Genomic DNA, 57,671 nt, shown 5'->3' with positions numbered 1-57,671 from the left:
TACATTTTTATCGACTACAATACTCGCCATTGCTCTATCATCCAAAGTAAACATTGGACCTTCGGCTTGACCGTAACTTGTAGATACTTTGATCAATCCTCCAGTTTCAAGTGTTTCAGGAATAGTGAACTTAATAGTTGTACTATTTTCTACAACAAAACGATCTGAATTATAGAAAGTGCCACCAATAGCTACACTTGTTACCCCTAAAAATCCTTCGCCTTTGATTGTAATTTCATCACCTCTCTTAGCATAATCGCTAGAGATTGAAGTAATCAAAGTTTCTCTTTGTATGATTTCAATATCATCAATTTTAACAATGTTAGCACCTGTCAGGTTTTCTACTCTAAAACGGATAGCTACATTGTCTGACATAGGGATATCTTCATTAGTAGATACTCTAAACCAAGTAGGTTGGAAAGGTATAGCATCGAAAGACATTTGTGTCCAAGTACGTAAACCATCAGTAGAGTATTCAACGATCAACTCGCTACCATCTGTATTCCAATTTTCGAAACGATACATACCAAATCTTAAAGTGGTACCAGGTCTGTATACATTTATTTTATCAAAAATTACATACATTCCATTTTCGTTCAAGAAGAAGTAGTGACCACCAGAAGCTCCTTCGTACTTGTCAGCTCCCATATTCCAATCTGGGTGTTCCTCTTTAGACATTCCACCTAAAAGGCTTTCACAAGAAATATTTGCATTACCTGTAATTAAGAAGTCTTTGGCGTTCCAGAAGTGTTGTTTTGTCACATGGTCATACATGTTAGACCATGGTCTATTGCTTCTATTTAAGTAGGTTGGCGGTAAACGATCTCCCCAAGATTTTGGTTCTATGTTGTTCGGATTGTTTAATGTTTCTTTAAAGAAATATTCTCCAGGACCCGGTTTATCTTCATCATAAATTTCTACTTCTAATGAAAACGGAACTACTCTATCTGAAATTCCAGCACTTGTCGAAGAAGCTGAAAGGTATAATTTTTTACCATATTCCTCGACTGTATTATCAACAATTTTTACTTTAGTTGATGCCACCGTAGTACCTGCTGGGAAGTATAAACTTTTTGATGAGATGATGACACTTTCTCCATCTACAATATAGTTTCCTGAAGCATCATTTAAGAATACAAACTCATCGGTTGCAAGCGCTTCTTCTAAAGTAGCTGTCAAAGTAAGTTCGTCTTCATCTGATTCTATCACCCAATTTTTATCAATTGATAATGTAACCATTGGTCTAGGGTTATCATGATAAATACCTACATTATCCATCCACCAACCTATCTCGTCGTTGTCTTCAAGGTTTGTAAAACGTATCGTTAAATTATCAGATTCTGGTAAAAAGCCTTGAATTTGTAGTGTTTCAAATGATTTTTGACCTGAATGATTCCAATCTAAAGTTAAACTATTATAGGTTATACCTTCATCTGTAGAGTATTCTACTCTAAAGTCATTCATGGCATCTGCTTGTCCTTTCTTATGTTCAGGTATTAATTGGAAACCTAACTTCAAGTCTGTATGACCAGTAGTCACTATACCAGACATAATAATATTATTGGTAGCATTACCTAAGAAGTTTACATAACTATCAAAAGTTTGATTAGATCCTGGAGCTGCTTCTCTTTTTCCAATTCTCGCTGTACCTGTATAGACGACTTCTTTAATGTCGAAATATCCGTTATTATAGTAGGTATCAATACTTCCATTCTCTCTCCAACCAAATGTTTCAATCCCAAGAACATAATCTTCATTGTACTCATCTAGTATTGTTAAACTAACTGTTTCAGGATATTCTGTATGAATACCTGCCGATGAAGAAACAATATCAAGATGCATTATTTCATTTCCTTCCTGTACCCCATCTCTTAAAATAATTAGTTTAGCAGTTGCTTCAGAGGTACCCGGATTAAAAATAAATTGAGCTATATCTTTATCTCCAGTCGAACTATATACTTCGTAATCATCTTGATCAATTCCATTCCCTGAAATAGCAAAGTTTACTGTTTGTGTTGAAAATACTGGAACTTCAGAAGTTAAAGTAAGTGTTACTTCTGTTTGGTCGATCTCTGAAACTACATCCTCACTTAGAGTAAGAGTCACTTTAGGTAATTCATCATCATGTACCATAAATGTAACTGTAGGTGAAGGGTCTCCAATAAGTGCACCTCCATCAATAGATTCAACAGATATAACCACCTCTTCAGATACTTCTAAAATAGCATCATTTACTACTTCAAATTGAGCTGTAGCAGAGGTAGTACCATCAGTAACAACCAATGTATTGTCATTGCCCAAAGTATATACTCTTTGGTGTGTTCTATCTTCAGGTAATGATAAAGTGATGGTTTGATCACCTTCCACTTTTTTAGTAAAATGTGCCGTTACAGTGATTTTTTCACCAGATCCTTCTGTAATTTCAGTCTTGTCGACCTCCAAGTTGAATAAACTTGCTGGAGAATCATCATCAAAAACTGTGATTTGAATCTGAGACATTTCTCCAACTTCAACTGAAGCTGATGTAGTAGCTATTTGAATAGTAATATCCCTTGTTGCTTCTTCAATATCATTATCAATCACATCTAAAATTGCTTTTCCTATTGTCTCACCAGCAGGAATAGTCACAACATTAGCTGCATTCGTTCCACCAACATCTGTTAAAGTGAATTCATCAGTAGGTAAACTTCCTGAAGTGGTTAATGTTATTTCAACATCTTGAGCTTCCACTTTAGATAATTCAAACTCAATTTCGATAGGATCATCATTTTCATTAATAGAAAGATCTGCAGTTTTGACATTCGCATAAGTAGGTAATAATTTACCTATTACACTAATATCATCTACTCTAAAACGGAATGTGGGATCTGTTAAACTAAATTTGAATTCTAGATCAGAAGTGGCTGGAATCATTCCATCTGTAAGGATGTAATAGTTCCAAAGATTTACACGACCAACTACCAAAGGTAATTCTAAATTAGTCCAAGTACCGTTGTTTGCTTTATCTCTGTACTCAATCGTCATTCCTTTATCAAGGTCGATATTTTTCCATTTTGAAATACCAAGAGCTAAAGCTATTTCACCATAACCTTCTGTATTAATACCATCCATTATAACAACAGCACCTGGGTCTGCAGAATCAATGATACCATAGTTACGTCCTGAAGCTCCTTGATAAACGCCTAAGTTATCACCTGATCCACCCCCGTAACCATTATTACCAAACTTTAATCCTGAACCACTCACTTGGTAAAAATTATAAGGTGATGAAGGATCAAGGGTAGCACCGTCGTCGGTTCCCGAAGCATTTGTAAAATCAATTGTTCCTAAAACAGTCGTTGAAAAATTATCAATAATTACTTCTTCAGAAGAAGTCACATCAGGACCAGTTAAAGTAAATGTACCTGTTGTTGCCCCTGCCGGTACAGCAAAGACTATTTCATTGTCTGATACTTTCTTATGATAATCTGAAGCTATTCCATTAAATACTACACCGCTAGTATTCCCAATATCTACACCTTTTACAGTAATAAAACCTGATGTAGTGGTTTCTTTTGGATAAAATTCGGTGATTTCTTGTGCATTCGTTATTTGAAAAGCAAACAACGATACCAGAAATATCCAACTGTATATATTTTTTATATTACTCATTTGATGATCATTTTTTGGATATTAACAAGAGAATTATTTTCATAAATCCTCACTAAATAAATTCCTTTAGGAAGATTAATTTCTACAGCTTGATGTGCATTAAATTGTGAGGTCTGTAAATGTTGACCTTGCATATTAAAGATCTCTACAGATCCACTTTGCACTCCTCTTACTTTAAATTGAGAGGTGGTAGGATTAGGATAAATCTCAACAGACTTCTTTAGTAAGTCCTCAGAAGAAGTGATATCTGAAGCTTTTACCATTAAAACATCATCGGTTGTAATTGTAAATACTTCTCCTCCTCTTGTGATTACTTTAACAGTTACTGTCTTCTTTCCTTCTGATGAATATTTTACAACATGAGGACCTTCTCCTTCAGAACTTTCTGCAATTGCACCTTCTCCAAAATCCCATTCGTATTTAAATATTTCACCATTATGATCCAGAACTAAAACAACATCCTCATTGGTAAATACCTCATCGCTACTTGGAAATACTTGTCCAGTTATAGAGTTAAAAATATTTGATACTCGAATTGAAGTAAGTTGAACAGCATCTCCCATATGGTTAATAGCTCTCACTTTCACTTCATAATTTCCCTGTTCTTGGAAACTGATTTGATGTGGTCCTTTTCCAAATGCAACATCCATATCATTACCAAAATCCCATTCAATTTTAGATACTGTACCAAATACCTCTGCAGAAAGTGTGATCATTTCATTTTTATCTACTGATGTATTTGAGGCGATTACATTAATTTTTGGTTTATCCATTATTACCCCTGTAGGTACAGAAAAAACAACATCATCGATACGCCATAAAGTATTTAAATCATTGGCATCCCCTTTTCTTGTCCATCTAAGTCTCAAGTTTTCTACTGATGGGAATTGCTCGTCTAATTCAACCCAGTACCACAAAGGGTTTTCTTCATTATTATAATTGAATTTATTCGCTAATGAGATTTCAGTCCAAGTAGTGCCATCTGTAGAATATTCAAACAGTAAACTTTCTCCGTTATCGTCATTTTGAACTGCTGTTCCATCAACTACAGAGAATTTCATTAAACCTAATGAGATTTTTACATGATCATGTCCTGAAATATCCAATTCTTCTAAAGAGAATACCTCATCATTTTGAACAAAAGCAGAGTATAAACCTGTAGATTGTTCATAACCTGAACTTGCATGAATGCCCCAAGTAGGTCCGAAATGGATCTTAGCATTATTATCTTCCGCCAGTTTAGCGTGTCTTGGTTCTCCACCCCAAAGTTGCCCATTGTTATTGGGATCAATGATGGTAAAACCTTCGAAGTCTTCTCTTATTAATCTTTTATAACCTGTTGATTCACCTGTAAACTTACTTACCTCAATATCAATCGCACTTGAGGCCTTTTCTCCATTGGCATCTTCAATTTCTAAAACGTAGGTAAATGAACCAGCCTCTTTATGATATGGATTAAATTTAACTTCTTCTGAAACTACGTTATCATTTAAAATCCATCTATAAGCTACTATATCTACATCGCCACTTTTTGATTCAGAACCATCTAAACCAATATATAAAGGAGCAAAACCAACAGTTTGTGTAGTCGTAATTTTACTTGATAACGTTAAATCTAACGCTCTAATACTTTTAGTAGTTCTACCTTGATCTCCTAGATCATCAGTCACTAATAAAGTAACGACATATACTCCTTCGTTTTCATAGGTATGTGATGCTGTTACTCCTTCTGCAGTTGTTCCATCACCAAAATCCCATTCATATTTTACAATAGTTCTATCTTCAAAAGGTTGTGAAGCTGATGCATCGAATTGGATTGTTGCCGGAATTTGAGCTTCATCTTGATCAACATCAATAATGCCCACTGGAGCTTCAGGTTTTTGTAAAGCTAACTTCCACATACCTGTACCCATTGTCGCTACATATAAATGTTGTCTTTCGTTCTCATCTTTCCAAATTTTACCTCTACGCGCCACAGGAAATTCTATATAGTGTCCGTTAGGATCACCCGTCAAATCTTCTAAAGTTATATCCGATAAATTGTCTCCAATTCTAGCTTTAAAAAAGGCGATACCTCTTGTGATTTTCTCTCCATGTTCTCTAGCGTGGAATGTAAAGTAAAACTCTTTGTTTTGACCCACTAAGCCTCCAAATGCTGTCTTATTATTAAAGATATCTAACCATGTTGGATGGTTAAAAGTTAAGGCCGTTTCTCTATCTACCACCGATGTGAAGTTATTACCATTATCATCAGAAAGGAATAATTCATAATCCATGTCTGAACTATTTCCTTTAGTAACTAAAAGGTATGAAGTAGCACCATCAGCCCAAACAGTGAAATCACCATTCGATCCCCACTGTCCTTCTAAACCTTCAGAAGAACCATTAATTAATAATTTTGTCCATAGATATTCTCCATTTACCTGACGTTCTCCTCTAAATGAACCATTAGAACAACGGTAATACACTATATCAGAATTTACAGGGTCTGACATTATTTTTCTACCCTGAGATTCTGTTTCTCCTGAAGTGATTTTTCTGAAATAATAATCTGAGTTATTTTTGATTAACTCAAAGATATTATCAGTTACATAAGCACCGCCAATAGTAGAAATATATACACGTTCTGGCTGAAGTGGATCACTATGTATAGAAGAAATTCTATTGTTATTTCCTAAACCTTTTGTACTTCCGGTATTTCCATCAATTAATACAGAAAAAGTATCTGAGGGACCCTCTAAATTTTTGATGCGTTTCATTAATAAACGACCATCCCATTTATCTATAGCTCCACCAAAACCGTTAGCAGTTGCTGCTAAAATTAATGGCTCTTCTCCATCCGCAAGAATAGTTTCTAAAGCGTCTGAGTTCCAGTTTCCTTGATTAACAATAGTAGGTTGGTTCCAAGATTCACCACCGTCATAACTTTCTACTAAACCATTATCGGCCATACCTTGTACCACATAATTTTTATAACCAGTCATATCCCAGTTAAAAGTAGAAGCTGTACCATTTGTTCTAAAGAACCTTCTTCCATTTAATGTTTTTACATAGGTTGAAGTAACACAATCCCATGTACTTGGTTCTGTTACATCTCCCACATAAGCAGATTGTTGAGACATAATAAATGCCCCTCTTGTAAAACTGTTATTTGTCCATGAATCAGGGAAATAATTGTATGTTCTTGTTACTCCTCTGTATTCGTTCCATCCAATTTCTTTGATGTCCATTCCTGGCCACATAAATGCATTTGAAATGGTACCGGCAACTACATCGCCAGAGACATTAAAAGAACCTTCTAATAAAGCATTTTCTACTTCATTTCCACCTCTGTAGAAAGTACCCATCATCACATAATGCTGTGTTGCAGTACTCTTATCAGAAATAATTGGTCTCCAATGCGTTTGATCTTTTTCTTGCATGATACCATTAGCATCTAGTTCTACCCATGTGCCATTATCGTATTTTCTTACGTATAACCCAGAGTTACCATCATTTCTAATGTACAATGCATACACCCAAGTACCGTCAGGAGAAATTGCGGCACCCATACAATCACCTGTATTAGAAGGAGCTTCGATTAACGACCAAGTAGTACCGTTATCTGATGATGAGAATAATCCTTCTTGAGCTGCCAAAACAACATCTCCAAGACTAGGGTGAACTGATAAAGTAAATACATTTCTTTTACCACTACCTACTATATAATTTGCTTTATGCCAAGTAGTACCACCATCTTTTGTTGAGTATACTTCTCTTACACCTGTTGGCGAGAATTCTTTAACCTCATCTTCTAACCAAGATGGAGCAAAATACATGATATCCTCATTATTAGGGTCAATAGCAAGAGCTTGTACTGGATAATCAATAAGATCTTCAAGAACAGTCCAAGTTGTACCTGCATCTTTAGATAAAGCAACACCATTAGTGGCGCCCATTAATAAAGTATTTGAATTAGATGGAGCAACGGTAATATTAAAAATATTATTGAAAGGAGAAGATGGATGGTAAATCCATTTCTGTCCATAATCATCGGACACATAATAACCTTCCATATCACTACATAAATACATACGCCCGTCAATATTTGGATCACAAATCACATGTTGGAGCTGTCCACCATGTCCGGGGTTTGTATTGTACCATTGCGCTGAAGCTACATGAGCATGTAGCAGCACACAGATCAGAAGAAATACTGATCTAAAAAATGATATCAATTTCATAATTAAGTTGTCTTAAGTAAGTCTTTAGTATTATAGATTTGAATGCAGCATAAATAAAAAGTGCATTCAAGTAGAATAGGTTATCTCATCAATAAATCAAACCATCTTTTTATTATTATAAGATAGAGGCATTTGTAAAAGCGTTATATCTAACTGTTTTTAAATAGATAAAACGTTTTTACGAATGCTTACACATCTTTAAAAAGAAGGGCTCTATTTATAGAAATTGTGAGATTCCCTCAATTATATATTAGCTTTTTGGTACTGGTTGCTCATACCAAATTTGTAATCTTCCTTGTTTAGGATTGTGCTCAAGTACTTGTTCCCAAGGAACTACACCTACTCTATCTGCCCATGTTTGCCAAGCGGCTTTCATTTCCTGAAGTTTTTGAGGATGTTCAGCGACAATATTTTTTGCCTCTACTGGATCCTTCGATAAATCATATAATTCATCCGTTCCTTCAGGATAGATGTTGACCCATTTCCAATTTCCCACTCGAGCAGCTTTGTTGCCTTCGTGTTCCCAGAATAAACCTTTATGTCCGTCTCTAACATCACCTGTTAAAATTGGTACTAAAGATCTACCTTCCATAGGTTGTATCGTTTGATTTTTATGGGTAGTTGGATAATCGGCTTGAGCTAGTTCCATAATAGTAGTCATTACATCTACAATATGGCCAGGTTGATTATCTATAGATTTTGGTTTCACCATTTTAGGATATTGCACTATAAAAGGAGTTCTGATACCGCCTTCATGTCCCCAATGCTTAAACATTCTATAAGGAGTGTTACTTACATTAGCCCAAGGTAATTTATAACATCCGAATGAACCTTGTTCACCAAGAGGGATGTTAGGATCTCCCCATGAGTAATCTTCTCTAGTACCTCCATTATCTGATAAGAAAATGATCATGGTATTATCTAGTTCACCTAGTTCTTCTAACTTTTTAACTAGATCACCAATACCTCTATCCATATTTTCTATTTGAGCAGCATAAATAGACATACGTAAATCGTAATCATCTTTTTCTGCTTCAGATAGTTTATCCCAATCATCTACTAAACGATCTGTTTTTGAGATAGGATAATCTTGAGGAATAATTCCCAACTCTTTTTGCTTCTTAAAGCGAGTTTGACGTACCTCTTCAAAGTTTCTTTTGTATTTACCTCTGTATTTAGCAATATCTTCTGCTCTTGCTTGCAAAGGAAAGTGGGGGGCTACATGTGCTAAGTATAGAAAAAATGGTTGATCTTCTTTACTCATTTCTTCTACGAATTTAGCTCCGTATTCGTTAATAGCTTCAGTTGAATAGTAATCTTCTCCAGGATGTTCTAAAAGGCTATCATTTATAGCTACAACTTGATCTCCTGGAAAAGGATAAAAATACGCTCCTCCATGATGAGGGAATCCATAAAATTTATCAAATCCTTTTTTTGTTGGCCAATAAGCTTCGTCATTACCCACATGCCATTTTCCTGAAAGGGCAGTATTGTATCCATTAACTTTTAGGGCCTCAGCAATAGTTACTGCATTATTAGGTATGTATCCACCATAATTTGGTAAATCACAATCCTCTTGCATAAAACCCATATTTGCTTGATGAGGGTACAAGCCTGTTAATAAGCTTGCTCTTGTTGGACAACATCTAGAAGCATTGTAAAACTGTGTTAGGCGCATACCGTTATCGGCCATTTTGTCGATAGATGGAGTATTAATTTCTCCACCATAACAACCCAGATCCGAATAACCCATGTCATCTGCCAAAATCAAGACAATATTAGGTCTCTTCTCTGTTTTCTCTGCCTGCCCTGCCTTTGGAGCACAAGAATAAATAAAAGCAGATAAACTAAAAAAAAGTAGTATAAGTGTCTTCTTCATATCATTCATTATAATTAAGTAAGTTCTTGCAAGGCAATAAGTCGGTCGCCTTATGATCGTTAGTAAGTCTCTCTAAAAAAGTTATATGGGATATCCCATATATAATATTCAAAAAGAATATTTTGAAAAAGAGGGATGTATTGCTACATCCCTCAAATTATATTTACTGATGGATAAATCTACCCGTTAGGATTTCATTTCCAGTATTTAATCTAATGATATAAACACCTCTTTGTAAATTTTGTGCATTTAAAGTGGCACGACCGTTTACAACATTGATGATAGATACTAAGTTAATTCTACCTTCTGCATTGTAAATTGATACTTGCGCATTGTTAATATTCAATTTGTTATCTACGAATAACGATAATTGATTATTTACAGCATGTACTTTTAATTTATCCAATGCTTTTTCTAAATCAATAGATGTTGGAGGTCCTGTAGGTGCTTTAATTAAGATCGAAACAGATCTTGTTTCACCTATAACTGCACCATCACCCATTGTGGAAGCCATTGTAAGAGTTAGTGTCTCATCTTCTTCAAAGTCATCACTGTCTTCTAAGATAGATAATGTTGCCATATCAGATTCCGAAGCATCTTTAGCAATAGTTAATTCAGATTTATCTAAATCATAATCATCATCACTAATTCCTTCTCCTGATACTTCTAACATCACTTTCGTTTCACTGATAGCACCAGCACTTGTTGTTAATTTAATTTCTACAACATCACCTTCCATTACTTCACTTTCAGAAGATGTAATTGTAATGATTGGGAAAGCTAAATCAATCACAAAGTCGTCCATTGAAGTGGTGTCTTTCTCATAGTTTTCTGTCATGATTGATACAGGTGCAGTAATTGCTCCTTCAGGAACATAAACCTCAGCAACCGAATCATTTAATGACATAAATTCACTAGCGTCTACATCTCCAAACTTGATGCTTGAGATATTGTAAAGATTATCACCGTGTAGGTAAATTAAACCACCAACAGGACCACTTGCAGGAGAGAAACTTTCTAAGTATGGCTCTGCTGCCATTGCATCTAAATTATCCACAGAGGTTACATTACCGCCTTCAGTTCTTTCGATTAGAACTTGTGCTCTACCCACTGCATCTGCTCCAAAAGGAACAACTAAACTTAAAGATTTACCATCTTGCGAAGTTTCAAATTCAGTTACTTCAATTTCACCTAACCATACCTTACTAACGTTAGTAAGAGACGATCCTAATACCTGAACTGATTTACCTACTTTTTGCTTTTGTGGTTCAAATCCTGAAATTTGAGCCGCACCTGCTGGGTAGCCAGTTACTTTTACATCATCAATAAAGATATGATTATCTACATCCTTTACAACTTCCCATTTAAGAGATAAATTTGGAGTTGAAGGAAGTTTATATCCTACTCTAACTTGCTCTAAAGTACCACCAACAGAATATGGCATAGAACCACCACCAAATTCTTTAAATTCTCCGCCATTTTCAGAGAAATATAATTTTAAAGCTCCATCTAATTGTAACCAACCCCAATAAGCTGTACCAAATGAAAGACGGATGTTCTCTAAACCTTCTGTATCAATTCCAGAAATAGTAATTGATTGGCCTTTTTTCATACCATAAACAGCTCTAGCTGAGCCACCTTCGTAGTTGGCCTTATCTTGACCACCAAACCAAACTCTTGATGCACCACCAGAATAGGTAATATGCTTTAATTCTTGAGCTGCTTGATTACCATCAACTCCCCACCATAAAGTACCACCACCGTAAGGTGCATCTTCAAATGGCTCATGCATAATTAAAATTTCAGCATCTGAGAATTGTTTAGGATATAAAAATTCTTGGTGTGAACCTCTAATTCTACCATCTTTAGTAATAAAGGTAACAGAATCCTTCACATCATCCTCTATGTATTCTGGTACTACAAAATACATTTCAGTATCTGTAGACTCAGAGATAATCTCCGCTTCAGCTGCTCCAATCTTAATTGTTTGTACTGTAGATAATAAATTAGTACCAGTTACTGTAATTGTATCTCCTGGAAAACCAGAGTTAGGAGTATAATCTGCTAATTCAGGAAAAGTACTAACACCAGTATCTTTATCTTTTGTAATATGTTCTTGTGCGTTTGCTGTAAAAGTCGTTGCTGCTCCAATAGTTAGGGTTGTCAGCATCAACTTACTCATTGACTTGAGTAGTTGTAATCCTTTCATAAAAGTAAAGTTTTAAATTGTAAATTTAAGATTGTTTCCCACCCGTAAACTTACGGGTGGTTGTTTTAGTTGATTAAGGATTTTGATCTCCAGGAGATAAATCCGGATTATTTTGAATTTCATTCAATGGAATTCTGAATAAGGTTTCAGGGCTATTCCATTGGATATTTTGGACTGATGACCTATCAAATGAATTGTAAACTGTTGATGGATAAACAGATTTAACGGTTTCATTATAAGCACCCATTCTTTTCCAGTTGAAGAAACGTTCTCCTTCTCCTACTAATTCTAATGCTCTATCATGTGCAACAATTTCAATCATTTGTTGTGCTGATGGAGAAGAAGACACAGGAGATGCATCACGGTTTGTTCTAAGGAAATTAATATCTGGTAAAGCACCGTTTACTTGACCATTTAAAGCTCTGATTTCTGCTCTCATTAATACTAGCTCATCTAAACGAATGATTGGCCAGTTGGTAGTAGAACCTAGATCTAAAGAGAATTTATTAAAAATGTAAACAGTATCAGAAATTTCACCTGTTTCAGGATCTTCTAATTCTACTTCTCTAGTAAACTTACTTAATCTAAAGTATTCGTCATTTTTAACTAAACCATTCTCATCTAAGTAGTTACTCATAAATGATTTTGTAAGAAAAATTGCTGATACCTCACCATCGGTAATTTGATCTACATTAAACATCATGTTATAAGGTTCAGAAACTGTATAATTTGCTGTTAACGGTCTTAACTTAGAGGCATCTTGAACTCCAGAAGTACTGAACAATGTTTCTGCATCCAATGTTGTTGTCATAGTCATGTTTGCTGATGGAGCAATAGCTTCATCAAACAATACTTGACCAGGTTGAAAACCAATTAACTTTGTTAGCAATTCTTCAGCTTCCGTCATTTTATTCATTTGGAAAAGAACTCTTGCTTTCAATGCTAAAACATCAAATTTATTTGCTCTTATTCTATAAGCTGGGAAGTTTTGGTGTAGAGAACTTTCAAACTTTACAGGAATAGCTTCTGCAGCAGCGTCCAAATCATTTAAAATAAATTGGTAACACTCTTGTACAGTACTTCTACCACCGCCATTAAAATCTGTAGCAGGTTTATCTTTAAGAATAATACCCGGATCATTTAAAGTTGCAGTAGAGTATTGAACTCCATAGTATCTTAAAAGAAGGAATGAATTAGATGCTCTTAAAAAGAATGCTTCTCCTCTAAGACGACCTCTTTGAGTTGTGAATAGAGGATCAATTCCTTGTTCAGATTCAGTGACTGCAAGAACAATATTTGCTTGATTTATAGACTTATAAGCATTAGACCATAAACCATCATTTTTAAATTCTGCTCTAATGTATTCATACTTGTTCTTATAAGAACCTAATTTAGTACCATCAATTTTTGCCGCAGTGTAATCAGCAATTACGTTAGCATCTGCTAAGTGGTTAGAATTATAGGCTTGTGCCCAAAATTTATACCCTTCATTAATCACTAACTCAATATTGTACGTAGACTCGTCTACTTCACTACCTGGAAATTCATCCGTTGGCCCTACATCCTCAAATTTCACACAAGAAAAGAAGAGTAATTGCCCGATCACTACTATTAGTGATAATTTTGTTGCAATATTTAATTTTATATTCATCATCTCCCTATTCTAAAAAGTTAAGTTTATGCCTGCTTTAAGTTGCATTGCCTGAGGAGGGTTACCTTTTACTACACCAGGTGCAATGTTCGCCTCAGTTGGTGAGAAGTTACCCAATGAATTAGATGCTTCTGGATCCCAACCTGGGTATTTTGTAAATGTGATAAGGTTGGTACCCGACACATAAAAACGAAGATTATTTAATTTCAACTTCTCAGTAACTGATTTTGGTAAGGTATATGCCAACGTCACGTTTTTCAATCTGATAAATGAACCATCATACAAGAATCTTGTTGATCTAGAACCTTGGAATGGATCTCGTTTACCAAATGGATGATCATAAATTACTCTAGGTACATCTGTTTGATCACCCGGCTGTTGCCATCTTTCATCATACATTTGTTGAGGTACGTTTGTAAGTGCGTTACCAGATCTCATATAGGCCATCAAGTTCATCTCATCATCATAAATCCAGTTTCCTTGACGGAATGTAAACATAAAGCTGAATGAGATTCCTTTATAATTGAAGCGGTTTGTAATACCACCAGTGAAGTTTGGAAGACCTGTTTTTCCTTCAATAGGCTGAATTAAGCTTTCCATTTCAGAAGTAGTTGGTCTTGCTGGATCTTCAAACTGATAAGGCTTACCTGTTTCAGGATCTTCATACATTTCGTAACCTGTCTGAGGATCAACCCCCATATACTTCACCATTTGGTATGAGGCTACAGAACCACCAATTACTGGTAAGGCTAAACCATTCGATTGTTCTAATACTGATGGATCTACCGCTAACTCTAACACTTCGTTTTCTAGGTAAGCAACATTGGCCGTTAAGCTCCAATTAAATGCTTTCTTCTTAAACATGTTGAATGTTAGTGATGTCTCCACCCCTTTATTTCTAATTGCTCCAGAGTTAGTGATAAACTGTCCACCACCTTGTGAAGGAGGAAGGAATAATTTAGCCAATAGATCTCTGTTTGTTTTATCATAGTAAGCTACTTCACCCGTAATTGCACCATCGAATAATTCGAAATTGGCTCCAATATCTAAAGAGTAAGCTCTTTCCCATCCGATATTATCTGTAGAACCAGTCAATCTCAATGGAGAAATACCTGGGTAGTTACCATATGATTGGCTATTGAATACCCAATTGGCAAAAGCGGCAGATTGATCGATTTCAGCATTACCAGAAACACCATAAGATGCTCTTAGTTTTAAGTAAGTCAATACATCTGATGACGCTAAGAAGTTTTCTTCTGAAATGTTCCAACCAACGGATGCAGAAGGGAAGATACCCCATCTATTTTTAGCACCAAATCTTGATGATCCATCGGCACGAGCACTCACCCCTAAAAGGTATTTTTGTTTGTAAGAATACTTACCTCTAAAGAAACCTGAATAAAAGATTACACCATTTTGTCCTGATCTCCATTCGATAATTTCTTGTGCATTACCTACATTCTTAATTGAGTTTGTTGGAGGGAAACCAACACCTTTCATCGAAAGGAATTTTTGTTCTTCACCAAAGCTTTCAAAACCTAACAATCCATCGAAACTGTGATCTCCAACTGTCTTATTATATTTTAAAATAGCATTGTAGTTAATGTATGTTCTAGCTTGCTTAATGTTATCTGCATAACCGAAACAATCATCACATTGTCCTTTGATTGCTACTGTAGAAATAAATGGAGAGTACCATACTTCTCTTTCATATCCTGTATATGTCATACCTACCATCGCATCCAATGTTAAATCATTTGATATTTTATAAGAGATATCAGCTGAATTAATTGTAGTCATTGAAGTCGACTTATGATAGAAGTATTCCTCATCTGTTGCAGGAACAATGTTATTCAATGAGGTCGGTTGGAAATAAGTACCGTCAGGATTTCTAACAGGTAATTGAGGTGTTGCGTTTCTAATAAAGTTCAAACCTGTTGGGTTGTTCCAATATTGGAATACTCCACCACTTTGGCCTTGTACATTAAGGAAGTAGATGTTAGTAGGATACTGAGAGTTATCTACTGTACTAATGTTTGTGTTAATACCAATTTTTAGTTTATCACTTACATCAAACTTAAAGTTACCTGCGAAAGACAGACGCTCATTGTCGTTGGCATTTAAAATACCTTCTGTTTTAGCATAAGTACCATTCACACGGTAAGTCATCCCTTCATTACCTCCAGAAACTGCAACCGAAGCATTCATTGATTGTCCCTGACGGTAAGCTAAATCATATTTATCAATATCCGTAGATCTAGCAACATCGTCAGTATACCAAGGCGTTGAAGCTGAAGTTGTATAAGGTAGGATTCTTTTATCTTCAGGAGTACCTGCATTATCCCAACCTTCTTCCACATAATTCAACCAATCATTTGTTCTTAAATGTTTTAACTTTTTAGTTGGTCTATTTATACCTTGAGAGTAATTCACTTCCCAAGTAGCTTTACCCTTTGCACCTTGCTTAGTCTTAACGATAATTACACCATTCGCACCACGTGAACCATAAATTGAGGTAGCTTCTGCATCCTTCAATACTGTTACACTTTCAATATCTTCTGGGTTGATATTTGTCATGGGGTTATAAGAGGTACCAAAATTACCTGTACCATCTGTAGGATACGAAGTAAAAGGAATACCATTAATTACATATAAAGGAGAAGAGTTACTTGAAAGAGAACCCGTACCTCTTACTCTAATATTTACTGCTCCACCTACAGAACCACTTGCGTTAGTCACATCCAAACCAGGAGACATACCTTGTAAACCTTCTTGGAATGAGTTCTGAACAGATTCTTGCAATTGATCTGAATCAATAGTTTGATAACTACCTGTACTCATTTTCTTAGATTCTGTAGCGTAACCTGTAATTACTACCGCTTCTAATTCTTGTAGATCTTCATCTAATGCAATACTAATATTTGATCTTCCTGAGATGCTAACCTCTTTAGTAGTAAAGCCAGTTGATCTGAAAATTAAAATTGCATTATTCTTATCCCCAATCGTAATTTTAAAATTACCATCAAAGTCCGTTACTGCACCATTATTATTAGGTGAGTTTTTTTCCAAAACGTAACCACCAATAACTGGCGCACCGTCTGTTGCTGAAGTCACCTTACCAGAAATGATTTCTTGTGCATACACTAGGTTTGCACTAAAAATAAAACTGAGTAAAATGAAAATTTTTGTTCTTAAAAAAAGTTTATCACGATTCATAAAGCTTGCCTTTATTCTTGAAGAGTTCTTTAATTCGCTTAGAAAAAATTCTTATAACAATATTCGCTGATTTTACCCTTAAAAGTCTTTTCATTTATAAAATTGAAGCTAAAAGTGTACTTATAACGCAAATTTCGATGTTTTACAATTATTTCCTTTTTCTGTGGATTTTCAAATAATTGCTTTTTAAAGACTTTTAGAGCTGTTTTTTAGTATTAATGGTAGACACAAATATTCTATAAGAGCACAATTGGTTCTTACCTACCACAAAAAGTTTTTAATAAAAAATTGAAGAATTAAAGAAATCACTTAGTTATATACAAAAGTTTAAATACTTAATTTTTAAATAATTATCACTGGTCAAATACAAAGAATAGTCGAGTCACATCATTATAAAATGATATAAAATCAATATATAAAAAATACTCCTTAAAGAAAGAAGATAATTGTAATATTTTAGCTGAAATAGCGGAATGTTGATCTACCTAGTCGGTCTGCTTATTTCAATTAAATCCAATAAATCTTTTCTAAAAAGAGTATTTTATATAAAGTTCACCTCGTAAACTTAGAGAATTATGATTGCACTTTATCAAGATTACTTTTCATTACCGTACTTTTTGTGCCTCTAAACACAATCAAAAAAATTATTAAATATGTCGGTATCCTATAACTTTCAATTTTCAAAAAGTAAGTACTCATCAATAGCCTTAATATAAATGCAATTTTAGTAGTTAAAATGTAAAACTATTTACGTAAAAACTGACTATTCTTTGTTGATCCACCAAGGTGCTGTAAACATCCAAATAGATGTACCAACCAGTATAGTATTTTTATAATTTTCTATATTCATTTCACCTAAGAATACCAAAATACATGGCACCAAAGTAACCGCTAAACCAAAATACGATAGCGGCTTTAATAAATGCTTAGTTAAGTTCATTGACTGATAAATTTTCAAGTTCAACATCTTTATCATCCGCTTTTGATTGAATCAATTTAGCGGTAATGATATACGTTATAAATCCTAGTAGCCAACCCGGAATAGCTGCAAAAAAGTAGAAATCTAAATCAAATCCTTTGTAAAATAAATAAGAACCTAAAATGGATAAACCCCATGATAATAGTACGGAATAATTTAACCACGATTTTTTCTTCTCAGCATAATTTGATATTAATCCTATCTTAGGAAAAATAAAGATATCAGCTAAAACAATAGATCCAATTGGTGCCGCACATAATGCATAAACCCCTAAAAACTGATCTAATTTGGATACAAAAGCGGGAGAACAAGCAAGTACAGTAGTCACACACCCTACAATTAAAGTTATTTTCCATCTTTTTAATTTTGGAAATAAACCTTGTACTGCTAGTCCTGATCTATAAATAGTTGGATTGGCGGTTGTCCATCCCGCAATCACCACACATAATAATCCTGCATATCCTGCTCCCATAAAAGCAATTTGCCCCGGAGAAGGATTCGATTCACCCATCTGAAGGGCTACTGCACATAAAATACCTGACGCTAACCAAGCCATAAAATGACCGATAAACATACCAAAAGCAGAAGCTATACCGTAAGAAGCTTTCTTGGCATATCTATAAATTGACATATCTGATAAACCTAAATGCATGGCACTATTACATAACCAAGCAAAAATCATAATATGCCAAAAAGTATATTTTGTTTGGCCATCAATTGGAACACCTGTCCAGATTTTTTCTTCTGCTACTGTAAAAAAGTCAGATATTGAAGTAACACCTAACTGAGGGAGCATGGCTACACCTGCTGAGAAAAATATGATAGGCATCCATGGAGCAAAAATATTAGCAAACTTAGATACTTTATCAAATCCAAATGTTGCTACAACTGTAATTACTGCGCCTATGGCAAAGATAATTCCCACCCACAAAGGACTTGTTGGATAAAGATCATTTAAACCTGGACCTTTAATATCCAACATAATCCCAACTGCAGATGCTGAAACACCTATCATGGCCGAAGCCGTCACACAAAACAAAAGTCCGTTAACACTATTATATAACGTAACGATACCTTTTCCACTAATTCTTTCTAATTGGTAAAAAATTGTTGTTCTAGTTTTTACTGCAGCTGGTGCACAAAATAGTACCCAACTTAATGTAGCTAGTAAGTTTCCTATTAATAATCCCCAAAAAACATCCATAGCAGCCGCACCATGTAAAACAAACAGCGGTCCTATTACAAATTCAGTTCCTGCTATATGTTCTCCAGATACCATTCCTACAAAGCTTTTAAAGCCTTTTACTTCAGATTTTGGGACAGGTTCTCTCTCGTATTCATTTACGCTTTCGACCTGTTCCGCAAATAGTTTCTTTAATTGCATAATATCTATGTATAATTTCCTATTCTCAAAAGTATTTTAATTTGTGTCAAAAAGACTCTTATTTAGAAATACCAAAGAAAATTGCGTGTTCTAACTCATCTATTTTTCTTTTTATTCAAAAATTAATAGTTTTTATACTATTGATAACCAATCACTTGCCCACCTCAAACACAACCTGATTTCTAGTCTTTCATTCTTTAGAAAGTAGAAAATCCTTCGCTTTTATATGTGTTTCTTCCCTTATTTAAGGTAGGCTTTGGACTAGTTTAAGACAGAAATGATGATTTTTAGGATCTTTATTTTAAATCATAACATGCCATTTCATCAGTTAATATTCATTGGAAATTAACAAGTGACTTGGAAAATAGTATTCTAAATTGTGAAGAGATAGTTCTTCATTTATAGCCTGTCATAAAGACCTTCATTAAAAAGAAATTTAATATCATACTTTAAAAAGATAGCCACTACCCTTTAGGATAGTGGCTAAATTAAATAAAACACAAAGTGTATTATCTAACAAACTGACTTACTTAATTATGAGTTTTATGCTTTTGATACCGTTTCTTAAATAGTATACACCTTTTGGTAAATCACTTACTTGGATACTATTTGATTCGATATTTTTAATCATTTTTACAACCTGACCTACTGAATTAAAGATCATTATTTCTTGTGAAGCATCTAGGTTTTTCACGTTTATAATATCTGTAGCAGGGTTTGGATATACTAATAGTGCAGATGATGATAAACCATTTTCGATTGAAGTTGGTCGATCTTCTTCATAAGTTGCTGTAATTGTTATATCCATATTCGGCATTGTCACAACAGCACTATTTGATGTAGCATCATCTAAGTATTGAACATCACCAGTCCAAGCTGAGAACTTAAAGCCTTTTTCTGCCTCATCAGCAGTAATAGTGATTGTTTCTCCTTCTTCAAAAGATCCAGAACCATCTCCATTTTCTACTGTTAATGTAAATGTTTCTACTCCGACCATTTTGTAAGTTGCAGTTACAGCAACAGTAGCACCTGGCATTGTTACATTTGTAGTTGCAGACATTGCATCTTCTAATGCCGCTACATCACCTGTCCACTGGTTAAAGATGTAACCTTCCATTGCAGCGTTAGCCGTAATTTCTACTACTTCTCCTTCCTTATAGTTACCTGAGCCTGTTCCTTCTGATACCGTTAGTGTATAAGTATCTTCTGGAGCCATTTTATAGGTTGCAGTTACAGATACTGCCGCAGAAGGCATTGTTACTTTTGTAGTTGCAGCCATTGCATCTTCTAATGCTGCTACATCACCTGTCCACTGGTCAAAGATATAACCTTCCATTGCAGCATTTGCTGTAACTTCAACCATTTCTCCTTCCTCATATTCACCAGATCCTGTTCCTTCTGATACCGTTAGCGTATAAGTTGCTACATCTGTGAATGTTGCAGTTATTGCTATAGCCTGAGCAGGCATAGTTAAAGTAGTTTCTGCACTTTTCGGATTAATTAGATGTGATACATCACCAGTCCATTCAACAAATCGTTTACCACTAGTTACATTCGCTTTTACCATTACTTCAGAACCTTCAAAGTAATCTCCAGACCCTGTACCTTCATTTACTGTTAGAGTAAACGATTCAGTATCATCTTCGATATAATTTGCCTTTAATTCGATATTTCTACCAGGCATCGTTAATGATGTAGTCGCTTTATTAGCGTCTTCTAAATATCCAATAGCGCCTGTCCAGTTTTTGAAAATATAACCTGCTTGAGGTGCATCAGCTACAATTTCAATACCAGCTCCTGCTTTGTAAAAACCTGAACCACTACCATTTACAACTTTTAGTTCTTTGTCTAATGGTTGACCTAACCAACGGATGTTATCAATATTAATATCACCGTAATCACTATTATTTAAACCAGTAGAAACCAAACGTATTTTCACATTACCTTCATACGTTAAATCTTGAAGATAAATAGTTTCTCTGTTCTTACCAATTTGCCATTCTCCTTGTAACTCATCATTTATCCAGATTTCTAATCCGCCTAAATCCTTGTTATTTTTCACATCTACAGAGAATGTCGTAATACCGCCACCAACTGTACCTTCGAAACTTGGTGCAGGATTAGTGCCTGGCTTTCTCATCTTTATGTTACTACCATCCATTGTATTGATGCCTTTACAAGATGAATAAGACCAAGTTACACCACCGTCTCCAACATAATCGCCAGTTCCCCAAGCTTCAGCAAATGTAGGGAAGAAGTTAAATGTTTCATGACCACCAGCTGTTAAACCTGCTTGTGCTACAGTCACAATTTTATTCTCACAACCTGCAATAGTGATTATTGCTGTTCTAACATCAGAAGTATTATTGGCTTCCATTGTCACTGTAATCGTATTATCTTCTAATACTACATCAACAAAAGATTTATCTACATGTACTTCATAGGCTGATGAAGCAGTAATATCGACTGTTTGAACTCCTCCCTCCGAAGTAAAGTTTAGAACTTTTTCAGAAACAGAAATATCACACGTTTCATCCTTTACAGGAATTTTTCTTCTCCAAGGACCTGTACCAGCAGTAGCCGTATAATAATACGCTTCACCATTCTCCATTAATATTTTTGTATTGTTACTAACGGAATGAACAATAGCAGTATTATTAGCTACACCCAATGTCCAGTCAGACCACTCGATAGATCCATCAGTTTTAATTTCTCCAATAAATGATCCTAAACCTCTTTTATGATTATCTACTGAAGTATTAATAATGATATAATCACCATAAGCCGCTAAACCAGACATGTTGATTGGCTTACCAGGAATCACCCATTTCTCAGGGCGCAACACTAATGATTCTGCAGCATCGAAACCAGTATTTTCCCAATTGCTTTCTGTATTCCATCCATCATCTTGGATGTTTTTGTTGATGTAAACTGCAGTATTACCACCAATTGTTGTCGCAGCTACTAACCAAGATGTTCCTTCACCTCTGTCCCAGATAAACATATCTTTAGAACTCGATAATCCATTTGATGATGTCCAAACATAAGACTGATCAGCTTGTCTTACTCCTCTGAAAATAATACCTTTTGCATTATTTGTATTCGATCTACCGTAAATAACATCTGAGTTATTTGGATCTACCCAAACATCTCTAATATCTAAATCATCATAATCACCAGAAGTAATTTTCACCCAATCTTCAGTACCATTATACACATTCACAATATTATTTGCCATGTAGATACCACCTGGGTTAGAACTTCCACCTCTTAAACCTACAAAGATTCTTTCTGGGTTAGATGGGTCTTCTGATATTACTCTAAAATTTCTAGAAGGTAAACCTTGTGTTTCTCCGTTATTATTCGGTTCAAAACCACCAATTAATTTCCAATCCGATTTAGTACCAATATCTGTTAAGTCTAGTTCTTTTGCATATAATCCACCTACCGTTTGTTGTGGTGCTCCAAAACCTTTTCTAGCATCCATTAATACTAATTCAGGTGTTGTATTCGTCACAAAAACTGACATTACATTCGTAATACCTTGAGGTCCTTCTTCTGGAGTCCATGAGTAACCATAATCCAAACTTTGTAGAAGACCATGATCTGCATTACCTTGAACCATGTAGTTTTCATAACTGTATACATCATAAGCATATGGAGAGGCAAAACCTCTTGAATGTGCCATTGTATGTTTACTAGCATTAGGAACAATTTCTCCGTATACTTCCCACCAGCTACCTGCTGAACAAGGGAATCCGCTGTTTTCTGGATTACCAAGAAAAACATTCATACCACCCATAGAAATCACATAAGGATCTTCCCATGATGCTGGAGAATAATCGTAAGCTCTAACAATAAATGCTCTGTTTTCCCAACCTACTTCAAAAGAGTAACAGTTACCATTTGATCCCGCTGTTGGTTTTTCGATAATTTGATTCCAAGCATAATCAACTAAATCGTTGTTGTCATCAAAATTTAAAGTACATTCGAAAAGACCTACTCTGTTGGCATTATCATTCCAAACTGTACCAATCAATATTTTATTTTCGTTAGCAGGAGACTTAGGATCCACTTTAGGATTAAACCATTCTGCAGTTTCCACCATGTCGTCCATGATTTTCACCCATTCACCTAAATCACCATTCTCTTGCACTTTGGCATAATAAACAGCCCATCTTTTATCTTCATATTTATCACCACCTTGAGTTTGGTAAGTAGCATAAGCATGTAAACCATCAGGTGATAATTCAATACCTCTAGATCCACCGTCAGGTCTTTTGTTTACGTTTACAGCATCACCTGCTCCATCTAAAGCATCTGTAGGTTTCGAAACTATAGTAAATGTTTCTCCATTATCCTTTGAGATATACACACCAGAAGCCGCACTTAAATAGATGTAACCTGTAACAGGGTGAATTTCTACACCAAATACATGACGGTATCCCTCAGTAGCTTCATAAATTACTTTTTTCCAAGTAACACCAGCATCTTGAGATAAATAAATCTCTCTAACTCCATTAAATTTTCCTGAAGCAATATTTTGAAGTGGATCACAAATAGCTGCTTGCCCTTTTTGTGGATCCTTGTTTTGCCAACCCGGAGCAAGAACAACAGTATTAAAATCTCTTGATACAGCAATAGAAGAAATAGCATCTCCTCTTGTGATGTAGATCATGTTCCAAGATACTTCATGAAAGTTTGCTGCGTTCGCATTTTCAGAATATGATGCACCATAAAGTCCACCTTGATACATTCTAGAACCACCAATTTCTTGTTCCACGGTAAAAGACATACCGTGCGATAAATCTCTACTTACATATTGCCAAGATTGACCGAAGTCATCCGAACGATATATACCTTCCATATCACTAGAAAACCAAATACGGCCTTCTACATTTCTATCAAAATAAAGGTCTTGAATTTGACCTCCACCACCTGGGTTTAAACTTTCCCAAGCATTTTCTTGCCCCCAAGTACCTGGCTGGGCTTGTGCTGTCATAAAACTGACGCACGTCAATAATAAGCTTAATAGTTGAAGTAATTTTTTCATCATCAAAGTCATATCAATGTTTAGTCCTAAGATTTCTGGTTGCTGTTTGAAAAAAATATCAAACGATAAAAAAATAGGGAAATAGTTTCACCAAGAGTTTTTTAGTTACAACATCACAATTCTAAAAATTTCCTCTCCATTAATACTTCCAATTTGCAATTTAGCAGTAATTCAAAAGACTTTTGATTATCATTAAAAGTTCAATATCAACTACTTACAAGTCTGAATTAATCTATTTCATTTTCTTAGAATTTATAGAAATAAAGAGTTTTCAACCCTTCTTTTTGAAGTAGATATCCCTTAAACATAAAAAAGGGTAGACATTGTGCCTACCCTTCTTGTTTATTTTTTCAATCGTATGACTTCATCGTTCACTCTCAGAATATAAATCCCTTTCGGTAAATGATTTAACTCTAAGGTTTCTCTTTGCCTGTAGTCTTTTTGATAAACTACCTTACCTGTCATAGAATAAATGGTCACTAAACCACTTTCAATTCCACTCAGCTTTAGTTGAGTATCAAAAGGATTAGGGAAGGCAATTACTTTCTTTTCCGTTATTTGATTTGAAAGCAATTGTCTCGCAGATGAACCGACATTCCATTCTATATCATCCAATTGAACATCCGCATTATTATAACCTGTAAATTCTAAAACTACCACACCATTTAGATCGATATTATCAATGTTAAATGTGTTTGTTCCTGAATTAGCTGGTATTTCAAAGTTGCCAATAACAGTACCATTAGCTTTTACTATCACACCACTTGTATTTGCCGTTCCCGTTGGTGCAGCTTTAAATGTAAGGCTAAATAATCCGTTAATTGATGTTGATAAACTACCACCACCATTATTGTCCAACTTCACTGTATTTCCATTGATCGTTTGTGTTCTTTTGATCACACTATAATTCCAAACTTGATCATCGTTCCCTACAAATGAACCTGTAGACCAACTATTTAATGTTTCTAGAAGATCAAAGTTTTCCAATCCACTTTCTGATGAAGGAATCAGTTTATAAGTGGCTGTTATTTGTGCTCCATTTCCTGGCATAGTGTATTGCGTTGAAGCACTAAATTTATCACTTAGATTACTCACTCCTCCAGTCCATTGATCAAATTCATACCCTGCCTCAGGTGAGTTTGCTGTAACTGATATCACTTCACCTTCAGCATAAGCACCACTACCCGATCCACTGTTTACTATCAATTGATAAAGTGCAACCGAAGAGTTATCTGTCCAAGAAATGTCGTCAAGTTGAACATCAGAATTATTAAATCCTTTAAACGTTAGTGTTGTCGAACCTGATTCATCTAAACCGTCTATTGTAAACTCCTGAGGAACAGCTCCTTTTTCAATCGAAAATTGTTCTACCAATTGATTATTGATATACACTTCCGCACCACTTGGAGCACCCGTTCCTGTTGGTGATGCCCAGAAAGATAATGAAGTAATTCCGTTTGGTAAATCTACAGATAGACTACCATCAGCACTATTGTCTAGTTTAATCGTATTCCCATTAATCGTAGATGTTCTTTTTACCTGAGTATACGACCATGTTAGATTATAATTACCTACAAAACTACCATCTGCCCACTGATTTTCTGTTGGCATATTGTCAAGGTTTTCCATAAATGATTCTCCATTTGGAGGAGTTACAGATGTACCGTTTTGAGATACAGTTACGCTAACATTTTTACATCCGCTGATAGAAACTACCGCAGAACGTGCTTGAGACGATGTATTTGCTGTTGCTGTTACAGTTATTTGATTATTATTGATGGCAAGTGATAACCAATTTTGGTCTGCTGAAGCACTCCAACTGTCTGAGCTACTTACTGTGATTGTTTCGCTTCCTCCGTTCTCAGTAATTGATAATGAAGATGGATTAACTGAAAGTTGACACGTTGGTGGAGTTACTTCTGAAGCAATTTGTCTCCTCCATGGCCCTGTTCCTGCTAAGGCTACATAATAGAATGGTGTTCCATTTTCTACCTTAATTTTTGCTTGTAGGGAAATAGGGTTTTCAATATCTCTATCGTTTGATGATGCTCTTGTCCAATCACTCCAATCAACAGAGCCATCAGATTGAATCACTCCAATAAAAGCTCCATTCCCTTTTTTATGATTACTCACTTCTGAAGTAGCTACAATACGATCATCATAAGCAGCTAAACCTCCGATGGAGATAGGTTCGTTAGGTTCTACCCATTTCTCAGGTCTAATTGATAACGTTTTAGCAACATCAAGTCCTGTAAACACCCAATTTGATGGATCATTCCAATCATTATCTCTAGGTGATTTAAGAATATGAACTCCATAAATTGAATTGATTTCTCCAGCGGCAACTACCCAAGTTGCACCTTCTTTCTCCCAAACATATAAATCCGAAGTATTTTTACTTTCCGTTTTCATGTCTGTCCAAGTATATGATCCATCCGATTGGCGTACACCTCTGTAAAGTGTTCCTGATGAACCTGAACCAGACGAGCGAACATAAATGTAATTGCTGTTATTAGGATCTACCCATAGATCTCTAAAATCTCGGTACCCCATACTTGTTTCTGAAATTTTCCTCCAAGTACCAGTACCATTATACACTGCAACAATATCATCGGTGACATAAACTCCACCTTCGATATCAGAACCTCCCCAATTCTTTCCTCTCATGGTCACATAAACCCTCTTTACGTTATTCGGATCGTTAGTCATCGATCTGAAATTTCTAGAAGGTAAACCATTGGTTGTACCCGAATTATTTGGCGAGAAGCCTCCTATCAATTTCCAATCTTCTTTATTACCAATTCTGTCTGTTTCGATAGGTTTAGCATAAATAGCTCCCACAGTTTGAGAAGGTGCACCATATCCTTTTCTTGCATCAATAAGTACTAAAGCTGGATTGGTAGGGATAGTTAATACCGACATAGAGTTCGTAATTCCTTGAGGTCCATGTTCGGCCGTCCAAGAATATCCATTATCTAAACTTTGTAATATACCATGGTCTGCACATCCTTGAATCATGTAGTTTTCATAACTGTCTACATCATAACAGTAAGGAGAAGAGAAGCCTCTTTCGTGAGACATGGCTAAACCTTCTTGATAATAAACCACCTCTCCATAGACTTCTTTCCAGCTTGAACAAGGGAAATTGGCATCGTCCACATCAGTTAAGAAGACATTCATTCCTCCCATAGATATAATTTGATGCTTATTCCAAGATGCTGGAGAGTAATCACTTGATCTTACAATGAAATCTCTTTTCTCCCAACTTGGTTCAAAGTCGAAGCAACGATTGTTTTTTGGTAGATTTAAAACTTGCTCCCAACTATGAGAAGTTATATTTCCGTTTCCATCAAAATTAACGGTAGCTTCCCACAAACCAATTCTATTTTTATTATCACTCCAAACAGTGTTCACCATTAATTTATGCTGATTGTTTGTTGATCTTGGATCTACCTTAGGATCATACCATTCGGCTGTATCTGTTAAGCCATCCATGATTTTAGTCCATCCACCAGAAATACCTGTTGCAGATGTTTTTGCCACAAAAACAGCCCATCTTCTATCGGCATAAGTAGCTCCCCCTTGTGTTTGATAGGTTGCATAAATATATTTCCCATCAGGTGATAAACCTACTCCTCTAGAACCCCCATCAGGACGTTTTGCTATAGAAATAGAATTACCTGCTGGTCCTATAGCTTCGGCAGGTGCTGTAATTTTATTAAATGATGTTCCTCCATTTGAAGAAACAAAAACACCTGCAGCTGCTCCAATATAAATATTGTCATTTGAAGGGTGAATTGCCACACCAAAAATATTACGATACCCGTCGGTATTATCATATTTTACAGTTGACCACGTTTGTCCTCGGTCTTTTGATAAATAGATGTTTCTTTCGCCATTAAACTTATCTGTTTGTAAGTTTTGAATAGGGTTGATCAAAGAACCTTGTCCTTTTTGAGGATCTTTGTTTTGCCAACCTGGCGCCAAAACTACTGTTTGATGATCCGAAGAAATAGCAATAGCGGCAATAGCATCACCTCTTGTTTCTTCAATCACTTCCCAAGATACGTCGTGGTGATTAGCTGCATTGGGATTTACACCAACATGAGCACCATACAATCCGCCTTGATACAACTTACTGCCTCCGGCTTCTTGTTCGATTACGAAAGCCATACCATGGCTTAAATCTTTAGACACATACTGCCATGATTGGCCAAAATCATCCGAACGATACACCCCTTCCATATCAGAAGAGAACCAAATTCGGCCTTCTACATTTCGATCAAAGTGAACGTCTTGGATTTGACCTCCACCACCTGGGTTTAGACTTTCCCATCGGTTTTCATTACCCCAATTAGGGTCTTGCGCTATTCCTATAAAAGGAATCAAAGTCAGAATAAATAGTATTCTGTAGCTGGTTTTGAGTAGTACTCGATTCATTTCAAAAATACTTTAGTTAGTAATTTGTTGAGGCCATTTTACGCCTCGCATAAGTAAAATTCTAGTCCCAAAGTACCTTTTGAGTTTCATTACAAGTATTCTATTTTGCAAATTAGGAGAAAAAGAAAAACACAGCACTTCATAGTTATTTGAGCGTTTTTAAATTTTTTACCTCAACATATGTTGTCGTATTTCATCATAAAGAGTGGTTTTAGTCAACATTCAATTAGATATACTTCTAAATTTTCATTCACACTGTTACTTTTCAATTTATTTTATGTTGAAAAAAATTAGAAGATATTCCCTTCAATTTCAATAAATAAGTTCTACTCTATTTTAATCAATAAAGATTTTTCTTTATTTCACACTTCAGTAAATAAAACATTATGGCAGAAAGAAGAAAAGTAAGAGAGGAAGAAATTATCTTGGCTAAACACCTCATTTCTTTAGGAGGACTTGACCCTCAATCATATCAATTAGAAGAAATGGTAGATGATTATGAAAATGCAGTAATGGGAAGTATCAACTTTACTCCCCCAGAAAAAGCAGAATACGAAGGTGATATTGTGAGAGTTATCTATAAAGACATTGATGATTTACCAGTAATAATCACTTTAACTAAAAATGTCAATAATGAAATCTTAGATATGGATTTTTGGAAAAAGGATTTCTCGAAATTACAACGTTATCCTACTCCTGAAACAGTGGCCATCTTCGATCAAGATATGATTTAATCGATATTAGGGCCTATGATATCGGTGAAATATTGAGATAAAAAAACGTTCCCCACATCGCAGGGAACGTTTTTGTTGACTATTATTATTTCTTATAACTTTGGTTGATTTCGTCCAAAAAACATCTATCACTTCTAATAGATTTTTTTATAATTAACGTAATTCCTTTATGATCTCAATTACCTCTTTCACTTTAGAAGTAATCTGACCAATATTATAATTTCCATCGTCTCCTTTTACAAATAACTGAGACCCTATACCTACACAGTGTACACCTGCTTTAATCCAAGATGTTAGATTTTCTTTTTCAGGTTTCACTCCTCCTGTAGGCATAATGCTCGACCAAGGTTGAGGGCCTTTTACTGCTTTCACAAAATCAGGTCCACCCACTTGTGCTCCAGGGAAAATTTTCACCACTTCAGCTCCTAATTCTTCAGCATAAGATATTTCTGTTAAAGAACCACATCCTGGACTCCATGATACTTTACGTCTGTTACATACCTTTGCCATATCAGCATTTAAAATTGGAGAAACAATAAAGTCCGCACCAATTTGTAAATATAAAGCAGTTGTACCTGCATCATAAATACTACCAATACCCATAGCCATTTCTGGCATTTCTATATTTCGGAATTTCACTAACTCAGCAAAAACTTCATGTGCAAAATCACCTCTATTTGTAAATTCAAATACTCTAGCACCGCCTTCATAACATGCCTTCAATACTTCTTTACAAATTTCTACATCTTGATGATAGAATACAGGAACCATCCCTACTTCCTTCATCTTTAAGGCTACTTCAATTCTTGAAAATTTCATGATTATCTTTGTATTTTTCCTGTTCCGTTAGTTTTAATAAAATTTTGTACTTCATCTACAGTACAAATGTTTTGATCTCCTTCTACAGTATGTTTGATAGCTGATGCTGCTACTGCAAAATCAATAGTTTCTTGAGGTCCACCTAAATTTCTTAACCCATAAATAAGAGCTGCCATAAAAGAGTCACCTCCACCAACTCTATCTATAATATGAGTTAGATCATATTGCGTAGATCGGTACACTTTTTCTCCATCATATAAAGCACCACTCCAAGTGTTATGGCTTGCAGAAATCACCCCTCTTGAAGTAAATACCACCACTTTACAATTAGGGTATTCCTTCATTATTTTATCACCTTCAATCTTAAAAAGCTCGTCTTTAATAGGTCCCGCCAATACATCTACATCAGGGTGTGTACCCGACATAACATGATTGTATTTCATTAAATCGGGCATCACTTCATCGGCTTCTTTTCCCCATTTCCATAGGTTACCTCTAAAGTTGTAGTCCATAGATATTGTCAAACCTTTCGCCGAAGCAAATTCTAAAGCTTCTTTTAAGGCTTCTGTTGCCCCTTCAGATACTGCAGGTGTAATACCTGACCAATGGAACCAATCTGCATCTTTCAAGATTTCGTCCCAATCGAACATCCCTTTTGTCAAAGTAGCCGTAGAAGAATAATTTCTATCATAGACCACTTTACTAGCACGACCAACTGCACCATTTTCATAGTAGTATAATCCCATACGATCACCACCGTATAAAATATCATCAGTGCCTACTTTAAAACTATTCAAATGTTGGATGGCACTAGTTACCATATCATTTTCTGGTACACGAGTGACATAGGATACCTTGTCTCCAAATTGTGCTAGAGACACTGCCACATTCGCTTCAGCACCCCCAAAATCAATATTTAACGACTTAGTTTGTGTTAATCTTAGATATCCAGGAGAAGATAACCTAATGAGCAATTCTCCAAAGCTTACGATTTTTTTCATGCTTAAGTAAATAAAAAATGAATGTTCTAATATCGAATTAAAACGTTTGTTAGTTCTTAAATTAAAGGTTTATACATCAAATTTGAAACGACCTGAACCATTATACCCCCAAATAAATACAATATTACCCTTTTGAAATATTATTCCGCTAAACTCATTAGCCCTCCAATATAAAATTGGTGAAAATGGTATTATCTAATGTACTTAAAACATTAATTACAAATCTCTTTTAAAGTAGCTTAAACAAGAATTTTGTGAAAGCTATTCTAAAGATTTTAAAGATGGCAGATCACTTCTTGTGATTATCCCTTTCCTAAAACAAAAGTAATTAAGAGGTCTGAGAAAGAGGAATTCTTCTACTAGATTAATACTTAACATCGTGCAATTAAATCATCAAGCTAAATATTTGACTTGTCTAGAATAAAAATAACACTAGTTACAAATAATCAATTACTTATAAACATAAAAGTCTAGAGTAAACATTGAAAAATTAGATCGACTTTTTGTTTTATAGCTTAATTTTTACATCAATTTAGCTCCTATTAAATGCCTTTTTTGATGATGGGGCAACATTTCAGAATTCATATTATGTAAAATTGGAAGTGGCTGATAGAAAGGGGAATTTGGTTTAATGGAAAGTGGTCTTTGATAAAAATAGGATATGTCCGTTTCTTTTTTTTCAATCATAAAAGGATTAATCAAAAGAATCTTAGAAGAGAATTCTTAATACAACCAATTTGCTATTTTCTATTTATATTTGATAAAACAACAAACTTAATTATGGGTAGATTACAACTTTTTGAATTTGAAGACCAACAATGGTTTCCAAAAAACATTAGAAATTATGGCACTGATTTTTTACAATTCTTGGCCAATAAAACAAAAATGTTTGCTCCTGCAATTCCACTTATAGAAGAGGTAATGCAGAAAAGTAATACTACTAAAATTATTGATTTAGCTTCTGGTGGTGGTGGTAGTTGGTTATTTTTAAATGATGAACTGAAAAAAAACACCCCTCAAGTATCTATCACTTTAACTGATTACTTCCCGAATATTCCGGCATTTAAGAGAACAGCAGACCTTGCTGATAATATTGGATACAGTACAACGCCAATAGATGCTACCAATGTTCCATCAGATATAAAAGGTTTGAGAACACAATTTCTGTCATTACATCACTTTGAGGAAAAATCGGCCACTAAAATTCTTCAAAATGCGGTAGATGCACAACAGCCCATCGCCCTTTTTGAAGGACAAGAAAGATCAATTCCTAGTGTCATCGGAATGTTATTTTCCCCGATTACTTTATGGGTGGTTACCTTATTTATTCGTCCATTTTCATTGGCTCGAATTCTATTTACGTATTTCATCCCAATTCTACCTCTATTTGTTATGTGGGATGGTATTGTGTCTGCACTACGTACTTATTCTGTTGATGAAATGAAGGCTTTAGTCGATCAGGTAGATGGAAAAGAAAACTATGAGTGGAAAATCGACAAGGTAAAGAATGGGCCAGGTGTGATGTTGTATTTGGTGGGGTGGCCTAAGAAGTAATCCTATTACTATTGATATGCCTCTCGTTTAGAAAGAGCATTAAATAATTGATCAAGGTGTAGCTCCATCCTTATATATTTTATACAAAAAACATCTTACTCTCTACATACCCAATTGGTAAAAGAGGTAAGATGTTTTTTTATCCGACTTTTTAATATTTATAACCTATTTCTTTTTAGGCCTCTTACTCATCTCAAAAATCAAAGTTCCTCCTTGGGCCAAATCATTATGATTTAAAGTATTTCCTTTCACTTCTTTCCCATTTAAAATCACTTTTTTGACATATACATTTTTAGAAGATTGGTTTTTAGCAACGATACTTAATGTTTTACCATTATCTAATTGTATGGTTGCTTCTTCCACAAGTGGAGAACCGATAGCATAATCTGCTGATCCTGGTAAAACGGGGTAGAAACCTAAACTACTAAATATATACCACGCACTCATCTGTCCTGCATCGTCATTACCACATAAGCCATCAATATCGTTAGAATACATCGTATCCAAAATCATCCTTACTCTTTCTTGGGTTTTCCAAGCATCGTTCGTCCAATTGTATAAATACGGCATATGATGTCCTGGCTCGTTGCCATGAACATAATTTCCTATAATTCCATCTCTAGTAATGTCCTCATGATGCTCGATGTATTTATCTTCAATTTCAGTAGTGAAAATTTTATCGAGATGTTGTGAAAACTGATCTTTCCCACCCATCATTTCAATCATATTTTCAACTTCATGAGGTACATACAAGCCATAGTTCCACGCATTGCCCTCAATAAAGCCCTGCCCGTGAGTATCTAAAGGATCAAAGTTATCTCTCCAAGAACCATCCGATAGTTTTGGTCGCATGTAGTTTATTTCTTTATCAAATACATTTTTATAGTACTTTGATCTTAGAGTATATTCTTCTTCGACAGCATCATCTCCATTGGCTTTTGCTAATTGAGCAATACACCAATCATTATAAGCATATTCTAATGTTTTAGAAACGGATGCATTACTTTTATCTTCAGGAACATAACCTAAATCTATGTACTCTCCGATCCCATCAAAATAACGAACCGTGGAGGTTGCTTTAGAAGCTTCTAACATTCTTTTTAAGTCTGCATCAGTTGTATTTTTAGCTACAGCATCAGCCAAAACTGTTACTGCATGATAACCCACCATACACCAATTTTCATTCGAATAATGACTCCATATAGGTAACATATGATGAATACTTTGGTCCTGATGAGCCAACATCGACTTTATCATATCATTATTCCTTTCTGGCTGAATTAAATTAAATAATGGATGAAGTGCTCTATAGGTATCCCATAATGAAAAAATGGTATAGTTTGTAAATCCATCAGAAGTATAAATATTTTGATCTAAACCTCTGTATTTTTGATCCACATCTTCATAAATCACAGGACTCAACATACTATGATACATAGCGGTATAAAATGTTTCTTTCTGTGCTTTATTAGCTACTTTTACATCAATTTTTTGAAGCTCATTATTCCATTTAATTTGTGTTGCATGTTTGACCTTATCCAATCCCCAACCGGGCACTTCAGTAGTTAAGTTTAACATAGCACCTTCTGTACTTACAGCTGATAATGCGAATTTAACATCAATGGCTTCTCCTTCTTGTACATCAAAATCAAAATAGGCTCTAAGCTGTTTGCCTGCCATTTCAGGGAAATTATGTTCTTCATCAAACTTTCTATAAAAACCATTATAATTGGGTTTATCATACTTTTTATGACCATAGTTTTTTATAGGCTTTGAAAATCGCATTGCAAAATAAACATACCTTGTTCTTGCCCATCCGTGAGTTTGTCTATACCCAACAACTGTCGAATCATTTTCTACTCTTACAAAAGACCACACATTTTTATCATCATGATTATAAATATTAGACATAAGATCTAAAATAATATGTGCTTCTTCTGTTTTATTAAAAGTATATTTATGATATCCGACACGCTCTGTAGCGGTAAGTTGAGCCTTTATATTGTAATCATCCAATACCACCTCATAATACCCCGGTGTCGCCTTTTCCGTTTCATGGCGAAAAGAAGAGTGATACCCTTTTTGTTTTTGATCTGCCGTACCAGGATCTAAGGTTAATTCTCCTGTAGTAGGCATAATTAAAAAATCACCTAAATCAGCATGACCAGTACCACTCATATGTGTATGGGCAAATCCAAAAATAGTACTATCTCCGTATTGATATCCAGCACAATACTCATAGGTCTTTTTATTGTATTGACCTTCTGCATTATACATAGGTACTTGGTTTGTTTCTGGACTAAGCTGTACCATTCCGAAAGGAGCTGTGGCTCCCGGAAAAGTATGCCCCATATTTTGAGTACCAATCAATGGATTAACAAAATCGATATAGTTTTCTATTTCTTGGGCAAACAAATAAGATGACGCCAAAAATAAGTGTATTACTAAAAATATTTTCTTCATTATAATCTATAAATTACTATTATTTACCTTGAGTAGCTGCATTGGAAAAAAGGATTGCATCTGGCACAAGTTCTTTCTCCCCATCTTCTTTCTGCCAAGAAAAAACTAATTTTTTCTTATCAGAACATTGGAAGTACTTAATACTTACTTGATGATACCCTTTCATCAATAACATCGATTGACTTTGTGGTAATGATTTTGTTTTTCTACCATCACTTTCAAATAGTTCAATGCCATTTATCAACATTTGACTACCGTCATTAGCATCCACTTCAAAGGTATAGTTTCCTTCCTCATCAATATAAATATAACCATCAAACGACATTCCTATCCATTCCTCCCTTTCTATGTGATCTAAATTAACTTGATTTACAATTTTCGTAAATTTTGGTTGATCATTTTCAAAATCGTAAACACTTCTATAAACGCCTTCATAATACGACAACGTTAATCCGCTTGATAATGTATTTTCAGATATTTTACTAGGTGATGACGAAGGTTGGAAAACAGATGTCACTACATAACTTGGTAAAAGTTGAGGATGATAAGCTCTGAACTTTACTTCGGTTTTTTTATCAACAATAAAGGGTTGTGTATATTTTATACTTTCTTTTGTTGGAGTAGTACCATCTAGCGTGTAATATATTTCTGAATCATCTTCAGAGGCTAAACTCACATCAGTGGTATTTAAAAAGTAATTATCACCTTGAATAACATATGGAACTGAAGCATACCTCTTAACAACATATGGAGTGGCTTCTACAGTAAATGGATTGTTTTTAGGAGGTAGATCCTTTAATACCACTTCCCATTTTCCTCCTTCAATAATATCCTTATGATCTATAAACGATTTATGATATGGCACTCCATTCATCTTCATACTATGAATGTATTTACTTTTTGAAGATTCTCTGTCTACAGCAACATTAAAAGTAGCATTGTTGGGTAAACTTAATGAGACCTGATCGAACAAAGGCACACCAATTTGGAATTCCGGCTGTCCTGGGTTAACAGAATAAAATCCCATTGCACTAAGAACATACCATGCAGACATTTGACCACAATCTTCATTACCACTAATTCCCGCCGGGTGATCTTTATATTGATCATTTAATATTTGATATACTCTTTCCTGTGTTTTCCATGGAGCCGATGTATAATTATATAAATAAGCCATATGATGACTTGGTTCGTTACCATGAGCATAATTACCAATTAGTCCTGTCACGTCTGTACCATCGTCTAAATCAGGATCTATATCTGCAATAAATAAGCTGTCTAACCAACTTTCTAGTGCTTCACTTCCTCCCAATAAAGATCTCATACCTTGCATATCATGTGGAACGAAAAGACTGTATTGAAAGGAATTTCCTTCGGTGAAATCATAGCCTACTTTTGTGGCTTCAAAGTTTTCAGCAAATGCTCTGTCTGTATTTCTACCTACCATAAATCCTCTAGAAGGATCGTAAACATTTTGATAGAATTGAGCTCTCTGTGTAAATATTTCTTCGTTTTTTGTATCATTAGCAGCCTTTGCTAATTGTGCAATACACCAATCATTATAAGCATATTCCAACGTTTTAGAGACCGATTGACTACTTGCATTTGATCCAACATAACCCAACGTTTTGTAAGAAAACAAACCTCTCTTATCTTGATTAGCTGTAGTTAAACTTGCTTCCAACATTTTGTTCAAATCCATTCCTTTTATTCCTTTAGCCTGCGCATCTGCAAAAACAGAAACAGCATGATAGGCTATCATACAATAGGTATCATTGGCAGACAATTCCCACATAGGAAGTACTCCAAATTGTTCATACATTCTTACTAAAGTGTTCACAAAATCTTTAGTCTCTTCTGTATGTGTGGTCGCTAATAATGGATGTAACCCTCTAAAAGTATCCCATAATGAGAAAATTGTATATTGATTTCCATCGGTTACAGTATGAATGCTTTTGTCCATCCCTCTATAGCGTCCATCAACATCATTATATACATTTGGAACAACTAAACAATGATACCAAGAGGTATAAAAGTTTCTTTTTTGAGCTAATGATCCACCCTCTACTTTGATTTTTTGCATTTCAGTTTCCCAAGCACTAGCAGCATTGGAAACTACTTGATCAAAATCCCAGTGTGGTAATTCTTCATTTAAATTTTTTCTTGCACCTTCAATATCAACAGCTGAGATCCCTACTTTTACTAGAACTTCTCTAGATTTTTCAAAATTTAAAACTGCCTGTATAGCTTCTCCATTTAGTGATTCCGTTTGTTGTTCTTTTTTATGATCAAAAAGTTGAGCTGATACGATTGGAGAAGAAAATTGTGCTACAAAATAAACATGTTGTTCATTTGCCCAATCTTTAGAAATTCTATATCCTTGGATTTCAGTAGGCGAAACTACTCGAATAAATGCATCTACTACTTCGTCCTTATGTTGTAAATCGATTAGGATTTTTTGTTGCTTTACTTTTTTAGGGTAATTGTATTTGTGTATTCCCACTCTTTTTGTCACTGAAAGAGCTACATCAATATCATAATCTAATAGTTTAACACCATAATAACCGGGTTTAGCTTCTTCTTCTTTGTGATTAAATCTAGAACGATATCCAGTTTCTGGCTTATCTTCTGTACCTGGGTCTAACTTAGTTTTTCCTGTAAAAGGTTGAAATAAGATATCACAATAATCGGGTACACCTACTCCTGATAAATGGGTATGTGTAAAACCTAAAATGGTCGGATCATCATAATGATAACCTCCAGAGTTATCCCAAGAATTATCATTCCTAGTATCTGGACTTAATTGAACTCCTCCAAATGGTAAAATAGCCCCTGGGTAGGTGTGACCATGACTACCTGTACCAATAAATGGATCGACAAAATCAATGAGTTTTTGTGATTGCCCAAAAAGCAATGTACTAGGCAGTAAGAATAATAGTATTGTCCATTTTTTCATTGGTCTTCTGTTTAGTTTTTAAAAAAGCACCTAAACTTTTCAAGGTATTGTTTAGGTGCTCTTGGGTTTATTTAGTTTTGTCTATTGTTTACCAGCATAACCTGGATTTTGCACCATATTTATATTAGCATTAAATTCAGCTTCTGGTATTGGTTGAATCTGATGGTGATCATCTGCAGGAAGATATAAATTTTCTGTTCGAACAATTGGTAAACGGTGTCTTCTTAAATCAAAATAACGATGCCCTTCATAAGCTAATTCCTTTCTTCTCTCTAATAAGATTTCAGTTAAAGCTTCTTCCTTACTTTGAAAATTAACCTCTGTATAATTGATCAACCTTTCTTTTCTTAAAGTATTGATAGTAGCACTTGCTCCACTTAAGTCCGATGTTTTGGCTTGGCACTCAGCTACGATCAATAACATTTCTGCTGATCTCAATACTTTTTGATCATTCAGGCCTCTATTCGAATCTGTACCTGGATATTTATTGACCACATCGACAATTGCTCCGTCTCTATCTTCCGCCCTTGTGAACCATAATTCATAACGAATATCATTTACACTATCTATAACATTCATAAAACTTTTTGAAGGTGTAAACAGTGAAGAATTATCAATACCATAATACATTGTTCCAATCGCTTCCTCCCCAGGATTTCTACTTAACTTAAAGATCACACCATCATTAGTTTGGTCGGCCCAAATATGTGAATAACGAGCTAAGTTAACTATTGGCTGAGCGTTCAATACTTCTGTTGCTAAAGACTGTGCTTCAGCATATTTCTGTTCGTAAAATAAGATTCTTGCTCTTAAGGCTTTTACTGCCAGTTTAGAAGCAAAAGCAGGGTTTGTACTGCTCTCTTCTACAATAAGCTCCATCGCTTTATCAAGGTCTTTATGCAATAATGTAAAACACTCCTCTACTTTATTTCTTTCTGGCTGATCTTCTAAATGAGGTTCCAAGATATATGGAATTCCCAAAGAAGAAGGAGTAGAAAAATCAGCAAAGAAACGTAGTAAATCAAAATGACTGTAAGCTCTAATAAAATAGGCTTGTCCCATATAATCATCTACATTCTTTTTGTCTTCATCAGAATTAATAGGAACATTCACTACTCCTTGTATCATTCTGTTGACATGATTTATTACTCTGTAATTTTTAGACCACTCTGCATTTTGATCTCCAGAAGCCGCTACGTAGGTCCAATTGTAATTATCACTACCAAAGCCACCCGCTTGTCCGCCTAAACTAACATCATCTACCACAATAGATGAAATATGCATAGAGGTTTTTAATGACATGTCTTTGTAACCACCAATAAGGTGCTGACGAAATTGATCTACTGACTCAAAGGCGTTATTATCTCCAACAAAATCTTTAGGATTAATGTCTGTAAAACTACATGAAGTAGCTCCTAATAAAAAAATGCCTACGATATATTTAATGTGTTTATGTAATTTCATGATACTCATTAGGTGTTAGAATGATAAATCAAAACCAATTGTATAAATCCTAGGAGCTGGATATGCAGAAAAATCATATGCTCCACTTAATTCTGGATCAGGACCTGTATATCCTGTTACAGTAAATAAATTTTGTGCTTGAACAAACATATTCAAACCTCTAATACCCACTTTTTCTAATCGTTCTGATTGTAGGTAATAAGCAAGACGTACATTTTTAAGTCTTAAGTAAGAGGCATCTTCTAAGAAATGAGAAGCATAGGGACTTACATATTTTGCATCTGCTTTAGGTACATCGGTGATGTCACCAGGGTTTTGCCAAATATTAAGTAGTTTCTTTGGCTTGTTACCATTAAATTCTGAAGGGTTATCAATATACCATCTATTGGCGTTCATTACTGTATTCCCTACAGAATAAGTAAATAACATACTTAGGCTTAAATTCTTGTATTTCCAGTTTGTAGTTATACCACCAAAGAAAGGCACTTCAGAGTTACCTAAATTTGCCGATTTTGGTGCCGAGTTATAATCTTCTGTTAATTCACCGCCAGGTCCTACAAATAAAACCTCTCCATTATCGGGGTTAATTCCAGCCCATTCAACCATATACCAAGTACCCAAAGACTGACCTTCTTGGTATATATAATCTCCGTTAACAAAATATCCCGATCCATCATCCCAAGAACCAAGATCAAGTAATTCGTTTTTGTTGAAAGTAAAGTTAAAACCTAAATTCCACGTGAAATCTTGTTGTCTCACCACATCAGCATTGATGGCGAATTCAATACCTGCATTTCTAACACTACCTGCATTGGTTGTTATACTACCATATCCAGAAGTAAGCGATACTTGCTTATTCATAAATAAATCTTTGGTAGTGATATTGTAATAATCTACTGAACCAGAAATACGATCATCAAACAAACCGAAATCTAAACCAAGGTTAAATTGTGCTGACGTTTCCCACTTTAAATTAGGGTTACCAATTTGAGAGTGATACATTCCTGATTGACCTGCATAAGAAATTCTTGAATATCCACCGTAAGTTTCAAAATCACCCACACCATCTTGATTACCTGTTGTACCATAACTCGTTCTTAAACGAAGCATAGATAATTGATCTATACTTTTAAAAGCATCTTCCTGACTCATATTCCATGAACCACCTATAGAATAGAATAACGCACTTGCATTATCACCTTGGAATTTCGAAGAGGTATCATGTCTTAAACTTGCAGATAAGTTATACTTGTTATTATAGGTATAATTCCATTGTGTGAAATAAGACATTAATCTATTCATCGACAATCCACCACCAATTTGTGGAGGTCGAGCCGATGCCCCTGTTTTATCACCAATACCTGCTGGAGAATCCCATAAGTTATCATCAATATCATAACCTACTTGATTCATTCCTCTATAACTTCCACTGTACATTTCCATACCAACAACCCCATTAAAAGCATGCTTACCATTAATCGTTTTATTAAAGTTTAATGTATTTGTGAAGGTATATTGATTTCTAAATTCTACCGCCTGACTCATACTACCATTATAAGTTGCGGCAGCAGGGTGTTGCCCCGAAATAACGTGATGGTCAAAACTTTGTTTGTAGTCTGTACCTACATTTGATCTAAAAGACAACCAATCTGTAAATTTATAATCAACATGTGCCGCAGCAATAATTTTTACTGACTCCCTTGTTCTATTTGTATATTTCGTCAATAAATAAGGGTTATCTTTTGAATTCCAAGTCTCAGGATCTTCAAAAGGATAAGCTAGGTATGTAGTAAAGAAAGGGTTCATCCAGCTAAAACGACCTTCGCCTGTTGCTGGATCAGATAATTGTTCTTTAGCATAACCAAGAGAAAGATTCGTACCAAAACTTAATTTTTCAGACGCTTTATGTGTTAGATTAAGTCGACCAGTTACTCTTTCGATACTTGAATTTTCAATATTACCTTCCTGAGAAAAATAGTTACCAGAAGCAAAGAATTTTGTTTTCTCATTACCTCCAGATGCAGATAATTCATGCATCATAGTATAACCTGGCTTCAACATTTTATCATTCCAATTAGTATCAGTACTTCTTGCTTTAGATAAAGTGGATCTACCTGAGTTTAATTCTGCTATTTCAGAAGGATTAGTTAATTCTCCATTTTTTTCTTTTGTCTCAAGATATAGTAATCTAGTTAAAGGTAAAGCAGAATTTCCTCCGTATTCAGAACGTTGATTACCTACAATAGTTTGATAAGCAATAGATTCCTCTGAGTTCATCATCTCAGTAGGATTTTTTGTTGGGGTAGATACACCAAATTGTGTTCTATAATTAAATTTAGTCTTGCCAGCTGTTCCTTGTTTTGTGGTAATCAAAATGACACCATTAGCTCCTCTAGATCCATAAATTGCTGTTGCAGATGCATCTTTAAGTACATTAATATTTTCAATGTCATTAGGGTTTACTGCAGCAAATTGAGCAGGTTCTACCATCACACCATCCATAATATAAAGAGGTGTATTTGATCCGTTAATAGAACCTGTACCACGTATTCTTATACTTACATCATCTGAACCCGGCTGTCCTGAACCAGAAGAAATTAATAAACCAGGTGCTTGCCCTTGTAACCTTTCTTCTAAAGAAGTAGTAGGCATAGTCTCTAGGTTTTCAGTATTCACTTTAGAAGTAGAACCTGTCATCTGTGTTTTTTTAATTTGCGTATAACCAACCAAAACAACCTCTTCGAGTTGAGTGGCATCAGGATCTAGGCTTACATCTAATTTACTTTGAGTAGTTAACGTAATTTCTTTTGCAAGATAACCAGTATAAGAAAATACAAGTACATCTCCTTTATCGGCTTCGATTGTAAAATTACCATCCATATCGGTCACTGCACCATAGGTTGTTCCTTTAATTAAGACAGTGGCACTAGGTAAAGGCTGTTTATCATCTCCTGCTCGAATTACACCTGAAATTTTAATTTTATCCTGCTCTACATTTGGGGCAATAGGAATAATCGCTTTATGTTCTTCAATTTTCTTATCTAAAAGGATGTGATTCCCATTGATCTTATAATTGATATTTAATTGCTTAGATACTTCTTCTAAGATATTTTGAATATTATCATCTTGATAACTTTTAAGTTCTAAGAGTGCTTCATCATTAATATCATTGTGGCTATAATAAAAAGAATATGATGTGCCGTCTTCAATTTCTGAAATCATTTGTCTAAGAGAAATTGATGAAGAACTCAAATGAATTCTGATTTGATCAATTTCGTTAAATGAAAAAAGTAATAGTGAAGTAATAATCAGTAATGATATGTTTTTCAATTGGTAATGTAATTTTTTCATAAAATTTAATTACTTGTTATAATAGTTCATTTCTTTCCTATCCTTTAGGAATTGATTGGTAGTTTAATTTTAGGCAATACTTGCCCATTCTCATTTTAAATAAAATCTAAAATGCAGTTTAGCATGCTCGATGATTTTTGTATTGTTTTACTTTTTAAATAATTCTATTCCGTGTGTTGTTTCTTTATAATCTACTTCTAAGATCTCTTTAAGTACTTCTAACAATTGATTGAGGTCTTCATTATGGATTGTAAAGGTGATTTGTTCTTTTAATAATTTAGAGTCTAGTGTATATATTTTTTTTTGATAACGAATACTTAGTACATCTACTAAATATTTAAAACTTTTATTTTTTATTCTAATAATATCATTCTCTATCGCATTATTCCATAAAGTTGTATTTACTTTCTGTGCTAAGAGTCTCCCTGAATTGGTATTTAAGTACAATTGATCTTGAGGCTTCATTTGTATTTTTTGTTTCCTCTGTGGAAATACAACATCAACCTTTCCTCTTAATAATGTAGTTTGATACACACCGTCTTCATTATTTGCTGTTACCACAAATTTGGTCCCTAAAACTTCTATATTCATAGAATCTGATAAGACATTAAAAACGTTCTCTTTGTCAGTTACTACATCAAATAATGCGGTCCCTTTAAGTTTTACAATTCTATTTTCTTTACTAAAATCAGATGGGTATAGTAATTCAGAATCAGAATTTAATAAAACACTTGTTCCATCTGGAAGTACAATCGAAGCTCTATTATTTTGAGCCACATTGACACTCTGCCACTGTATTTCTTTATCGCTAAGAATACTATTGTAAAAGAAGCTTCCAATAGTAAGTACTAACATTGCTGCCATAGACGCCGCATAGAAATAAATTTTACGCTCCTTCGTTTTTTGCTGATAACTATGTTTACGTACAACTTTTTTCCATGCCTGATTTACTTCTCCTTTATTTTTCTTTTTACTTAAAGATGATAAAAGGAAATCAAGTTCAGCCTCTTCGTTGAAATTATTCGATATGTTTTTATTCTCTTTCAATTATTAATTGTTTTCTCTACACCTGTAACGATTTTTTGATGTCCTACCCTTGAAAAAAAAAATAAAAAAACTCAACTAATCAATATAAGACTGAATAACAGTCATTTACAATGCGATAAAAATATAAATCAAAAAAAATACTACACATCAACAAGGGTTTAAACCTCCTAATTCGTTTACAAATTGAAAGCAATTAAATTGATAAACCTATAAACAACAATTGAAATGAAAACTAAATTATTACACAAGCCACTCATTTTTGGGTTGCTAATATTGGTGTTTAGCTGTACAGCAGTATCAACAAACGACACGAATATCAGCAAGAATTCTTCTAATGAGAATACTGAAATTTTTGAAGAAAACCCTCACTTTGTAAAACCAACAATCGATTTTATCAACGAGGACTCAAGTAGTCAAGGTCATAAGATCTATCACCGTTTAGTAACCAACCCAACGGCTTATATTCAGCAACATGCTCAAGAAGTCGCAGAAATGATTTACACTCCAAAAGAAATCATTGATGGAGAAATTCAACCCATAAAAAAAATCACTTATACTCTAAAGAGATATGATGGGATTTCGGAAAAATATGGAGCACCCCCGGCAATAGGCATTAAATTTAGTACAAAGCATATAGAAAAAACATTTGAGAGCAGTCATAATGATGATTCTATCTATTTTGAAATAAAAGGAGTATTGTATCATGAAATTGTCCATGGTTATCAATATGAGCCTAAAAATGCTGGTGTCTACAAAAAGGGAGACGACTTCTTTGGGTTTATTGAAGGCCTAGCAGATTATGTTAGAATTGAAAAAGGGTACCATAAGAGAAAAATTAAATTAGGGGGGCATTGGAACGATGGCTACACTACCAGTGGTTATTTTATTAAATATCTAAAAGATACTTATGATCCTGATTTTGCTAGAAAATTAAATAGAAGTTGTATTCTTTTAGAGAATTGGGATTGGACTTCCGCACTTCAATTGGTATTAGAGTCAGATAAAACCATTGATGAACATTGGGAAGATTATCAAAATTATATTAAGGAGAATAAAACAGTCTAATAGCTATTTCAAAGCTAGTTTCAAGTGCTTTATTGCTTTAGTAATATGCCCTTCAACAGTTTTTACAGAAAGGTTGAGTTGAGTAGCAATTTCTTTATTAGAAAGCTGCTCATCTCTACTTTTTAAGAATATCGTTTTACATTTTTCTGGTAATTCATCTAACGCAGAAAGGTATTTACGCTCAAGATCAGAATATTCCAAAGAGGAATAGAACTGCTCCATAGCATCAATATTTTCTGTCAACGGAATTGTTTTCGATACCCTTAATGATTTTAAATAATCAAGAGACTTGTTACGCACTAAAGTATACAAATACGATTTACCAAATTCGGGAGAATCAATTTCTTCAAATTTATCCCAAAATTTAATAAAACACTCTTGCACAATATCCCTAGCTGTATCTTCATCTTTAATAATTCGACAACAAAAAAGACAGAGCATTTTATAATGGGTTTTAAATAAAAGCTCTAGTTCATTTTCAGTCATTGTTAATCGTTTAGTTATATAGGTAATTACATTTCATCTATTTAATGGCTAATTTATAAGATAATTTGTTTGAAAATATTATTGCATTGTTAATATAATTCAACACCTAAATTGAAAGGATAACAAAATAAATAGTACTAAAAACAAAGACATCTAATATTTTAAGTACAAGCTTGCATACCATTCAATAATACTACTCAGAAATTAGTTGATAGATATTTTTTAAACCTTTCAACTTAATTCAAGCAGATCTTGTCTTAGGAGTAGACATTTAAACCAAAATGATGAAAACTCTCTTAATCGCAAACTTTTTATTTTTGTGTGTACTTCTACATGCACAACCTTCAATTGTAGGTACTATAATCGACACAGAAAAGCAGCTTCCTGTTGCTTATGCTTCCCTTGGTTTCGAAGGACTTACTCATGGAACTATATCAAATAGTGATGGTAAATTTAAACTACCTCTACCGGAAGGTATTGATCAAAAAGCTAAGATTCAAATTTCCTGCATCGGCTATGAAACTTTTGAAATATCATTTGATCAATTACAACAAAATAGTACTATTCAATTACAACCTTCTATTACCCAATTGAATGAAGTGGCTGTGTTTTCAAAGAATAAAAAAGGCAAAAAACCAAACAAAATCAAGTCTAAAAAACTAGGGAAATCGAGTACTTTTTTACCTTTATTTCATGCTTACTATAGTATTTGGGGAGAGAATGATCCTAATAACTTAGGGAGGGAAAAAGGGATGATCTACCCGATCAAATCTTTGGGTAAAGTAAACTCCCTCAACTTTCATATTAGCAGTAATAATTACCGATTAATCAAATTCCGATTAAAATTTTATACCATCGAAAAAGGGAAACCTACTACTCTTTTACATCAAAAAGATATTTTATTCGACCTAGAGGATAGTTTTCTTGGTTGGTACCAACTTGATCTATCTGCTTATGATATCATCCTACAGCCATCACAAAAAAAAGTGGGTGTTGCCCTACAATGGGTAGATAGTGAGCAACAAAACGAAGGCAGAAGATTTTTCTCTATCTCTGCTGCAATAGGTACCTCTCCTGGTTATTTCTTCAAAGAAGATGTTTTTGAAAAATGGATCATTAAAAAAGGGAAGCTAAACATGTATGTGGATGTTTTACCAATGGATGCGAGTAGGTAAACAAACTAACAAGCAAAAAACAGCTGCAAGTAAATTAATTACCTACAGCTGTTTTTTTTATTCTACAATAATCTCATCAATAAACAAGTAAGCTTGTTTTCCTACGTCGTTGTGCCAATGAGGCAACTTACCGTAATTTTGGAGAACAACTTTTATAAATCTTTTGGATGTCTTTTCTATCGGAACTGCATAATTTGTAATTCCATCAGAGGTACTTTGAGTTGTTTTAGATAGTATCTTTTCTCCTGCTTTTTGATACGTTTCCCCATCATTTGATACAAAAATTTTAATGGCATTAGGACCGAAGACGCCCTTCTTCATTTTTATCAAAGTTCCTACCGTCACTTTTGATATTTCCTCCTCTTTTTCTAAATCAATCACACAGGAGAAATCTCCTTGGTTAAACCCGACCCAAGCTCCAGAATTATAAATTAAAGAACCTCTCAATCCATCGTTTAAGGGTGTCTTTCCATATTTAAAATAGGTAGCTGATGTAGTCGATTGTAATGCTAAAGGTTTAAATGCAGCTTTATGAAAATTGATCTCACGACTTAAATAGGTGGTGTTAGGAACAACCGTTGCTTTCAACGCTGTTGTTTCTTGAATAACAATGGCTGAAGTATACACTTTGCTATTTTTGTTAGGTACACTCCCATCTAATGTATAATAGATGGGCTGGTCTGAAGTAGTTTCCAAAGTGGCCACTAAGGCTTTTTGAACTGTATCTGCTTTTACCTCTCCCAATACATTAAATAAGTGTTTTGCATAATTAATAGACATTTGATCGTACACCAAACGTAAAGAATTTAAGCGATGTTTAAAGCCTTTCCAATTTTTATCCTGCGGATTGGTCCATGCAATTTCTGATAAAGCTGCTATTCTTGGTACCATCATGTACTCTACCTTATCTGGAGTTTTCATGTATTCCGTCCATACATTTCCTTGTACACCAATAATGTATTTTTGCTCCTCTTTTGATAAAGTGGAAGGCAAAGGTTCATAATGATATACTTCTTTTACGGATGTATAACCACCTACCTGAAGGGGTTCATTGGTAATATCTTCTGTTTGATAGTGATCGAAGTAAACGTGATCTCCCGGAGTCATAATCACCTCATGATGCGCTTTTGCCGCCGCAATGCCTCCTTCTGTGCCTCTCCAAGACATGACCGTAGCATTTGGTGCTAAACCGCCCTCTAGGATTTCATCCCAACCAATCATTCGTTTCCCTTTGCTGTTCAAGTATTTTTCCATTCTCTGAACAAAATAACTTTGTAGTTCATGTTCATCCTTTAGGTGTTCTTGCTTGATTCTTTTTTGACACTTAGGGCATTTTTTCCATTGGGTTTTCGGGCACTCATCCCCACCTATATGAATGTATTTAGAAGGGAACAAGGTCATTACCTCATCTAATACGTCCTCTAAAAAATGAAATGTCGCTTCATTTCCAGCACAATACACCTCTTCAAAAACACCAAAAGTTTGTGCGACCTCATACGGTCCTCCAGAACATCCAAATTGAGGATAAGACGCCAAAGCAGCCATAGCATGGCCAGGAAGTTCAATCTCAGGAATTGTTTCCACTCCTCTTTCAAGTGCGTACTTTACCACCTCTTTTACTTCCTCTTGTGTATAATAACCACCATAACGTTGCCCATCAAATTGTTGGCTACTACCGTGATGTCCTACGACTGTACCTTTTCTAAACCCACCAACTTCTGTTAGTTTAGGATATTTTTTTATTTCAATTCTCCACCCCTGATCTTCTGTTAAATGCCAATGGAAAGTATTGATTTTATGTAAGGATAGAATATCAATATACTTCTTGATAAATGAGATGGGGTACATGTGCCTCCCCACATCCAAATGCATACCTCTGTAGCCAAACCTTGGCTGATCTTTAATTGTTACTGCAGGAAGTGTCGATGAATGTTGCATAACAAGTTGTCTCAGAGTTTGAATACCCCAAAGTACTGCTCTTCCATCATTTCCCTCTATCGTAATCAAATTTTCTTGGACGGAAACGATATACTCCTCCTCCTTTAAAGAAGGATTTTGAATTAATTGAATTTGTGCCGTTGCCGCTTTTTCTTTTGTCGGCAATGTTACTCCCACAGTCTCCTTGATAAACCCTTTAAGTAGATCGCTTTCAGAAAGAAATTCTGGAGCTGCATAAAGAGATGTACTTGATGTTAGGTGAAAAATACCTGCCTGCTTTTCCACAGACAAAGGTTGAGGTATAATATTGACATTCACATTTTCTTGCTTTGGTGTACAAGAAAACTGAAAGACAATAATACACACCCATAAAAAATGTGTGTAGTTTTTCATTAGAAGTTGATAGTTAATATTACTGAATTGTGTGTAAATATGGAGGATTGTGAGAAACAATAAAAGAGAATATCTTAAATAATTATGGAGCCTACTCATTTATTTTGAAAAGCATACTACAACAAACACCAATACAGCTCATTGACAATCCACTCCCTTAATTCTACAATTCACCCCTTTTTTATTTTATCCTTACTTCCTCTTCCCTATCATTGTATCATCAATAATTTACTAGTGTCAAATTAATTTTTATGAAATATTTACTACTTAGCCTACTCTTACTACCATTATTTTCTTCCGCTCAAGATATTCAGAGAGTACAGATTCCAGGAACTGATTCTGTCATTGTAATTAACGTCAAAGAAATTCGTGAGGAGGCAGAGAAAGTGGCAGAGGAAGCACGAAAGATGGCTGCAGAACATCAGGAACAACAAATGGAGGTGTTCATTAAGGCTTTTGCGGAGGATTTTGAACCCGAAAGCGTGATTACTATAGAAGAATTATTTCCTGAAGGGATGCCTGATGCACCCGATATTGATGTGGAGGTAATTCAAGAATGTATTCAACAAGCACAAGAACAATTAGAGTTACAACAAGAAGAAATTCAATTAGCAATAGAAATTGCTCATAGGAATAAAATCCATTATGAGAAAAATTTCTTTTATTCTTATCGTGTGGATTATGAGGGTGATATTGCACTGAATGAAGACGAAAATGACATCATTAAAATCTCTGAGGGAGGTAAATTTGTAGTGGAGAAACGTACCTTCGGTAATCTAAGGAAATTAGTGATTCAGCCTTCTTCTAATGGCGATTTAATCTATAAATACTACGAAGGAAACAAACTAATGCCCTTTAAACCCGATGGCGAAAATTGGCTGAAAGATGTTTTACCTGAAGTGATAAAAACCAATGCTATTGCTGCCGAAGATAGAATCAATCGTCAAATGAAAAAAGGTGGCGTATCTTCTACTTTAAAATATATTTCTAGCTTGGATAGTGATGTCGCTAAGGTGGCCTTTTATCGAATTTTACTCAATCATAAAAAAATTAAGAATAGTGATATTGTTTCTATAACCGATAATGTAGTTAAAAACATTTCATCTTCGAGTAGTTTAGAAAAGTATTTTAAATCTACTTTTGCTACGTATTACAATAAAAAACTACTTTCATCTTATTTTAATGGCATCTCCAAAATATCAAGTTCTTCGAGCAAAGAACAATGCTTAATTTATGTGGTTTCGCGAAAGGAATTTCAGAATAACTTAAGCAAAGAAGATATGAAAGAATGGGTGGATTGCTATATAAGTATTACGTCCTCTTTTAGTAAACGAAAAGTATTTGCAAACACCTTAGGTAATGGCATTTTTCAGTTTTACCCTGCCGATTTAGAACGTATGATGCAAAGTATTTCGAGCAGTTTCGATAAAAGAAACAGTATCGAAGAAGCATTTAAAGCAAAGTATGTTAACCGTTGGAGCGATGAGCAAGTTGTTCGATTAATTGAGCAAACCTCTAGTATTTCTTCCAGTTTCGACCATTCTCAAACGATGGAGGCCATTGCAGAGGAGTGGGATAATTTATCTCTTGCAGCCCAAATGGCATTTTTAGAAAGTTGTTCTCATATCAGTTCGTCTTTTGATTTAAGAAAAGCATTGGCCTTCTATGGCAAAGCCAACATAGAAGATAAAGCGGTTAAAAAAGCCTATTACGAAGCCGTCAAGAATATTTCTAGCGATTTTGATATGAAGTCTACCTTATCCAATAGTATTCATAATCCTGGTTTTAACGAATTTGATGTTCCTTATTTCTTAGAGGCAAGTCAAGGTATTTCTTCAAGTTTTGATAAAAAGAATGCCCTTATGGATATTGCTCCTTATATTCAGCTAAGTAATGCTCCTCAATATTTTGATGAAGTAAAAAAAATCAGTTCTAGTTTCGATAAAAAAAGTGTTTTGATGAAGATCGTAGATCAAGATAATTTCACCTATGAATTCCTTCCTACTTATCTATCGGCAAGTACAACTATCAGTTCTAGTTTTGATAAGGCTGGCACGATAAAGAAAGTAGCCCCCTTTGTTATCGCTTCTAAAAATGAGGAGATCAAAAATGAGTATGTAAAAGCAGCAAAAACAATTTCTTCTAGCACAGAAAGAAATGCAGTGTTGGGGGCACTTTACGAATGAAAAATATCAGAGAATATATATATATCGGTTTAGGGTGTAGTCTGTATTCCTACTTTCTATATGCTCCTAGAGAAGAGATGGTAGAAATACTCGAAAGCCCATTAAGTGTGGTGTATTTTTGCCTTAATGTGATAGCAATGATTCTCGTAGGAAAATTATTTAGTACTCAAATTAAATGGGGACACAGTATTTTTCATACGGTTTTAAAAGGAGCTTTAGGCATGTGGTTGGTATTGGCACAACACACCTATTTTTTAGGTCTCTTTATTTTTAAAGATGTCGATCCGCTTTTTATTCTTGATATGCGCATCAAAACAATGCTTTTATTGTTCTCCTATTCTATAGCAATACTTGTGATAGAGTATTTAATGTTGGCGTATCAACACTTTAATCAGCAACACCTTAGTTTACTGACTTATCAAAGAAAATCGGCACAGTTAAGATTAGAAGCATTAAAAAGTCAGTTGAGCCCACATTATTTATTCAATAGTTTAAATACAGTGGCTTTTCTTGTCATCGAAGATACAAAACAAGCCGATCGTTACATTAGAAGTATTGCTCAGACGTATCAGTTTGTGATGAAATATGCCCAAAAGGCCTTAATTTCTTTAGACGAAGAACTACAAGTTGTACGTGCCTTTGCCTTTCAATTACAAACGCGACATGGTAAAAGTGTGGAAATACATCTCGATAAAACGATGCAAAGTATCGAAGGAAAACTCCCCCCATTGTCTGTGCAATTATTGGTAGAAAATGCCGTAAAACATAACGTACTTTCTGATGATGATCCCATTGAAATTCATATTGATTATATCAAAGAACAACAATTGGTGAAAGTCAGAAACAATACGACAACATCGCCTAAAACAAGAATTTCGACCAAAGTAGGATTAAATAATTTGAAAGAACGATATGCCTTGTTAAGCGATCAAGAAATCAGCATACAACATACTTCTACTTCTTACACCGTTCAACTCCCGCTATTATGAATCGATGGATACGCTCTTCTCTCTTCTATGGGGTATTTTATCCTATACTTTCTGGTAGCATCACTTACTTGTTATTGCTGTTAGCATTTAACCGAGTTACAGAATTATCAGAAACTATCTTTAAAGCAGAATGGATAGTCTGTATTCTCATCTCTTATCTGTGGAATACTTTCATTATCTTTTTTTCAAAGTGGATGCGTCAACGTTTATCGGTGATTGATTCTGTATTGGAGCAAATTGTTTTTCATGCTATTGGGGCTGTTGTAGGCAGCGCTTTAGTGATAGGTCTGATCTTGTCTATCTATTTTTATGGACTATTTGATTATTCATCCTTTAGTAGTTTCAGTACAGAAATGTATGTTTTTCAGGGCTTGTTTATCTTCCAAACATTACTTTTTGAGTGTGCCTTTTGGGGCAACCACCTGATCAAATTGAGCAATGAAGAAGCACGATTAGAAGAACAAAAAAGAACGGCTTTTATCAACGATGAAATGAAAGCTTTTGCAGAAGATGCCCACCTTCCTTTTCTCTATGAAACTTTAGAAACTATTATTGGTTTGGCACATAAAGATCCTGATGCCGCAGAGGAATATGCCGAAAAATTGGCCAAGGTATATAGAAATAACCTCCAAAGTAGAAAAGAGGAATTTATTACGATAACTCAAGCTTTTGCCCTAACCAATGAGGTAGCAGAGTTATTGACTATTTCTCGTTCTGGAGGCATTCACACTACTTTCGATATACATCAAAAAGACGATCAATTGCTGTTTCCTCCTATGTTGCTTCCTAGAATTTTAGTAGCCATTGCTACAGATTATATTGCTTCACCGCTACAGCCTTTATCCGTTTGTTTTTCAATAAAAGATGATCAATTGGTGATGATAGCACATAGTTGTAATGAAAAAATAGAGCATGACAATGCTTTAGGTCACGTGATTAACTCTGTTCAAGACACTTTACATCATTATACAAAAATACCGGTGCAAAGAATTCAGAAAGACAATCAATATTTAATTATTTTACCTGCTTTTAAATCCATTGATAATGCTTGGCAATCCAAAGCAAATGTAAATATCCAACCTAACGACCAATCCTTATTTAAGAAATCATGAAAGCACTTATTATAGAAGATGAAAAGCCAGCACAAGGCAAATTAGTTCGTCAAATCAATAAAACTCCTTATGAAGTAGAAGTGGTGAAATTCTCCGATTCTATACGTACTTCTGTTCAATGGCTCAAACAACATCAAAGTGAAATAGATCTTATATTTATGGACATTCACCTAACGGATGGATTAGCCTTTGATATTTTTAATGAAATTGAAATCGTTAAGCCTATCATCTTTACCACTGCTTACGATGAGTATGCTTTAGAAGCGTTTAAAGCTAATAGTATAGATTATTTATTAAAACCGGTAGATAGTGAAGCGCTCACAAAGGCACTTCAAAAAATGCAAACACTACAACAAAAAATAGCACCTCAAAAAGGGCAGTTAGATGTATTGTTGGAGAATTATAATCAGAAATACAAAAAAAGATTTATGGTCCGCATCGGAGACAGCATTAAAAGTATTCTATCAGAAGATAGTTTAGCTTTTGTGGCCGATGGAAAACATACTTTACTCTATACTTTTGAAGGCAGAAGGTATGTGGTCGATTTCAAAATGGAAGAATTAAATGATTTGTTAGACCCTCAAGAGTTTTTCCGAATTGGAAGAAGTCACATTGTTCAAAGGTCTTCTATTCAAAGTGTAAATAAACACACTAATAGCCGTTTGATTCTATCACTTCATCAAGAAATTCCACATGAATTAGTGGTCGTTCGTGATAAAGTGAAAGAATTTAAGAAGTGGTTCAATTAATTATCTTTATTTAGTACTATCATTTGGTGTTTAGTTAATATTATGATTTAGTTTTATTAAGATATATACTATAGTTTTGCATCCGCAATCAAACTATTAATATTTAAATACAATTTTTTAATGACTAACAGGTTCATTTTTACACTATTCAGTATTATGCTGGTTTTTAATACTGTAAATTTCTCAAAAGCTAACACCATTCAAGATTACAGCATATCTCGCTACATTGATGCTGATGATTCTACAATGGTTATTGGTTCTTATGAATCAAGTACTTTACAAGGTGCTGCTTTTGTTTATGAAAAAAACAATGGAGTTTGGACTCAAGTCGCCAAACTTACCTCCAAAAACACTTCAATTGCCAATACCACTCATTTCGGCTTTTCTGTCGCATTACATGGTGATGTTATTGTTATTGGAGCTCCTAAAGCTGATAAAGCTTATATCTATGAAAAGCCTGTCGACGGCTGGAAGGATATGACGGAGACTTTATCTCTTACAAGCCCTCTGTCGAGTGGTAGTTACTTTGGTTTCTCTGTTGATCTTAACGACAATAAAATTTCAGTTGGGGCATACAGAAATAATGCTTATCAAGGAAGAATTATTCTTTATCAAAAAGAGAATGAAGAAAAATGGAGTGACTTAGAGTTTAATAATGTCACACTAAAATCTTCTAATCCTACTTCTAATGAATACTTCGGACATGAAGTAAGAATGGATGATAAAACATTAATTACCGGAGCTTTAGGTTACAACAACTGGCAAGGTAGAGTTTATGTTTACAACCTACCTGAAGGTAAAATTACTGATCAACTTACTCCTGATGCTACATTAGAAGTTGAAGATGGTGGTAACTATCAAGTCGGGATTCATGTTGCTGTAGACAACAATGTGATTGTTGCTACTGATTACGGTAATGACAAAAAAGGACAAGTTCATGTATTTGTCAAAAAAGAGGACCAAGTATGGACGGACAGCTATGAGACTTTCTCTATTGCTACTGAAGATGCTGCTCAATTCGATTACTTCGGAGCCGATCTTGATGTTCAAGGGGATGAAATCCTAATTGGTTCTTCGCAAAGTGATAACGATGGACTGGGTGCTGTTTATCATTATGTAGTCAATGAAGATCAAATTTCTGCTTCACTTGTCGATACTTACACCACTGACCTTGTGGGTAAAGATGATGCTTTTGCTGCTGCTGTACAATTCGCCGGTGAGGATATTCTTGCTAGTGTGATGTATAATAATCAGTATCCTTTCTTCTCTTTCGATAGAACTGAAGCTATTCCTGTTCCGACTATTAAACCTTATGATTATGAAATCACCAGATATATTGATTCAGATAGTTCTACTATGGTGATCGGATCGTATGCTTCTTCTTCTTTACAAGGTGCTGCTTTTGTATATGAGAAAGAAAATGAAAAATGGGTATTAAAAGCTCGTTTAACTGCTACTGATAATGACATTGCGAATACGACTCACTTTGGTTTTGCTGTGGCTATCAAAGATGATGTAATCGTTGTGGGAGCTCCTAAAGCTGATAAAGCTTATATCTATGAAAAGCCTGTCGACGGCTGGAAGGATATGACGGAGACTTTATCTCTTACAAGCCCTCTATCAAGTGGTAGTTACTTTGGTTTCTCTGTTGATCTTAACGACAACAAAATTGCTGTTGGGGCATACAGAAATAATGCTTACGAAGGAAGAATTATTCTTTATCAAAAAGAAGATCAAGAAAAATGGAGTGACTTAGAGTTTAATAATGTCACACTAAAATCTTCTAATCCTACTTCTAATGAATACTTCGGACATGAAGTAAGAATGGATGATAAAACCTTAATTACCGGAGCTTTAGGTTACAACAACTGGCAAGGTAGAGTTTATGTTTACAACCTACCTGAAGGAAAAATTACTGATCAACTTACTCCTGATGCTACATTAGAAGTTGAAGATGGTGGTAACTATCAAGTCGGGATTCATGTTGCTGTAGACAACAATGTGATTGTTGCTACTGATTACGGTAATGACAAAAAAGGACAAGTTCATGTATTTGTCAAAAAAGAGGACCAAGTATGGACGGACAGCTATGAGACTTTCTCTATTGCTACTGAAGATGCTGCTCAATTCGATTACTTCGGAGCCGATCTTGATGTTCAAGGGGATGAAATCCTAATTGGTTCTTCGCAAAGTGATAACGATGGACTGGGTGCTGTTTATCATTATGTAGTCAATGAAGATCAAATTTCTGCTTCACTTGTCGATACTTACACCACTGACCTTGTGGGTAAAGATGATGCTTTTGCTGCTGCTGTACAATTCGCCGGTGAGGATATTCTTGCTAGTGTGATGTATAATAATCAGTATCCTTTCTTCTCTTTCGATAGAACTGAAGCTATTCCTGTTCCGACTATTAAACCTTATGATTATGAAATCACCAGATATATTGATTCAGATAGTTCTACTATGGTGATCGGATCGTATGCTTCTTCTTCTTTACAAGGTGCTGCTTTTGTATATGAGAAAGAAAATGAAAAATGGGTATTAAAAGCTCGTTTAACTGCTACTGATAATGACATTGCGAATACGACTCACTTTGGTTTTGCTGTGGCTATCAAAGATGATGTAATCGTTGTGGGAGCTCCTAAAGCTGATAAAGCTTATATCTATGAAAAGCCTGTCGACGGCTGGAAGGATATGACGGAGACTTTATCTCTTACAAGCCCTCTATCTAGTGGTAGTTACTTTGGTTTCTCTGTTGATCTTAACGACAATAAAATTGCTGTTGGGGCATACAGAAATAATGCTTATCAAGGAAGAATTATTCTTTATCAAAAAGAGAATGAAGAAAAATGGAGTGACTTAGAGTTTAATAATGTCACACTAAAATCTTCTAATCCTACTTCTAATGAATACTTCGGACATGAAGTAAGAATGGATGATAAAACCTTAATTACCGGAGCTTTAGGTTACAACAACTGGCAAGGTAGAGTTTATGTTTACAACCTACCTGAAGGTAAAATTACTGATCAACTTACTCCTGATGCTACATTAGAAGTTGAAGATGGTGGTAACTATCAAGTCGGGATTCATGTTGCTGTAGACAACAATGTGATTGTTGCTACTGATTACGGTAATGACAAAAAAGGACAAGTTCATGTATTTATCAAAAAAGAGGACCAAGTATGGACGGACAGCTATGAAACTTTCTCTATTGCTAATGAAGATGCTGCTCAATTCGATTACTTCGGAGCTGATCTTGATGTTCAAGGGGATGAAATCCTAATTGGTTCTTCGCAAAGTGATAACGATGGATTGGGTGTTGTTTATCATTATGTAGTCAATGAAGATCAAGTTTCTGCTTCACTTGTCGATACTTACACCACTGACCTTGTGGGTAAAGATGATGCTTTTGCTGCTGCTGTACAATTCGCCGGCGAGGATATTCTTGCTAGTGTGATGTATAATAATCAGTATCCTTTCTTCTCTTTCGATAGAACTGAA

The 57,671-nt window shown here is 34.8% G+C and carries 28 protein-coding genes (1 of these 28 running past the window's edge); 9 read left to right on the top strand and 19 right to left on the bottom strand.

Annotated elements, in window-relative coordinates:
• The 10 genes from NH26_RS19725 to NH26_RS19685 all read right to left on the bottom strand — a co-directional run.
• A protein-coding gene (locus NH26_RS19725; RefSeq protein WP_044217683.1) for a T9SS type A sorting domain-containing protein crosses the window boundary here: on the bottom strand, positions 1-3,651 show its 5' portion. The gene continues 924 nt to the left of window position 1, outside the view; only the first 3,651 of its 4,575 coding nucleotides appear in the window; it begins with the start codon at positions 3,649-3,651; its stop codon lies beyond the left edge, outside the window.
• Positions 3,648-7,874 carry a PKD domain-containing protein gene (locus NH26_RS19720; RefSeq protein WP_084812286.1) on the bottom strand — a complete coding sequence of 1,409 codons (4,227 nt, stop codon included), beginning with the start codon at positions 7,872-7,874 and terminating at the stop codon, positions 3,648-3,650. Before NH26_RS19720 ends, NH26_RS19725 begins: the two co-directional genes overlap by 4 nt.
• A gap of 250 nt (positions 7,875-8,124) precedes the next feature.
• Positions 8,125-9,753, bottom strand: a complete 1,629-nt coding sequence (locus NH26_RS19715) for an arylsulfatase (RefSeq protein ID WP_044218112.1) — start codon at positions 9,751-9,753, stop codon at positions 8,125-8,127.
• A gap of 163 nt (positions 9,754-9,916) precedes the next feature.
• Entirely contained in the window at positions 9,917-11,962 is a 2,046-nt protein-coding gene (locus NH26_RS19710) for an IPT/TIG domain-containing protein (RefSeq protein WP_044217678.1), read from the bottom strand.
• Between the two features lie 73 nt (positions 11,963-12,035).
• Positions 12,036-13,613 carry a RagB/SusD family nutrient uptake outer membrane protein gene (locus NH26_RS19705; protein WP_044217675.1) on the bottom strand — a complete coding sequence of 526 codons (1,578 nt, stop codon included), beginning with the start codon at positions 13,611-13,613 and terminating at the stop codon, positions 12,036-12,038.
• Between the two features lie 12 nt (positions 13,614-13,625).
• Entirely contained in the window at positions 13,626-16,829 is a 3,204-nt protein-coding gene (locus NH26_RS19700; RefSeq protein ID WP_044217672.1) for a SusC/RagA family TonB-linked outer membrane protein, read from the bottom strand.
• A gap of 763 nt (positions 16,830-17,592) precedes the next feature.
• Positions 17,593-17,769: a hypothetical protein gene (locus NH26_RS25500; RefSeq protein ID WP_158021978.1), complete on the bottom strand. Its 177-nt coding sequence runs from the start codon at positions 17,767-17,769 to the stop codon at positions 17,593-17,595.
• The gene (locus NH26_RS19695) at positions 17,756-19,192 is read right to left on the bottom strand and encodes a purine-cytosine permease family protein (RefSeq protein ID WP_044217670.1); all 1,437 of its coding nucleotides are present in this window, start codon (positions 19,190-19,192) and stop codon (positions 17,756-17,758) included. Before NH26_RS19695 ends, NH26_RS25500 begins: the two co-directional genes overlap by 14 nt.
• Before the next feature lie 526 nt (positions 19,193-19,718).
• Complete coding sequence (locus NH26_RS19690; protein WP_044217667.1) at positions 19,719-24,194, bottom strand: InlB B-repeat-containing protein; 4,476 nt, start codon at positions 24,192-24,194, stop codon at positions 19,719-19,721.
• 393 nt (positions 24,195-24,587) lie between these two features.
• Positions 24,588-28,685 (bottom strand): InlB B-repeat-containing protein, encoded by a 4,098-nt coding sequence (locus NH26_RS19685; protein ID WP_084812283.1) that lies wholly within the window; start codon positions 28,683-28,685, stop codon positions 24,588-24,590.
• 386 nt (positions 28,686-29,071) lie between these two features.
• On the opposite strand from NH26_RS19685, the gene NH26_RS19680 reads away from it, so the two are divergent.
• Complete coding sequence (locus tag NH26_RS19680; RefSeq protein ID WP_044217661.1) at positions 29,072-29,419, top strand: DUF6984 family protein; 348 nt, start codon at positions 29,072-29,074, stop codon at positions 29,417-29,419.
• A gap of 153 nt (positions 29,420-29,572) precedes the next feature.
• Here the strand turns inward: NH26_RS19680 and NH26_RS19675 are convergent, their stop codons facing one another.
• Both NH26_RS19675 and NH26_RS19670 read right to left on the bottom strand, forming a co-directional pair.
• On the bottom strand, positions 29,573-30,238 hold the full coding sequence (locus NH26_RS19675; protein WP_242427358.1) for a bifunctional 4-hydroxy-2-oxoglutarate aldolase/2-dehydro-3-deoxy-phosphogluconate aldolase: 666 nt from the start codon (positions 30,236-30,238) through the stop codon (positions 29,573-29,575).
• 2 nt (positions 30,239-30,240) lie between these two features.
• Positions 30,241-31,239: a sugar kinase gene (locus NH26_RS19670; RefSeq protein ID WP_044217656.1), complete on the bottom strand. Its 999-nt coding sequence runs from the start codon at positions 31,237-31,239 to the stop codon at positions 30,241-30,243.
• A 780-nt stretch (positions 31,240-32,019) separates the two neighbouring features.
• Between NH26_RS19670 and NH26_RS19665 the strand changes: the two genes are divergently transcribed.
• Positions 32,020-32,793, top strand: a complete 774-nt coding sequence (locus tag NH26_RS19665; protein ID WP_044217654.1) for a hypothetical protein — start codon at positions 32,020-32,022, stop codon at positions 32,791-32,793.
• 165 nt (positions 32,794-32,958) lie between these two features.
• Here the strand turns inward: NH26_RS19665 and NH26_RS19660 are convergent, their stop codons facing one another.
• The 5 genes from NH26_RS19660 to NH26_RS19640 all read right to left on the bottom strand — a co-directional run bounded on the left by NH26_RS19660 (position 32,959) and on the right by NH26_RS19640 (position 44,074).
• The gene (locus NH26_RS19660) at positions 32,959-35,256 is read right to left on the bottom strand and encodes a GH92 family glycosyl hydrolase (protein ID WP_044217653.1); all 2,298 of its coding nucleotides are present in this window, start codon (positions 35,254-35,256) and stop codon (positions 32,959-32,961) included.
• Between the two features lie 19 nt (positions 35,257-35,275).
• Positions 35,276-38,212 (bottom strand): GH92 family glycosyl hydrolase, encoded by a 2,937-nt coding sequence (locus NH26_RS19655; protein ID WP_044217651.1) that lies wholly within the window; start codon positions 38,210-38,212, stop codon positions 35,276-35,278.
• An 81-nt stretch (positions 38,213-38,293) separates the two neighbouring features.
• Positions 38,294-39,676 (bottom strand): RagB/SusD family nutrient uptake outer membrane protein, encoded by a 1,383-nt coding sequence (locus NH26_RS19650; RefSeq protein WP_071397237.1) that lies wholly within the window; start codon positions 39,674-39,676, stop codon positions 38,294-38,296.
• A 15-nt stretch (positions 39,677-39,691) separates the two neighbouring features.
• Positions 39,692-43,027 carry a SusC/RagA family TonB-linked outer membrane protein gene (locus NH26_RS19645; protein WP_052431737.1) on the bottom strand — a complete coding sequence of 1,112 codons (3,336 nt, stop codon included), beginning with the start codon at positions 43,025-43,027 and terminating at the stop codon, positions 39,692-39,694.
• A gap of 147 nt (positions 43,028-43,174) precedes the next feature.
• Positions 43,175-44,074 (bottom strand): FecR family protein, encoded by a 900-nt coding sequence (locus tag NH26_RS19640; protein WP_044217645.1) that lies wholly within the window; start codon positions 44,072-44,074, stop codon positions 43,175-43,177.
• A 225-nt stretch (positions 44,075-44,299) separates the two neighbouring features.
• On the opposite strand from NH26_RS19640, the gene NH26_RS19635 reads away from it, so the two are divergent.
• Positions 44,300-45,139, top strand: a complete 840-nt coding sequence (locus NH26_RS19635; RefSeq protein ID WP_052431736.1) for a basic secretory protein-like protein — start codon at positions 44,300-44,302, stop codon at positions 45,137-45,139.
• 3 nt (positions 45,140-45,142) lie between these two features.
• Here the strand turns inward: NH26_RS19635 and NH26_RS19630 are convergent, their stop codons facing one another.
• On the bottom strand, positions 45,143-45,625 hold the full coding sequence (locus NH26_RS19630; RefSeq protein WP_044217643.1) for an RNA polymerase sigma-70 factor: 483 nt from the start codon (positions 45,623-45,625) through the stop codon (positions 45,143-45,145).
• Positions 45,626-45,909: 284 nt separating this feature from the next.
• Here NH26_RS19630 and NH26_RS19625 point away from each other — a divergent pair, with 284 nt between their 5' ends.
• Positions 45,910-46,800: a carboxypeptidase-like regulatory domain-containing protein gene (locus NH26_RS19625; RefSeq protein ID WP_158021977.1), complete on the top strand. Its 891-nt coding sequence runs from the start codon at positions 45,910-45,912 to the stop codon at positions 46,798-46,800.
• Positions 46,801-46,857: 57 nt separating this feature from the next.
• Here NH26_RS19625 and NH26_RS19620 read toward each other — a convergent pair whose 3' ends face one another.
• On the bottom strand, positions 46,858-49,131 hold the full coding sequence (locus NH26_RS19620; protein WP_044217638.1) for a beta-N-acetylhexosaminidase: 2,274 nt from the start codon (positions 49,129-49,131) through the stop codon (positions 46,858-46,860).
• Between the two features lie 251 nt (positions 49,132-49,382).
• Here NH26_RS19620 and NH26_RS19615 point away from each other — a divergent pair, with 251 nt between their 5' ends.
• The 5 genes from NH26_RS19615 to NH26_RS19595 all read left to right on the top strand — a co-directional run.
• Positions 49,383-51,317 carry a hypothetical protein gene (locus tag NH26_RS19615; RefSeq protein ID WP_044217636.1) on the top strand — a complete coding sequence of 645 codons (1,935 nt, stop codon included), beginning with the start codon at positions 49,383-49,385 and terminating at the stop codon, positions 51,315-51,317.
• On the top strand, positions 51,314-52,306 hold the full coding sequence (locus NH26_RS19610) for a sensor histidine kinase (RefSeq protein WP_044217634.1): 993 nt from the start codon (positions 51,314-51,316) through the stop codon (positions 52,304-52,306). Before NH26_RS19615 ends, NH26_RS19610 begins: the two co-directional genes overlap by 4 nt.
• Positions 52,303-53,418, top strand: coding sequence for a sensor histidine kinase (locus NH26_RS19605; RefSeq protein WP_084812281.1), 1,116 nt, complete (start codon positions 52,303-52,305; stop codon positions 53,416-53,418). Before NH26_RS19610 ends, NH26_RS19605 begins: the two co-directional genes overlap by 4 nt.
• Positions 53,415-54,167 carry a LytR/AlgR family response regulator transcription factor gene (locus NH26_RS19600; protein WP_044217630.1) on the top strand — a complete coding sequence of 251 codons (753 nt, stop codon included), beginning with the start codon at positions 53,415-53,417 and terminating at the stop codon, positions 54,165-54,167. Before NH26_RS19605 ends, NH26_RS19600 begins: the two co-directional genes overlap by 4 nt.
• A 156-nt stretch (positions 54,168-54,323) precedes the next feature.
• Positions 54,324-57,671: FG-GAP repeat protein (locus tag NH26_RS19595; RefSeq protein WP_158021976.1), on the top strand; the 3,348-nt coding region annotated here is incomplete at its 3' end.

Source organism: Flammeovirga pacifica, from assembly GCF_000807855.2.
Taxonomy (GTDB): domain Bacteria; phylum Bacteroidota; class Bacteroidia; order Cytophagales; family Flammeovirgaceae; genus Flammeovirga; species Flammeovirga pacifica.
The sequence above is the reverse complement of the archived record's forward strand: the minus strand, read 5'-3'. Positions and strand labels throughout refer to the sequence as shown.

Coding starts and splice junctions, on each gene's coding strand:
- NH26_RS19720 (WP_084812286.1), bottom strand. CDS start 7,874: ATGAAATTGATATCATTTTTTAGATCAGTATTTCTTCTGATCTGTGTG.
- NH26_RS19715 (WP_044218112.1), bottom strand. CDS start 9,753: ATGAAGAAGACACTTATACTACTTTTTTTTAGTTTATCTGCTTTTATT.
- NH26_RS19710 (WP_044217678.1), bottom strand. CDS start 11,962: ATGAAAGGATTACAACTACTCAAGTCAATGAGTAAGTTGATGCTGACA.
- NH26_RS19705 (WP_044217675.1), bottom strand. CDS start 13,613: ATGAATATAAAATTAAATATTGCAACAAAATTATCACTAATAGTAGTG.
- NH26_RS19700 (WP_044217672.1), bottom strand. CDS start 16,829: ATGAATCGTGATAAACTTTTTTTAAGAACAAAAATTTTCATTTTACTC.
- NH26_RS25500 (WP_158021978.1), bottom strand. CDS start 17,769: ATGAACTTAACTAAGCATTTATTAAAGCCGCTATCGTATTTTGGTTTA.
- NH26_RS19695 (WP_044217670.1), bottom strand. CDS start 19,192: ATGCAATTAAAGAAACTATTTGCGGAACAGGTCGAAAGCGTAAATGAA.
- NH26_RS19690 (WP_044217667.1), bottom strand. CDS start 24,194: ATGACAGCACAAGCCCAGCCAGGTACTTGGGGGCAAGAAAATGCTTGG.
- NH26_RS19685 (WP_084812283.1), bottom strand. CDS start 28,685: ATGAATCGAGTACTACTCAAAACCAGCTACAGAATACTATTTATTCTG.
- NH26_RS19680 (WP_044217661.1), top strand. CDS start 29,072: ATGGCAGAAAGAAGAAAAGTAAGAGAGGAAGAAATTATCTTGGCTAAA.
- NH26_RS19675 (WP_242427358.1), bottom strand. CDS start 30,238: ATGAAATTTTCAAGAATTGAAGTAGCCTTAAAGATGAAGGAAGTAGGG.
- NH26_RS19670 (WP_044217656.1), bottom strand. CDS start 31,239: ATGAAAAAAATCGTAAGCTTTGGAGAATTGCTCATTAGGTTATCTTCT.
- NH26_RS19665 (WP_044217654.1), top strand. CDS start 32,020: ATGGGTAGATTACAACTTTTTGAATTTGAAGACCAACAATGGTTTCCA.
- NH26_RS19660 (WP_044217653.1), bottom strand. CDS start 35,256: ATGAAGAAAATATTTTTAGTAATACACTTATTTTTGGCGTCATCTTAT.
- NH26_RS19655 (WP_044217651.1), bottom strand. CDS start 38,212: ATGAAAAAATGGACAATACTATTATTCTTACTGCCTAGTACATTGCTT.
- NH26_RS19650 (WP_071397237.1), bottom strand. CDS start 39,676: ATGAAATTACATAAACACATTAAATATATCGTAGGCATTTTTTTATTA.
- NH26_RS19645 (WP_052431737.1), bottom strand. CDS start 43,027: ATGAAAAAATTACATTACCAATTGAAAAACATATCATTACTGATTATT.
- NH26_RS19635 (WP_052431736.1), top strand. CDS start 44,300: ATGAAAACTAAATTATTACACAAGCCACTCATTTTTGGGTTGCTAATA.
- NH26_RS19630 (WP_044217643.1), bottom strand. CDS start 45,625: ATGACTGAAAATGAACTAGAGCTTTTATTTAAAACCCATTATAAAATG.
- NH26_RS19625 (WP_158021977.1), top strand. CDS start 45,910: ATGAAAACTCTCTTAATCGCAAACTTTTTATTTTTGTGTGTACTTCTA.
- NH26_RS19620 (WP_044217638.1), bottom strand. CDS start 49,131: ATGAAAAACTACACACATTTTTTATGGGTGTGTATTATTGTCTTTCAG.
- NH26_RS19615 (WP_044217636.1), top strand. CDS start 49,383: ATGAAATATTTACTACTTAGCCTACTCTTACTACCATTATTTTCTTCC.
- NH26_RS19610 (WP_044217634.1), top strand. CDS start 51,314: ATGAAAAATATCAGAGAATATATATATATCGGTTTAGGGTGTAGTCTG.
- NH26_RS19605 (WP_084812281.1), top strand. CDS start 52,303: ATGAATCGATGGATACGCTCTTCTCTCTTCTATGGGGTATTTTATCCT.
- NH26_RS19600 (WP_044217630.1), top strand. CDS start 53,415: ATGAAAGCACTTATTATAGAAGATGAAAAGCCAGCACAAGGCAAATTA.